The organism is Mucilaginibacter sp. A5337 (assembly GCF_059690695.1).
In genome coordinates this window covers 519,045-576,715 of the sequence record NZ_JCAWEC010000002.1, presented here as the reverse complement: position 1 = coordinate 576,715, position 57,671 = coordinate 519,045, and the positions used below count along the sequence as shown (strand labels likewise).

Here is a 57,671-nt window from a genome sequence, read left to right as displayed (position 1 = left end):
ATATCATAATAAAATGACTAATAGCGGTACAGGTTCAAATTTAACGGTTGATGTGGTTTTAATTGGCGCAGGTATTATGAGCGCCACCCTTGGTGTAATGCTTAAAGAGCTGCAGCCCGATTTGACGATTGAAATTTTTGAACGCCTGGACGTCATTGCAGCCGAAAGCTCGGCCCCAATGAACAACGCAGGTACCGGCCACTCGGCTTTTTGTGAGTTAAATTATACCCCGCAGCTTCCTGACGGCAGCATTGAAATAAAAAAAGCCATTAAAATTGCCGAACAATTTGAAATCAGCAAACAATTTTGGGCTTATCTTATTGATCAGGGCCTGATCAGTAACCCGCAAAGCTTTATCCGTAAAGTGCCGCATATGAGTTTTGTTTGGGGTGCCGAAAATGTTGACTACCTGAAAAAGCGCCAGCAAGCGCTTACCAAACATCACTTTTTTAAAGGGATGGAATATTCGGAGGATAAAGCTCAGATAAAACAATGGATCCCTTTGGTTATGGAAGGGCGTGATCCTAATGAAAAAGTATCCGCAACGTTTATGGATATTGGCACCGATGTGAATTTCGGCAGCCTCACCAGCGCGTTGATTGATGAGCTTAAACAAAAACAAAATGTAAATATTAGCCTTAACCATGATGTTAAGGACATTAAACGTAATGCCGACGGTACCTGGAAGGTTACGGTAAAAGATAAAACCACCGGAAATAAAAGGAAACTGAACGCCAAATTTATTTTTGTTGGCGCCGGCGGAGGTGCGTTGCCCTTGCTTCAAAAATCGGGCATCCCGGAAAGTAAAGGTTTTGGCGGCTTTCCGGTAAGCGGCCAGTGGCTGGTGTGTAACAACCCCGATGTGGTAAAACAACACGAAGCCAAGGTTTATGGAAAAGCATCGGTTGGTTCGCCGCCTATGTCGGTTCCTCACCTGGATACCCGTATGATTGATGGTAAGCGGGCTTTACTTTTTGGCCCCTATGCAGGTTTTTCAACCCGCTTCCTGAAAAGGGGTTCTCTGCTTGACCTTTTCGGCTCCATTAAACTAAACAATATACTTCCCCTCCTTGCTGTAGGGCGCGATAACTGGCCTTTAACCAAATATCTTATTTCGCAGGTATTGCAATCACCTGCCGACCGGCTTAACGCACTCAAGGACTATATGCCAACAGCCAAGGCCGAAGACTGGGATCTGGATATAGCTGGACAGCGCGTGCAGGTTATTAAAAAAGATCCGAAACACACTGGTGTGCTGGAGTTCGGAACCGAGGTAGTAACTTCTGCGGATGGCAGTATCTCGGCCTTGTTAGGTGCTTCACCAGGTGCGTCAACATCGGTACCTATCATGATCCAGCTTATTGAACGTTGCTTTAAAAACCAGGCTAAAACAGAAGCCTGGAAACAAAAATTTAAGCAAATGATCCCTTCGTATGGTGAGTCGCTGGCTAACAATGAGGCATTAAGCGATGAAATGAGGGCAAGGACGAGTAAAGCGCTGGGATTGGTGTAGTAGTTATTTGAATTAGGGAATATATTTCATTATTCCCTTGCTATTGAAAAACTAATTGGTACGGTGTGTATTACTTCAACGGTAATTCCGTAGCTTGTAGCAGGCTCCCAGGGCGGAGATAAACGGACTACACGCAGCGCTTCTTCAGCCAGCATCTCATTTCCTTGTACCGGGTGTATATCATTCAAAAAGCCTTTACGGTCAACCAAAAAAGTGATATACGCAATTCCCTGTATGTTTTTGTATAGTGCTTCACTTGGGTATCTTATGTTTTTTGCAAGATAGCTTCCCAATTTATTTAGCCCTCCTGCGAAGTCAGGGGCAGTATATTCTTTATTGAATAAGTATTTATTTCCACTTTTGGCATAACTTGTTCCCGCAATAACGCTCCCATTTTTATAAGTAGCATCATAGCTTAGAGTGTCATTTAAAGTTCCTTTCCATATACCGTCCTTCAGGCCTCCCTTTATTGGGCCGGAGCCAATCATATTTTTAAAGCCATCAGAATAAAGTACTAAGGTCCCGTTACCATCCTCTGCCAATACCCGCCCTGTTGAATCGCTACACTTATTTATTATTAAGGTGTCTTTTTTATAAACTCCAGACAAATAAAATTGGCCATTGGGGAAGTATTTGGTTATGTCACCTGAAAGGTGCCCCTTATCGTAATTGCTAATGCATTTTCTTTTGCCGTTAGGAAAGTATTCGATACAAGCGCCTTGTAACTGCGCTTCAACAAAACCATTATTTGAATAACCTTGAAGTTTTGGATTTCCATTTAAATAATAATCATTTACGGGAAAAGCAAGCTTATCAGTGCTGATGTCAGGGCTGCTTACCATCCGAATAAAGTCGGCACTATCTTTACTGTCGGTTATTCTTGCTGCCAAAGGCAGCCAGGGGGCGGCAACAAAATTCTTCATATAAGCTATCACTGTATCGCGCTGTGCACTTACATGTTCGGTACAAAAAACAAAAATTACTATGATTAATAAAGCAGTTACTTTACGCATGGTTCAGGTACAACTTGTATCAGCAAAACTGAGGGTAAGATAATAATGAAAATCTAATTTTCAGTGTGTTTTGATATAAAAACCAAGACAGTTATTTCTTTCGCGAATAGTTAAATACATCCTTTTTCAATTTGCCTTTTTTGTCTTTTTCGGCAAGAATCACATCCAGCTTATCGGGCGCAACCAATTGGTATGTGAGATGAACAGATTTATCTTTCAACTCAAAATCAGCTTTGTTCTTTTCGATGCCGACCAGGTAAAATAAAAGCGGTTTGTCTTTCTCTTCCCAGCCTATACTGCCGCGGTTGAAATGACGCATTTTAAAAACCGGCACCTGGTTTTGTTCTTCAATAACAACAAACTCATAAAATACCGCTCTACCATCTTTAACTACCCGAAAGCTGCTGATCATGCTATCGCCCATTGGCTCACTCCAGAATTCCTCCATATCGCCCCACTCCTGTTTTTGTGTCCAGGTGCCGGCCATAAAAGCCAGTTGGTTAACTTTTGCTTTGGTTACTTGCGCGAAACTATTGTGGCATAGTAATACGAAAACAGCAGTTGCAAGGAAAATGTATTTAAGGTTCATGATATGATTTAGTAATAATTCATCACCTAAAGAGCTACATCCCTTTCCACTCATAGCTCTCATTCTCCAACCCTATCAAATCAATCACGCGGTTTACTACTGTCATAGCCAGTTCTTCAATAGTTTGAGGCTTGCTGTAATAAGACGGTATTGCAGGGCAGATAATACCGCCGGCTTCGGTAACCGTAGACATGTTGCGGATATGGATCAGGTTGAGCGGGGTATCGCGGGCCACTAACACCAGCTTACGGCGTTCTTTAAGGACTACATCAGCGGCCCGGGTAATCAGATCATCTGAAATCCCTCCTGCTATCCTCCCAAGAGTCCCCATTGAGCATGGAACAATTACCATAGTATCAAATTTTGCCGAACCGGAGGCAAAAGGCGCCATGAAATCATTTTTAGCATAAAATTTAAAGGGAAACCGGGCGTAGTCCTCGTTATCGAGCTCAAATTTCCAAACGTCTTTGGCGTTGTCTGACATGACAACCCCTACTTCGGCAATCTGATCCTGTAACTGGTTTAGTTTTTTTAGCAGCAGACTGGCATATATAGAACCACTGGCACCCGTAATAGCAACAACTATCTTTTTCTTCATAATTACTCCTTCAACCACCCGAACACACAAAAAGTTAGGGGCACAAAAAAGGGTCGAATAACTTGTACCCGACCCTACATCTACCTATGAAAAACATGCCCTTGAGAGGGCACTACAAATGTAATAAGAGTTTTTAAATTATTAAACAATTTGTTAAAATAATTTTAACCTGTTTATTGCAAATTTTTCTCTATTAAAGTTTGAATAATACCATCAACCATACCTACCCTTGGCACATAGATATTTTTAATATTGGCGTTTTTCATTAAGGTAAGGTAAATTTCACATGCAGGGATAATAACATCGGCCCTGTCCTGATTAAGGCCAAGCACATTGATCCTGTCTTTTAATGAAAATGAGCTCAGGTAAGTATATAATGATCTCAACTTAGCAAAAGTTAGCGGCATATCTTCCTTTTCTTCGGACAGCCTAAAAAGCTTATTGATATTGCCTCCGGTGCCGATGCCTGATAATTGCTTAAAGTTACGCGTATTATCGCGCACAAAATCTTTCATTTCATTCCAGGTTTCTTCTGTATCCTGATTGTCCAGAATGCGGATGGTACCGATATTAAACGAGCGCGAAACAATCAGCTCTCCTGCAGAAAACAACGAAAGCTCTGTACTGCCGCCACCCACATCTATGTAAAGGTAGTTTTTGCTTCTATCAATATTTTGCTCGGCATGGCTGGCATAAATAATACTGGCTTCTTTCGATCCATGTACAATTTCAATATCAATATTCGCCTCTTCTTTAACCTGTTTAACAACATCTTCTCCGTTTTTGGCTTCGCGCATGGCCGATGTTGCACAGGCTAAATAATCGGTAACCTTGTATACGTCCATCAGGTTACGGAAAGCAACCATCGATTTAACCAGTTCCGTAGTTTTTTTCTCGGATATATGCTGCTGTATAAAAGCATCATCGCCCAAACGCAACGGAACACGGATCAGGGTATTTTTTTTAAATGACACCGATCCGGTGTTTTGAATTATGTCGGCAATTAAAAGCCTCACGGCGTTTGAACCTATATCAATAGCGGCGTATCTCAATGTTATTTTGTTTTACTTTTTAAATAATTATATATCTCTATCTGCGCACGGTGACTTTCGGGCGAGTTTGTTTTATGATATTTGTTAGTGTTTTGGCTGTTGATTTCGCGGGCTTTGGTATTATCCTCAAGCTGGATATCAATAATATCCCTTATCTCCTGCTGTAATTTTTCATCGTAAATCGGGAAGCCAACCTCAACTCGGTTATCAATATTACGGGTCATGAAATCGGCCGATGTAAGGTAGATGAGCTCCTTACCACCATTGCAATAAATATGTACGCGGGCATGTTCAAGGTACTTATCTACAATACTAATCACCTCAATATTTTCGCTGTAGCCCTTCACCCCTGCTATTAAACAGCACATCCCCCTGATGATCATCTTGATCTTTACCCCGGCATTGCTGGCCTGGTAAAGTTTATTGATCATCTCCTCATCAGCAAGACTGTTCATTTTCAGGATCATGTATGCCTGTTTACCAGCCTTTGCATTTTTGATCTCATTGTCAATCAACCTGTAAATTGCAGGCCTCGAATCAATTGGCGATACAATAAGGCTTTTTAGCCCCTTGGCCAGTTGCCCCCTGTTAATAGCTTTAAAAACATTCACTAGATCATCAGTGATCTTTTTGTTAGCTGTAAGCAAGGTATGATCTGCGTAGATTTGCGCGGTTTTTTCGTTGAAGTTTCCTGTCGAAAGACAGGCATAATAAGCCAGCTTCCCTTTTTCGGTACGGCTTACCAAGCAAATTTTTGAGTGTACTTTATAACCCGGAACACCATAAAGTACGGTTACCCCTTCCTCTTCAAGCCTGTTACTCCAGTGGATATTATTTTGCTCGTCAAAGCGGGCACGCAACTCCACCAAACAGTTTACTTTTTTGCCGTTTTTTGCAGCATTGATCAGCGCGTGAATAACCCTTGAATTTTCGGCTAAGCGATATACAGAAATACTGATCTCTTTTACTTTCGGGTCGATAGCAGCCTCACGTAAAAAGTGAATTACATAGTCATATGACTGATATGGTGTACTTACCAGGTAATCCTTTTTTGCAATCAGGTCGATCAGGCTTTTTCCAAACGAAAGGTCAGCTACCGGTAACGGCACATATTTGCTGTATTCTAACTCGGGACCGCCAACGTTAGGGAACGAGATAAAATTTTTAAAATTATGATACCTGTTACCCGGAATAAGGCTTTCACCATGAAGGCCCATTTTATTTACCAGATACTTCAGCATGTCCATAGGCATGTCCGAATCATACAGCAGGCGCATCGGTTTACCCTTTTTACGCTTTTGAAGGCTCTTAGCAAGCGAATCGACAAACTTTTCGCTCACTTCTTTGTCCAAATCAAGCTCCGCATCGCGGGTAAGCTGAATGGAATATGCCTCGATGCTGTCGTGTTCAAAAATGAAAAAGATATCCTCCAGGCTGTACCTGATAATATCATCAAGCAGGATAATAAACTTCAGGTTATTGGTATCGGGTAGCTTTACGAAACGCGAAAGATTATCCGGAAACTCGATAAGGGCAAACCTTGTTTTTTTATTGGTAGTAAGCTTTACAAAAAAGTAAACAGCCCTGTCCCTAAGCTCGGGCAGCGGTAAAGTATCATTGAGCATGATAGGCACCAATGTAGCAAGCAACTTCTCCCTGAAATAATTTTTAACGAAGGTACCGCGGGTTACGTTAAGCTGTTTATCATTCAGGATAAAGATCTTTTCTTCGGCAAGCTGCTTAACAATAATATTTTCGTAAAGGTTATTGAACTTACGTTCCTGCCTTACCACGATATTTTTGATCTGGTTAAGTACCTTTTTAGGGTTATAACCAAGTATTTCTTTCGATTTTTCGTTCAGGGCTGCCAAACGGCTCAGTGTGGCTACCCTTACCCTGTAAAATTCATCAAGATTAGACGAAAATATGGCTAAAAAACGGATCCTGTCAATCAGCGGGACTGTTGGGTCGGCTGCTTCCTGCAAAACCCGATCGTTAAAATATAACCAACTTATTTCTCTGTTAATTAAGGGAACCTGTTTATCCATAAGAATTTCTTGCTTTACAGCCAGATGTTACAAATCTGCTTATTTATTTGTTAACTTAATATTAACTCATGAGGAATTAACCTGTTTTCGTTCACCATTATTTATTGCAGAAGTTAAACAATTTGTTGCAATATTGCGCCGTATGTTAACAATACATTAGTTTTGCAAATCATTTATAACCAATACACTACTTATGCCAACATTTGATATAGTTAGTAAGATAGACGGGCAAACGCTTGATAACGCGATAAATACCGCCAAAAAAGAGATTCTGAACCGTTACGACTTTAACGATTCAAAAAGCACTATCGACCTGGATAAAAAAACAAACCAGGTTACCATAGTTACTGAAAACGATATGCGCCTTAAAGCCATACAGGACAGCATCATCAGCCGAATGGTGAAACAGCATCTTGACCCCAAAGCACTTGATTTTGGCAAGGAGCAATATGCTTCGGGCAACATGATCCGCAAGGAAATTAAGATCAGGGAAGGTATTGATAAGGAAGCCGCCAAAAAGATCGTAAAGAAAATTAAAGACAGTGGCCTTAAGGTACAGGCTTCAATTATGGATGACCAGGTACGTGTGCAAGGCAAAAAGATAGATGACCTGCAGGCAGTTATCAGCCTTTGCCGTGCCGAAGATTTTGGGCAACCGCTGCAATACATCAATATGAGAGATTAAAATATCCGAGGCTAATACCAACCCCGGGTATCGCTTAGGGAGGTATCTTAATAAAGATACCTCCTTTTTATAAACTCAATACTTAGCCTTTCCGGTTAAACCTGCCCCAATTTAGATACAAGCGCCTCTCCTTCAAACGCAATCCCAGCCCAGCCATGAGCCATAAACTGCCGGATATTTTGATGATCTGTACCAGCGGGCGTTGCCAAAACTGCCCTGTAGTGTTCAGCAAATAAATAAAGCGTATCCGCTGCAGTCAGGTTCTTGATTTTCGCAAACGCAAACACACGGGCGCTGCCCTGGTTCTGTGTGGCTTCGTTATAAAAATCGCCGTTTTTAAATGCCGTTGGCTGATGCAGATAATGATCTGCTATAAATTCAATTACTTCATTAAATGTTACGGCACCTTCTTTTAAGGCTATAAGTAATGCTGATAGTTGTTCTTTCATTAAGAGAATATTTTTTGCGAAAATAAATTTAAAAGCCGTTATCAGCACAGGAAACAACAACCTTTCTTTTTATGCATAAGGAATCGCAAAGTATTGTTCCGTGCAAGCAATTCATCGTGGAACAGGGAAAAAAGACGAGAATGAAAAAGGTTGTCCCAATCAAGAGATAGAATAGCGTACACCCCATTCTATTTCTTCTCAAACTTCCATGCATTCAAACCCAAAGTATACCCCCCTTTTTTACTGAGTGATGAGCATACCAGGCGCATAGATGAGGGACTTTTAATATCTGCCTGCTTATCAAAGATTTGGATTCCTATAAATTTATTATTGTTGAAAGCAGCAAGTAATTGGCCATTACTCATCTTAACAGTGATCGGCGGCCAGTAATCTTCCAGTTTTTTAACCTTGTCATATTTTAGCTTGTAAATAGCTGTCTCATTTATCAATAAGCTCACATCACCGCGATAATACGCGGAGTGTAAAAACACGCGTGTTATCACTCTTTGTGCTTTATCCAACACCTCCAGGTAAACCCCGTTGTTTTCATCAAAGCTATTGCCTGCGCCAACGTTAACACAATTTTGAGTAAAGTTAACAATGCCCGATAATGTCCATGATTCAAGATTCGGCTGATTACCAAGGTCCCGGCTTAAAACAGCCTGTTTGTTTTGCTGCCGAAAATCGATATAAATATCCGGGTTGGTTTTGCGATAGCTTTTGATATTGGTGTGCACATTCCACCATTGTGTGTATTTATTTGTGCTATCATCAAGAGCCGGTTGTCGCTTCCAGCCATAGCGGCCATTTTCGAGGGTGCTGTTATACGGGAGGTCGGCCATCAGTTGAATGGTAGATGAAGCGCCGGATGATTTTAAACTATAAAGCTGTGCGTCAGGAATTACCTGTTCGGGCTGACTTGTGCTTTTCCAATAAAGTTGTACTGAATTTTTGTTATCAACGCCGGCAGGGCATTCTAAACGTACTGGATATCGTATGCCTTTGTTCAATTCTATTGAAGTGCCTTTCTGGGGGATTATCAATTTCCCATCCACCCACAGCCTGCAACCGGCTATATTATCGCCTTTTAAAAAAAAATCATATCGCTCTGAATATGATGGTTCTGCAAAACCATTATAACTACGCGCCGAGCCCGAAGCCGTCAATATAATTTTAGTTGATAAACCATGCGTATTAATAGCTAAACTGATAGGGATAATCTGCTCTTTTATACTTGATAACCCGCTTATTTTCCACCGGTGCACGCCGCCATGCATGCTTTCATCATTATGATACAGATAAATATCGCCATTGGGCAATTTCACCAATGATGCGGCAAAGCAGTTGCCCGCCATTTCGGCGGCGGCTTCAACGCTCCCGGCTTCAGGACCGGCAACACCAAACTGGCCAATAAATAAACCGTCATCATAAACCTCTGTCCATTTGTTCACCTCGCTGTTTTTCCAAAACTCGCCATGATAGCCCCAAAAAATACTGCGTCCGCTTGCCATGGCAATGCAGCCCGGGTAATTGGTATGGTTACCAATATCAAAAGTCCCGTCCGAGGGAAACAGTCCCCAGTATTCTTTTGTAGTGCTCATTGCTGTGCGCCAAAGCCATTTGTCACCGCCAACTTTTATTCCTCCAAGGTGCCAGCAATTGGCAGTAGTACCATCAAATAATGCAATAACTCCTGAAGAAGTAATCTCACCTGATTTCAACAAGGTATTGTTGCCATGATAGCCCGGATCCGTCAATTCGGCGGGTTGGGTTTGGGCTATAGTGTTTTGCGGCCCCCATACAGGGTCGCCCTCCGGCGTAAATTTTAAAAGCTCTTTTTTGGTAAAAACGGTTGGCACTCCAGCCCTGAATGTTGAAACCTTATAAAGCGAGCCATCGGGATATAATTGTGTATTATCCATAGGGATATCAACCCCGGTTATTCGCAACGGTCCTGTTTTGGGTAATTCAACAAGTTTCCAGCTAAAAAATGACCTGATCCTGTGTGCCAATAAAGCATAGGTTTTACCATTACTCAAGGTAGCTACTCCCCGCAGTCTGTTATATTTATCATCATATTCGGCAGGTAGATTATAGCCCCAGTTACGTACCAGTTGCCACGAACCATTATTAGCGCCGAGCGGTTTACTATAATCTACCTTAAATTCAAGGTAATCAGAAAACACGCGCGACGGATCATTGGCATCAACAAACGAGCTGTATGATGTTTGAAGGTACATGATCCTGTTAATAAATTTTCTATCTCCGGTAAAATGCTGCGCCCTTGAGTTACCGGCATCTTCCACCCAAAAACTCCCATCGGGCTGAAAGGCAATAAAAGTACCGGGCCCTTTGGTTTCATAGAAATAGAACTTATCGTTACGCACATTAGGATCGGTTGCATAGCCACCGGCAGTGCCATACGTCCACAAAGGCGAACCTTTATCAACATCAAATGCTTTTAGCTGCTGACTGTCCCCACCATCAGCCACTATGAGTGTTTTACCGCTTGGACTTATAGCCAATGCCTGCGGCTCGGTTAGTCCCGCCGGTGTAACATTTGAGGGATTTAATTGTCCGTTGGCCTCAACGGTAAATTTTTCTGCAATGCGCTTACCATTTTTTGAATAGATAAGCCAAACATGGCCTTTATCATCGGCGGTTATATTTAATGGGGTATCAAACGATTGCTTTTGAACCAGTGCGCCAGTCGTTTTATCAAGTACATGTAACTCGTTTAAATTTTTATGCGACACAAACAAATACCTGCCATATTTTTGTACAGCAAGTCCCGAGATTTCTGATCTTTCATTATTTACAACATCGACCACGCTTTTATACTTGCGGCCATATTTTGTTATTGCAGGCTGGCCGTTGGGAAAACTACTTTCAAAATCATTGGCTACCTTAGTACCAAATACCATCCAGTTGTTAACAACACCTGCATCATTCCCTGCCCAGTAAACGTTTATGCCATCGGTAGCAACGTATTTAACCGACAACCCCTTGCCCAGTATTACCGTTTTCTTTTGAGGACTATGAATATTGAATTTAAAGGTGCTGCTGCTTTGCTCATTATACCCAACCGCAAAATATGCATTATTACCATTAATGGCCATCCCATACATCCGCTCAATAGCGTGATGAACTGATGGCCCGCTAAGAGAATCAGATGAATTACCGATCACGCCCTCCCATTTATATTTTACGTTGTTTGACAGTACTTTAACCACATAGCTTCCATTTGTAGCAAGGCGACCTTCATCATCAATGCCATCCCACGTAAACTGATGACTACCTGCGTTATAGATTACACCACTCCAAAGCGTGCGTATTAATGTTCCGTCTTTTGAGTATACTCCTGCACTGGTTTTAGCTCTGCTATCGAGTTTAAAAGTAAATCCCGTTCCATCCTGAGCCAATACGCACTGCATGGGCGCAAAATAGACCCCAATGAATAATACAATAGCTGTGACGCAGGTTCCGGCCCTTTTTATAAACTGATTGATTATTATCATTAAATGGCTCTGTTATAATACCATGTGTACTACAAAGCTATCTTAATATCGTTTGTGGAAATGTACTTTATTAGTGACAATACTATTTTATCCATCCCTGGCCTTTCAGATATGCAACAAATTGAGGGTTTTGAACAGAAAGTACCGGCAGCCATAGTCCTAATCTCTCCCGTTCCCAGTAAGGGCCTGCACCATGCCGGGGCCGGGCAAAACGGTAACGATAAATCACAGCACGAATATAACGGGGCGGTTCTCCGGGAAATGGATTGTTCGCAAATAAACCAACTACACCTGGATCATTATGCAGCAATTTCCAGGCGAGGTGATACGTCCATGGATACTGATCGGCGGTGGACATAGCGGCAAACCACATTTGCCAATCCAGTCGCAATTGATACGGCGCTACCTGGTGCGGTGCCTGATCAGGAGCTACAGGCAAACCTTTATAAGGATAGGTTTGCCAATTTGCACTATCGGGATTAAAATCCCGTGTACCTTCAAAAACCACGTTGTAACGCTCCTGCCCCACACTGCCAAATGCGCCGTAAGTATTTACGAGTTCTAAAGGATCAAATGAGGTATTCATAATTTGTTTGGGCGACAGGAGATTTAGCGCGGGCTGGAAGCTAAGCAAACCCACAATGCAGGTCACTACCAACGCTGTATACTGCATGGGCTGCGAAACTTCTGCCTCTTCCTCAGCTTTCATGGCTTTGCGCATAATAACTCTCGGCAAAAGCCTGGCCCAAAAACCATCATCCATGCAAGCCAGTGCAGGTACAATTGTCAGCCAGTTCAGGAAAGAGAGGTTACCGCTCAGAATGATTGCAAATTGAAGCAAAACAATAATGATACCGGCAACATGCCTGAATACCCGCGGACCGAAAACGAACCAGGGGGCCAACAGTTCGGCCAGCCAGTTGAACCAGACACCCAACCGTAAAAGCACACGCGGTAAAAAGTGGAACCAACGGCTAAACGGCCCTGGTATCGGCTGGGTTTCAAAATAATAATAAAGCGCAGTTCCTTTTCGCCACACCTCATCGCCTCTGTATTTGATCATCCCGGCACCAAACATGATCCGGAAGATGAGCCAGCGAAACAGGATAATGATGAGCAAAGGCGGCGGGCGTTTAGGAAAAGGCCGCATATCCAGCAAGGGGCACAAAAATATCGCAAGAAAACCGGTTTCTGTTAGTTGGATATCCCAGCCGTAGCCATACCAGTCCTGCCCAACATGTACAAGGGAAAGATATAATATCCATAGTATACCCATTGAAAGCGCATTTGCATAACCGGCCACCACAATTAACGATAAAATAAAACCCGTCCATGAAGCCAGCAGTAATGCCGTATCTGAATGCCAGAACCAAAACAGCGAAGGCAACCGAAAGAAAGCTGCGCTCTTTGAGCCCAATGCAATGCTAATCTGTTGCAGGTATTTATCTACCGGCAACAACCCATGCGAACCGACCAATGGCAACACCTGATTTATGGCTACCAGAAAAGCCACCGCATAAACCAAGCCGAGCAGACGCAGGATCACAAAACGTGTGAGCCAATACTGAGGTGTATGTTCTTGGCTATCTAACATAATGATATGTGTTTAAAGTTACAGAGATTTGAAGATTAAGGGGAGAAATATTTGATTACTAACAATAATGCCGATAAAAATGCAAGTCTATTCATTGCCGTTGACTTCAGTCAACGGCAATGAATAGACTTGCCGGGCTTTAGCCCAACCATTCATGCGGCATTTTTGGCTAAAGCCGTTTGCCGTCCATTCATTATTCCGTTGACTAAAGTCAACGGCAATGAAAATACTATTGACTCTCTAAATATTATGATTATTCTAAAATAGTGCCTTAACAGGCAGAAAGGTTAAAGCAAAATGAAAACGTATTACCCACAGTATGTACAGCCCAGCAAAATCGGTCATGACAATTAATTTTATATATTTATTATGTAAATCTTAATTATTAAAAAATGGCAAACAACAAAAAAAACTGGTATCAAAGACATATCGATTCCATGAACTTTGGTCAGCGATTGGCTGATTCGGTAGCAGCAGGCATGGGGTCCTGGAGGTTCATTATTATTCAAACCATAATCGTTGCATTATGGATGGCGCTAAACGTAGTAGCTTTTGTTGGCCACTGGGACCCCTACCCTTATATTTTATTAAACCTGTTGTTTTCGACCCAGGCCGCATATGCCGCCCCCATTATCATGATGGCCCAAAATCGCCAGAATGAACGCGATCGTGCCCAGGCAAACGAGGATTTCCGGACTAATGTGGAGGCAAAAAAAGAAATTGAAGAATTACAACTGCGCTTAAATGCTATTGAGGTAGATAAGCTCGACAAAATCTTAGCATTGCTCGAAAAAATAGATAAAAAATAATAGCAAAAGGGCACAACGCAACCACCGGTTGCACAGAAATCAAAAAATCACCCGTTTAATTAAATATTGAATGTTAGTTTGTAGATTTAAAAATTATGAGAAACCAAACTACCAATAAAAAGAACCTAATCCGCAGGTTTATCCGCGTACAACTCATTGCGGGATTACTGCTTTTAATAATTTCAGGAGTTAAAGCTCAACAAGTAAAAGACCCTGCGGTTATCGGGCGCTGGGATATTACAATTGATAAAGGCGGCAAAAGCCTGCCCTCATGGCTGGAAGTTCAAAAATCAGGTACACACACGCTGATCGGTCGTTTTACCTACGCTTTTGGTAGCGCGCGCCCTATATCAGAGGTTAAGCCACATGACGGTAAATACAGCTTTTCCATTCCGCCACAATGGGAAGAAGGAAATCGCAATATGGATTTTGAATTTGAGCTTAAAGGCGAAGAACTAACCGGGACTATGGTATATACAGATGGGGTTACCTACCATTTCACCGGAGTTAGAGCTCCGTTAATGACAAGGGCAAAGGCACCGGTTTGGGGCAAGCCTGTTAAACTGTTTAACGGTAAAGATACCAAAGGCTGGCATACCGACGGAAAAAACCAATGGGTAGTTGAATCGGGCATTTTGAGAAGCAAGCACTCGGGTGCAAACCTTATTACCGATCAAAAATTCAGCGACTTTAAATTACATATCGAATTTCGTTATCAAAAAGGCAGTAACAGTGGTGTTTACCTCAGAGGGCGCTATGAAGTACAGGTAATTGACACGAAAACCGGCGAACCAGAACCTATCAATAACCAGTTCAGTGCTATTTATGGTTTCCTGCCACCTAACAAAATGATGGCAAAAGACGCCGGAGAATGGCAGTCATACGATATTACCCTGGTAGGACGCTTAGTTACTATAGTAGCCAATGGCACTATGGTGATATGCCGGCAGGAGATCCCGGGTATTACCGGTGGGGCTATCGATAGCAAAGAAGGCGAACCTGGGCCTCTCTTGATTCAGGGGGATCATGGACCTATAGATTACAGGAACATTATCATTACTCCGGCAAAATAAATTAATAAAATCGTTATACGGAGATTTCAGGTAAAAAACCTCTCTAAGTCTCTCCTTTTGGAAGAGATTTAGAGAGGCTTTTTTTTCAGGCGATATCATAGATTTATCAGCCTCATTTTTGTTTTCAGATACCTAAGCGATATATAGTTTCCATTTAATTAACTTTATTAACAAAATGGGGGTTAACAGGGTTAACACAATTCAGGGTTAACATTTGCTTAAATTTCTTATAATCAAGTAATTAAGTGAATTTTATAGCGAAAATGTGTTAACCCCTCTTGATATAAATATTATCACTTAAATTCAAATTCATAGGTAACACAAGACCCAGGATGGTCAATTTAATTTATGATAAAGCCGCTTTGGACGAGGTTAATTAAGCAACCTGATATATCAGCTCTGCAAAGTTTTCTTTTCCGGCGCCACAGGTAGGGCATTCGTAATCGCCTAAGTTTTCAAAAGGCACCCCTGGCTCTATTTCATTAAATATATCCCCATACAACTCGTCATAAATGGTGAAGCAGCTTTTACATTGATGAACAGTTTTTTGAACAGACGATTTAATTTCATTGCTGGCTTTACTCACCTGTAATGGCGATTGATTATTGATTTGCTGTTCATAAAACAAATCGCAAAGTGCTATCAGGTGCCTGCTTAAATCTGCTTTTGTAACGCCCTGTTTATAGATCACAAACTCGCGGGTATTGTGGTTAAAGTCACGGGTATGCACAATTTCAAATTCATCAGGTATTCGCGCACGAATCATCACCGAACCATAAATACCTGATTTAGGAGATCGCTTAATAGCAAAGCTAAGGCCATAAGTCCGCAAATCTGCTTCCTCAAATTCACTAACCAATTGCTGCTTAAGCTCAAGGCAGGGGCTGCAAAGGTCTTCAACCTGCCAGTTGAGTTCGTTTGAAGCGTGCCTGATGTTTACCCGGTATTTATTAAGCAAATTACCCCATAATGGCCTGTGTTTCGCCTCAATGTTTTTGATGAGCAAAGATTTCCATGGGCTGATGTACAATTGCCCTACCCTGGTTTGCATACACAGGTTACAGATCTCCTTCAAAAACTCAATATCAAAAAGTTCATGACGCCTATAAATGCCCAACCAATATTTATTCCCTTGCTTGTTAAAACCTTCGTAATAAGGCAACTGAAACTCCGGGATAACCAAAGGCTGATCAATTTCCTGAATTACAAACTGGTAACCGGCAGCAACTAATTGATAAAGCTCATCCGGATTAATTTCAACCTGATCGTAAAACAGCTTTTTGTTGGCAAATATCACCTGCTGTATTGCTTTGCCCATAGCAGGAATATCATCCGAATAAACCAGCACAGGCCAGCAATACAGGATATTGGTTTTTGGAAACCTGATATACAGGTACCAGTAATTACTCACTGGCGAAGAGATAAAATTAAGGTTGCCCGTAAAAAATGGAGCAAAGGTCTGGCTACTGTCAACCAGGTTTATTTTTAGCTGGGGCTGATAATCAAACAAATCGAAGATATCTTTATAAACCCCTTCTTTGAGCCAGTTTTCCTGGTTAAATATACCATCGGCTATGTATGAGCTGGTAATGTTGGGATAAATGTCTTCATTAATTTCATGGTCGATACCGGCGCCTAACATATCAAACTCCAGATCCTCCAATTGAGCTTCTTCAACTTCAAAATAAAGCTGCTGCCGGTTTCCGAAGCGCACCTGTTTAGCACCTGCATTTTGCGCAATAATGAGCATCTCGTAAAAATCACCGGCAGATGCTACACCTCCCGGAAGATTAATCTTAATCAGTTGCTTATTCTCCATAAAATCAAGCTTTTAACAATTGTTGTTCAAGTACTTCTTCAAGCAGTCGCTTTACTTCGGGTCTGCATGAGCCACAGCCTGTTCCTGCTCCGGTCTGGCTGCAAACATCGGCCAGTTGCGTGCACCCGCTTTTTACCTTATTGCGAATATTATCGGCACCAACGTTGTTACAGCTACATACCAGTTTGCCTAAAACAGGCTCGGCCGTTTTGCCGCTGCGAAGTAGTTTGAGGCGCTTATCGCTTAGTTCTGTTTTGTTGGCTATCAACTCCCTAAACTCCTGGAACTCGCCTTTATCGCCAATTAAAATGGTACCCACCAGCCTGTCCTGGTGAATAATGCATTTTTTATAATAGCGTTTAGCCTTATCTATAAACACAATCTCCTCATAATCTTTATCATTGGGGCAATCAGATAAACCTATACTGCACAAATCAAAACCATGGATTTTGATGATATTCATAAACAGGCTACCCTTGTAGTAGCTGGCAATATCGCCATTCATATAACCCGCAACTACTGCTGCCTGCTGTTCTGCTGCGGCAGTTATACCGTATAAAGTACCGTTAAACTCCGCTATTTCGCCAATGGCATATATGTTCGGATCGCTGGTAATCAAGCGTTCATTTACAATTACACCGCGTTTAATTTCAAGGCCGCAATCCTTGGCTATTTCAAGGTTTGGCGTTGTACCAATAGCCAGGATCATGGCATCGCAATCAATCTTCCGTCCGCTTTTTAAACCTATACCGGTAAGCTTGTTGCGACCGTAAAATAACTGCACTTCATCATCATAAAAGATGTCGCAGCCCTGGTCAACCATTTCTTCGTGTAATAGTCGGCTCCCCAGTTCATCCAACTGACGATTCAAAAACCTTGATGTACGTTGAATAATAGTGATGGTAATTCCTATTTCGCGTAAAGACGCGGCCATCTCCAATCCTAACAAACCACCACCAACAATAACCACATGGCCACTTTTAGGTACGTGTTTTTTGAAATTGTCCGCATCATTACGGCTGCGCATGCTGAAGATACCCGGCAAGGACGGCACGTTTTTAGGAATTGCTGCCCGGCTACCGGTAGCCAGCAATAATACATCATAGTACGTTTTTACGCCACGGCTATCCAGCACATATTTATTGGCACGGTCTATTTTCTCAACGCTTACACCACGTAGCAGCCTTATTTTAAGTTCAGGTTCCTCTTCATCGGTCATTTTCACCAACTGCTCCCAGCGTTGTTCACCACTGATATAATCCGGAAGCATTACGCGGTTGTAAAAAGGATGATCCTCTTTACTGAAAATGATGATCTCATCATCTTTGTTCAACTCCCGGTATGACCGGACAAAACCATGCGCCCCTGCGCCTGCGCCCACAACTACAATTCTTTGAAAAGGCTTTTTATATTTCTCAACCTTTACCGCACAATACTTAAAATCCGGTTCCTTTGATATCGGGTCGAGCGCATCATTGGTAACGTTGTTAATGCGGTGCAGGTCATTATTCAGGATCTTGCCCCAATGCATCGGCACAAAAATAACGCCCTGTTTTATCTGTTCGGTAATGCGAGCTTTTATCCTTGCTTCTCCCCTCCGTGATGTAATAATGGTAACATCGCCTTCTTTGATTTCCAAAGCCGCAGCATCAATAGGGTTAATCTCCACAAACGACTCTTTAATATGCTGATTAAGCTTATTAACCTTACCTGTTTTGCTCATGGTATGCCATTGATCGCGAATACGGCCGGTGGTAAGGATAAAAGGGTAATCACCATCAGTACTTTCGCTGGTATGAGCGTCAGGTACAGCGCTGATCTGCGCATTGCCGGTTGCTGTATAAAACTGTTTGTCGGTAAACAAACGTGGCGTACCAAATGCTGCATTACGCTTTTTATAAGGCCATTGCATTGATCGTTGCTGTATGATAGTATCGTGGGTGAGCCCGCTGATATCAATATTGGTTTTACCCGTGAGTTTAGCGTGCTCAGCATAAATTTCAGCGGCATTTTTAAAATCAAAGCCTTTGTACCCCATTTTTTTTGCAAAGCGACAAATGATCTCGCTATCTGGCATAGCCTCTCCCGGAGGGTCTAGCACCTTACTCAGATAACTGATGCGCCTTTCAGAGTTGGTCATAGTCCCCTCTTTTTCGGCCCAGGCCGCTGCCGGGAGGATCACGTCGGCATAAGCTAAAGTCTCGGGCTTATTACTGATCTCCTGAACCACCACAAATTTTGCTTTTTTCAGCGCTTCTTCGGCCAGGCGCACATTCGGCAGGCTGGTGAGCGGATTGGTGCACATGATCCAGATAGCTTTAAGACGGCCATCATTTAGGGCCTCAAACATCTCCGTGGCTGTAAGGCCCGGTTTCGCCGCTATCTCGGTACCTCCCCAAAACTTTTGTACCTCTGCCCTGTCTGCCGGATTTGTCAGGACACGGTGGGCCGGTAAAAGATTGGCAAGCCCGCCTACTTCGCGCCCGCCCATGGCATTGGGTTGCCCGGTTAATGACAACGGGCCCGAACCCGGTTTACCAATATGACCGGTTATTAAATTGAGATTTAGCAGGCTTAAGTTTTTATTTACTCCGACTGAGCTTTGGTTTAAACCCATTGTCCACATCGAAATAAAGCCTTTTGCTTCACCGATATGAAGGGCGGCAAGGCGGATATCACTTTCGCTCACGCCACAAATGGCGGCTGATTCGGCAAGCGTACGTTCAAATACTAATTTACTGTACTGCTCAAAACCATCGGCATGTTTGGTTACAAAGTCAACGTCAATATCACCGTTTTCTATCAATACCCTCCCTATAGCATGATTTAAGGTAATATCAGTGCCCGGGTTTAACTGCAGATGCAAATCGGCATTGCTGCATGTATCTGTAACCCGGGGATCAACCACAATGATCTTTACATCGGGATTTGCGGCTTTATGCGCCTCAACCCTTCTCCATAAAATGGGATGACACCAGGCTGGGTTAGCCCCTGTAACGTAAAAGCAATCCGCCAACTCAATATCGTCGTAACAAACAGGTACTGTATCCTCGCCCAGCGCAATTTTATAGGCAGCAACGGCGCTGCTCATGCACAAACGCGAATTTGTATCGATATTATTACTACCGATAAACCCCTTAATCAACTTATTTACAACATAATACTCTTCAGTAAGACATTGACCGGAAGCGTAAAACGCAACCGAATCCGGGCCGTATTTATTGATGAAGGTTTTAAAAATGGCTGCTGTACGCTCCAGAGCATCATCCCAGTTTACCCTTTGCATGGGCATGCTTTTATTGTAGCGCATTTGAGGGTACAGCAGCCTGTCGGTTTTATCATTGGCTGTATAGTGCAGGTTAAGCCCCTTACTGCACAGCATCCCTTTATTTACGGGATAATCCTTGTCGCCCTCAAGTGTTATGCTGCCATTTTTCTCTTTGTTAATTACCACGCCACAGCCTACCCCGCAGTAGCAGCAAGTACTTTTAAATGTATTTTGAGGGCGTTTAGACATTCTTTTTAAGCTAAAAGCTTACGGCTGAAAGCCGAAAGCTCTTTATATATTATTATTTATTCTGTACTTAAGGCCGAAAGCTTTAATCAGCCTTACAGCTTTTCGCTTTCGGCCTTCTGCTTTAGGCTTATAAGGCTAAAGCAGGTTCCTCTACTGTTTGAGGTTCGGCTTGTTTTTGAAAACGGGTGATCAAAACAATTGCGGAAATCACCATAACAGTTATACCGATGTAGGTAAATGCTTGTATATAGGTAATATGCTCCGATTTGAAAAGAAACCCGAACAGCATTCCGCCAAGATTACCACCGGCGCCTACAATGCCGCTTACCATCCCCACATTTTTGCTGTTGATAAAAGGCACTATACCGTAAGTAGCACCGTTTGACATTTTGAGGAACAACGCGAATGAAAGCATAGAAATAATGGCCATTGTAAGGCTACCCGACTGAGCGAACAGGATAAGGCCGATACCTTCCAACAGTAACACCCCGGCCAAAAGCAGGCCCTTGCCCCGCATACCGAATTTGCCACCAACCTTATCAGACACAATACCGCCCAAGGCACGGGCAAAAATGTTCATGAAGCCGAATATACCTGCCCAGAAACCGGCAGAACTTTGCGACAAGTGGAAAGTATCTACAAAATGTAATGAAGCCACGTTATCAAAAGTGATTTCCATACCAAAGCACATAGCGTAGGCCATGGTCAATGCCCAAACGCGCCAGTCGGCTAATATTGACCAATCGGTTTTTGATGGATTGGTTTTGGCGTAGCCTACTTCGTCGTAGTTGCCGTTAGGGGTATCTTTGGTAAACTTCCAATATAAAAAGGCAATTATCAGCATCATTATACCCGGAACTATCATAGCATATCGCCAGGCTTCGGCTTTGGTAAAGCCTGCACCTACTATGGCAGCAAATATTAAAGGCATCACCATATTAGTTACACCGCCGCCAAGGTTACCCCAGCCGCCGGTTACTGCATTGGCAGTACCTTTTATATTAGGGGCAAACATCATGGAAGTATGAAACTGGGTAATTACAAACGATGAACCAATTACACCAATAGCCAGGCGAAACAATAAAAATGAAGTGTAATCATGAGCCAGGCCTACTAAAAACACAGGTAACGACCCAACAATCAATAACCTGACCGCTGTTTTACGCGGGCCCCAGGTATCACAAAGTTTACCTATAATAAGGCGGGCTATAATTGTTGCAGCCACCGATGCAATGATGGTGTTACCCACCTGTCCTTTACTCAGATGTAATTCGGCACGTATGGTTGGCATTAACGGCGCCAAACCGAACCATCCAAAAAAGCACACAAAAAACATGAGCCAGGTAATATGGAAGGTGCGCATTTGAACACCCTTAAATGAGAATATGTTGAGTTTGGTAAGTTGTTTTTCCATGATCGTTTTAAATTAAAAGCAGGTCATTAAATATTATCTTATGGATTATCGCCCATGTATTACTTGTTTAAAAACTCGGGTTTGATATTAAGCTGCAGGTATGCCCAAAAGGGGTGTAGCTTATTATTGTCAGGTGTTAAGCCTTTGGCATATTCCATACTGTGGGTTGCCGCCATGTAAGATAAACCCAGGTCAACAACAGTAAATTTGTTAAGCTTATAGCTGTTGGTCAGGTCAAATTCGGTACCCAGATATTTGTTAATCGGCTGCCCGTTTACCCCTTTCTGATCTTTAGCTAACAAGAAGTAATGATTGGCTAAATCAACACTAAAGCGCTTATTATCTGACAGATATTTAACTTTAACATAAGGATTGCTCAAGCCGCCTGTAGGAGATCCGCTGCCTGCATAGAAATAATCCATGTAGCCCCAAAACTTATGCGGCGTGCCATACAATGGATCAAACCGATGATTGGTTTTTGAGGTAGATAGCGCATCATTTCCTGACAGATAATCCCAGCCGGCTGTATAGGCCAGGTTACTGCTTTTGTATGATAAAGATGCGGTATAAGTATAGGCACTCAACTCAGCGCCGTCGCGATCATGACCTCCCTGGTAATAAAATCCAGCGGTGGCTGCCCATTCATCTTTATTGCCGAAAACGGGATTTACAAGCAGCCCGGTTGTATATCGTGTATTAACACCTGGCTGGTTAAACCGCCGGCCATAGATATAACCAACATCCTCGCCGGATACATTTTTTACCGAATCGAGTTTGTATTTGGCAAACTGATCGGCAAGGAAAAGGCCTGTTAGTTTAGTTTTATTAAATTTCTTTGCAAAGTAGAGATATTCAAGTGCTTTATAGTTTTGGTTTTGCCCATTAGTACCGGGCGGGTTTAAGAATGAAAGATTACCGGTTTTTGAACTAATACCCGAAGCATTCACCAACGGAATAAGTCCGGCTGGGGTATTGGCCAAATTACCTCTGCTATCCTTTACTGTAGCAGGCACATTGGCCGGGGTATAATAGGTGCCATTATAGTTAATAGCATCAGAACTTTGATTAAAGGCTGCACCGAGATCAACCTGCCAGCCCGATTGAAGGAGCTTTAACACGATGGCATCGTGCCTGCGGGCCTGCTGAATCCAGTCAGTAGCGCCAAGCAGGCGTTCATCGTCATAGCTAATTTCCTGGCGGCCAGCTTTTATAGCAAAATAATCGACAGGTGATTTTTTAAAGGAAGTATCTTTTTTGTTGGAGAGGATCAGTTCGGCCCAGGCTTCATGCAGGCTTAGCCGGCTGCCGTCATTAATAGTAATGGTTGAGGCATCCTGACCCCAAAGCCTAACATCCTGTACCGATGTTTGAAAAATAAGCTTGCTGCTTTTATAATTGAAGGTAAGCCGCGTTCGTTGTGACACAAAGGCCGCGTTTTTGTTACCTATCGGTTCTAAAGTTCCATAACCATCACGTAATTCGCCTCTTGTTTTAATTTGCCCGGTTAAAGACAGCTGCGCTGAAGCGCTGTAAGAAACGAAACATGATATAATTAATAGAATTTTCCCAATAGTGTATTGATTAGATACATTTTTGTACATTTGAATTGGTTTTTTATTTGTTAAAGCGATTAAAAACTATTTAACCCTGTCTGGGAATGCGACCTCCCGGCAGGGCTTTTTTATGCGTTTGGGGTTTTTACCATAGGCTCAATCTTTTTTTGATTTATTTATCCGTTTAATTATGATAAATATAACTTATTTAATGATTAAGTACAAGTAATTGAATTTTAAAATGAATTTTTATGATAAAAATCATTAAAAACACATTTTTTTAACAAAAATTCATTTCTTAAATAATCAAAAACAACTGAAATGTATTTTTAACAATTTTTTAATGAATAAAAAGCAGACAAATAACTACCAAACCCAAATTAAAATCCATAAAAACAATAAAAACCATCATTGAAAACCAAATAATACAATAAATAAGCGCTAAAATTTCATAGAAGCTTAAAAAATCAAAAGAATAACATTCAAAAAAGAAACAAAAATCCAAAACACTGCCAATAGTGTATCTAATACACATCAATCCCTGAAAAAAGTGCATAAAAAAGCGCCATTGCCCTATTTAACAACGACGCTTAATGTAAATTTTACTCGGCCTTTAGTCCGGAGATACCCTTTTTTAATCAATTCCTACAAAAACCTTCCCGTCGGCGATTTTTACGGGATAGGTTTTTATAACCAATTCCTCCTCACCCAAACATTCGCCAGTAAGGAGTGAGAATGTTTTTTTATGAAAAGGACAAGCCACTTTTGGCTCACAACTTTCACCTGCGCTACCTATCATCCCGCGCGATATAGCCATCTGTTGCTTATGCGGACAAAGATTTTGAGTAGCATACCACTCATTGCGGCGTGCAAAATTAAAAATTGCTATCTGCTCATCGCCATGCTTAATACATGAACCACCATTTTCGGGCACATCATCAACATAACAAGCCATTATCCATTGAGTTACTATTGTTGTTTCCATTGTGTTTTCTTTTAAATAATACCAATCTAACTTGAGATTAAAACCTACCATTCCTTAGCACGCACCTGCTCGCGCATTGGTTCAAATTGCGCATGAGGATCCTTTTCGTCGGGTGCATTTATAAAATGAGCAAAACGCTTGCGCATTGAAGGGTTATTAATAGCTTCTTTCCACTCGCAGTGATAGCTATTTACCAATGCCTGCATTTCCTCCTCTAACTGCTCGCCCAAACCAAGACTATCATTTACTATTACATTTTTAAGGTAACTCATGCCGCCATCCAGCTTATTGAGCCAGGTTGCAGTACGCGTTAATTGGTCTGCGGTTTTTATATAAAACATCAGGAACCTGTCGAGATATTTAACTACAGTTTCTTTATCAATATCGGTAGCCAATAACTGAGCATGTTGCGGCTTAGACCCACCATTACCGCATACATATAAATTCCAGCCTTTTTCGGTAGCGATAATTCCAAAATCCTTCGATTGCGCTTCGGCACACTCACGTACACAGCCGCTTACGCCACCCTTGATTTTATGCGGCGCACGGATACCTTTATATCTATCCTCTACCTCTATGGCAAAAGTCACACTATCATGCAGGCCAAACCTGCACCAGGTACTACCCACGCAACTTTTTACAGTACGAAGCGCCTTACCATAAGCATGACCACTTTCAAAGCCAGCATCAATAAGCTCCTCCCAGATCAAAGGCAGATCACTCAGGTGTGCGCCAAACATATCAATACGCTGTCCGCCCGTTATTTTGGTGTACAATCCGTATTTTTTGGCAACCTGGCCTATTACAATCAATTTATCAGGTGTAATTTCACCACCCGGAATGCGGGGCACAACAGAATAAGTACCACCCTTTTGAATATTAGCTAAAAAACGATCGTTGCTATCCTGTATAACTTCCTGCTTCACAATAACATCATTCCATAAACTGGATAGAATACTGGCTACAACCGGCTTGCAAACCTCACAGCCATCACCTTTGCCATAATGGTCTAATACGAGATCATAGTTTTTTAAGCCATTTATCTTAACAAGATCAAACAGCTCCTGGCGCGAGTAATCGAAATGCTCACAGATAACATTTTTAATATACTGACCATTCGCCTTCATGGTGCCGGCAATCAAATCTTTCACCAACGGCACGCAACCACCACAGCCAGTGCCAGCCTTGGTGCATTTTTTCATACCATCAATACCGGTTACACCGCTATCATTCACAGCCGAACAGATCGCCCCTTTAGTAAGCGCCTCGCATGAACAAATTAGCGCATCATCAGGCAAACTCATTACACCCGCCCCGGCATTAGATTCGCCTCCTCTTGACCCTAATATTAAATCTTCCGGATCGGGTGGCAATACTATTTTATTATTAACGGTTTGGAGCAGCATATTATAAGCATCCGCATCACCAATTAAGATGCCGCCCAAAAGATTCTTGCCATCGTTTGTAATATTAATGCGCTTGTAAATACCCTTATGCGTATCCTCAAACAAAATAGTGCGACAATCAGGCTCGGTAATAAAAGCATCACCAAAGCTGGCCACATCGACACCAATCAACTTTAACTTAGTGCTCATATCGTAGCCGTAAAAGCTTTTGTCGGCCTCGGTTAGATGAGCAGCTACAATATCGGCCATTTCATAACCTGGCGCAACCAGGCCATATATCATACCTTCATATAAAGCACACTCTCCGATAGCATAAATGCATTCATCGCTGGTTTGCATTTTCTCATTCACTACAATGCCGCCACGGGTACCCACATGCAGACCCGCAAGCTTAGCCAACTCGTCGCGTGGGCGAATACCTGCAGAAATCACCAGCATATCTACCGCAAGCTGACTATCATCATTAAATTTTAATGCATGAATTTTTTTATCGCCGGTAATAGCAGCCGTACTTTTATTGAGATGCACATGCAAGCCCAGCTGACTTAATTTCATCTGCAGCATATTGCTTCCTGCAGAGTCTATCTGGCGCGGCATCAAACGGGGCGCAAATTCAATAACATGAGTTTCAGCTATACCAAGATCTATTAAAGCCTTGGCAGCTTCCAGCCCCAGCAAACCACCACCCATTACGGCACCTGATTTTGCATTAGCAGCGCAAGCCCTAATCAGCTCCAGATCCTCAATGGTGCGATACACAAATACACCTTCCTTTTCAATGCCCGGAATATCGGGCACAAAGGCAGAGGAGCCGGTTGCCAAAACCAGGTAATCATATTTTAAAGTAACGCCTTTTAAAGAGTGAATTGTTTTTTCGGAGCGATTGATTTCCTGGATCGGGTCGTCCAAATGCAGCGCAATGCCATTATCTGAATACCATGATAAAGTAGAGAGCGACAGGTCATCAGCGGTTTTGCCGTTAAAATACTCGCTAAGATGCACCCTGTCGTAAGCATGACGCGGCTCTTCGCCAAAAACAATTATTTGGAACTGCGTTGATCTGGCTAAAAGTTTCTCACAAAACTTATAACCTACCATACCGTTGCCAACAACAATGATGGTTGGTTTTGACATATCGAAATTTTTTAAATGTTAAAGCAATTTTCAAACTAAAAATGAACCAACTGCGACCCTGATTTCATTTATATCACAATTATAACTCAAAAAAACATCAAATAAAAATTTAATTTCAATTTTTTATTAACTAAATCATGATTATTGGCATTTAATTTCATAAATTAGTGCTATTAATATAATTTACATCATTATTAAGAGACAATATTTTGATCTATTTTGAATTTTTAGCAAAATCAGCAAAATTAAAAGGCCAAAAAGTCTGTTTTTTTAATCACTAATTTAATAAAATGCAAAAAAATATACAAAAACCAGAGCTTTTTGTACTTGGAGCAGGTCCGGGAGACCCGGAATTGATGACAATCAAGGGATTTAAGGCATTACAACAAGCAAATGTTATATTATATGACAACCTGGCTAACAAAGAATTACTGGCCATAAGCCGGGACGACTGCGAGAAAGTATACGTTGGCAAGCAACCTTACGGCGATTATACTCCGCAGGAAACCATTCATGAAATGATAAGGCATTATGCATTTACCAAAGGCAATGTAGTAAGGTTAAAAGGTGGCGACCCGTTTATATTTGGCCGCGGGTTCGAAGAAATTATATATGCCCGTCAACACGGTATCACTACCCACTATATACCAGGTGTAACCAGCATGCAGGCATCCGGGCTGGAAGACATCCCCCTAACCCACAGGCAGGTAAGTGAAAGCGTTTGGATGGTTACCGGCACCAAAAAAGATGGCAGCCTATCCGCCGATTTAACCTGCGCTATGCATAGCAATGCAACAGTAGTTATATATATGGGAATGAAAAAGCTGGCAGAAATAGCTTCGGCCTATATAAAGGCTGGTAAAGGAGACACACCGGCAGCTATTATTCAGCACGCATCATTGCCGAATCAAAAATCGGCAAAGGGAAAAGTATGTGATCTGGAAGCAATCGCTACAGATCATCAGCTTACCTACCCCGCTATTATTATTATAGGTGACGTTGTTAACGTAAAAAATTAAAAAAATGAAGATCAGAATAAAAGGCAACTCGCTACGCTATCGCTTAACTAAAACAGATGTTGAAAACTTTGACAGGGACGGATATCTGGAAGAAAGCACTAATTTTGGTTCGCAAACATTTAAATATGCGCTGCAACGCTCTGCAACCGAATTTTTAACTGCAGATTTTGGCAACAATACGATAACTATGCACATGCCGGCTAACATGGCTATTGAATGGACAAGTACCGACCGGGTTGGTTACGAAAACAACAACAGCCAGATTTACCTGCTTGTTGAAAAAGATTTTAAATGTCTCGACAATGTGGCCGAAGATCAGAGCGATAATTATCCTAATCCCCTGGCTTTAAAACTTCAACATTCGAGCTGATACAACCGGCCGCTAATTTATTTTCCTTAATTTACTGTTCGGTCATGGCTTTGAAGGTCACTTTTCCGATATTATTGGGCTTACCTTTTATTGCAGATGTGATAGAACCCATTAATTTCCCATTCTTTTTAACTACAGTAATTTTACGAAACGTGTAATCGCCTTTTTCATAGTTGTATGTTTCACCGTCGTCATCATATAATGAATACACACCTGGTTTATTGCCATAATACCTGATCTCGAGGTCTACCTTCTGTCCTGCTTTTGGCGCGTGCAGCATTACAGGCATCATGGGTATAATTCCGCCATCCTTTACATATACAGGGATTTTATCCAGGCCCGGTGTAACACCGATCACTTCGCCATCACCGGCATACTTTCCGGTATAAAAGTCGTACCATTTACCTTTGGGTAATATCACCTTTCTGCCGGTTTCACCCGCAAATACCGGGGCTACCAGTAAATATTCGCCAGCCATATACTGGTCTTTAACTTCTTTGGTCGTAGCTTCTTCGTAGGGGTTTTCTTCCAGGTTGAGCTGTTTCTTTTCAGTTTTCGCTTCGTTGTTTCCAAAACCATCTTCCATGTACATGGCCCTGAAAGGCGGCGTGCCTTCAAAATGATATTTAGCAAATTCGCTGTACCAGTATGGCATCATTTGCATGCGCAGGTTAGCCATCGCTTTAACCTGTTCTGCAACTTCGGGAAACGACCATGGTTTGGTGCCGCTTGCCCAGGCATTAATCATGGCCATGGGCGAAAACACGTTAGATTGGAACCTGCGCAGCCACTCCTCGCCTGTTTTGGATGATCGTACTTCGGGCGTCCAAAGCACCCCGGCAAAACCACTGTTAACCAACGCGGTAATGAAGTCATGATGGTCATAGTAATCATTATAGATCACGTAAGGAAACGACGACCCGCCACCGTTTGACGCGCGTACCAGGCCGAATGTGCGTTGATTGCGCTGATGATAAATTTCACTGGTATAGCGCTGCATCATCAACCCGTAGGTTTGGCGCATTTGTTCGGCAGCATGCCCTGATGGGAAAACAGCAACATCGGGCCATAAATAATTGTCGCCACCGTCAACCTCATCCATTTTATAGCCGCTGATCCCGATATCTATCTTCCCCTTTTCCAACTCGCCGAAGAATACTTTCCGGGCTTCGGGCATACTGATATCCGGCACGATGCCGTTCCAAACCGTATGCGAGCCACTGTAAGGTAACATACTTTTATAAACCGGCGCTTGTGGCGATACATAAGGATTAGTCCATAAATTGAGCCTGATGTTCTTTTTCAGCATCTCCTGTACAAAAGTTTTGGGATCAGGAAAACGGCTTGCATCCCATTCAAAAGTGCAGGGATACGATTTACTTTGCCAGCCGGGTTCAAGACCAATAAAATCAAGCGGGTAACCTTTTTCTTCAAATGCCTCCGCTTCATCCTCAACACCCTGCGCATCGGTTAAACGCTGCATCCGTTGAGTAAAGCCCAAGCCCCAGCGTGGCGGCAAACAGCCACCGCCATTTAATAAATTATACCGCCTTACAGCATCCAGCATGGTTGGCCCTGCAAATACGTAGATCTCAGTACCTGCAGCCGGTACCAGCATTTCTACACCATCTGAATACGGGTGCGAGCTCCATGTTTTATCCAGGTTGCGGTCTTTCACATCAGGCGGGGTTTTGCTATCGCGATTCACCGCTGTACCGGCGTATACATTGATATACCTTGCCGAATTAATAAATACACCATAGCCCTTTGATGATACATAGAACGGCGTTGGTGCATGTGTACGGCCATTATCCTTACCGGCATAATTATCAACATGTAGGGTAAGCACCTTGCCCCGTTGAAATACAGTCTGAAAATTCAAACCAAACCCAAATAACTGTTCTTTTTTTTCGAGAGGGAACCTAAGGTAGGTTTTACCGTCCTGTACCCGAGCGGTAATTTCCTGCTGTTCCAGAGGGAAACCGGCTACAGGCATTTGTTGTAAACCGGCATGATAAGGTTGCGCACCTGAAGCTTTCAACAGGTCAAACTCTTCGGGCTTGCCGACTACACCTTTCCAGATTCCGGGTTCCACCTCCGTCCATGTGATGGATTGCGATTGTGCGTGGATTGTTGCAGCCAAACCTAAAAACAAACAAAACAGCAAATAGTATTTAAAATTCTTCATGGTATTACCTGGGGATAACAGTATAGGTTTTGCCTTTTTGGGTGGCAAAATCAATTAAATAACCTTTATTAAATGATACTTGCGGAAGCTTTGCATCATCCGCTTTTTGATAGACAGGTATCGGGGGTGCCACATTTAATACATTATCATTGGTACTGACAGCAGTTTTACTGCTTACTTCCACAACCTTTACAGGGATAGGCGTGCGCAGCCTGCAATTTCCTCCAATGTTTGATTTGATCAGCGCTTTACTCAACTTTCCTTTTTTCCAGTCGATGGCTATCTCAAAATTTCCGCGCGCCTTAATACCTTTGATACTACCATTGGGCCAGGCATCGGGCAGGGCCGGTAACAATTCAATTTCTCCGTTCTGGCTTTGCAACAGCATTTCGGTCATGCCCGCTGTTCCTCCAAAATTTCCATCAATCTGGAAAGGTGGGTGTGCGTCAAACAAGTTAGGATAAGTTCCACCTCCGCTCATCTGGCCTTTTATTTGTAAAGGATCCATATAATTAAATGCTGCGGCTAATATTTTATAAGCATGGTTACCATCATGCATGCGTGCCCACCAGTTCACTTTCCAGGCCATTGACCAGCCGGTGCTTACATCTCCCCGGTAGATCATGGATTGTTTAGCCGCCGCTGCTAACTCCGGCGTATTAAATACAGAGATCTGCTTTCCGGGAAACAGGCTGAACAGATGGGAAATATGCCTGTGTGTATCTGCCGGATCATCCCAGTCTTTAAACCACTCCTGTAACTGACTGTGCCTGCCGATGTGAAATGGATATAATTTGGAATATGCTTCTCTTACCTGGGCTGCAAAGGCTTTATCAGCATTGAGGGCCTGAGCGCTACTCAAACAGTCCTGAAACAATTCGCGAATAATTGACATATCCATGGTAGAAGCCATGCTTACCAGGTATTCTTTACCATTGATCTTTACCGTATTTTCGGGTGATGTTGAGGGATTTGTTACCAGGTAACCTGTATTGGGATCAGTAACCAGCCAATGCAGCATAAATTGCGCGGCGCCTTTCATAACCGGGTAAGCGGTTTTACTTAAAAAATCCTTATCGCCGGTAAAAAGATAATGATCATACAGATGAAGGCTCATCCAGGCCCCGCCCATTGGCCAGGCCGACCATCTTACCGAACTTTTAGGGTCCTGGTCAAAATTGCCGACTGTTGATGTTTTAGCCCAGATATCCGTGTTGTGATGCTCAACCCAGCCTTCATCAATATTATAATTCACTTTAGCTGTAACTTTACCATTTACCGCAAGCTCTTTCAGAAAATCAAACAAAGGCTGATGGCATTCTGAGAGATTGGTATTCTCGGCCAGCCAGTAATTCATTTCTGTATTGATATTGGTGGTATAATTGCTGCCCCAGGGTGGTATTACCTGGTCGTTCCAGATCCCCTGTAAATTGGCAGGAGCACTGCCCGGCCTTGAACTGGCAATGAGCAGATAACGCCCAAACTGATAATACAGCGTTTGGAGTTGCCTGTCAGGATTTGATATATTGAAGTTTTTTAGCCGCTCATCCGTAGGCAAATTTACCATGGCGTTATCTGTCCCCAGATTAAAACTCACACGTTTAAACAAATGCCGATAATCGGATACATGCCTTTGTTTAAGCTGTTCATATGTTTTTTGCTCCGCAGCCAACAGGTTTCCCTCAGCTTCGATAGCGGGTTTTTTCCCTTGTAATCCGGGCGATTTATCAAAGCCATTAAAACTGGTGGCCTCAGTTAGATATAGTATAACTTCGTTTGCCCCCCTTACCTCCAACGCATTACCAACAGCGATTACCTTACCGCCCTTGTTCTTTATTTTGAGGTTGATCCGAAAGTCCATACCCTCGCCTTTAGGCTCATCATAAATCACCTGCCGAGGTTCATAATCACGATTGGCTACATAAGTGGGCGCTTTTCCGGTCAAGACCAATTTGTTGCTGCCTTCAGCTGTAACAGTAAAGCGTAACCTGCTTTGCAGGTTAGCTGTAAAGTTTATTGCGCCCTTTTTATCGGCAGTAATGCGCACCATCATTACCTTATCGGGATAACTTATAAATGTTTCACGCGAAAAGTTAGCTCCATTAACCTTATATTTTACTGTAGATACTGCACTATTTAAATCCAAATCGCGATAATAATTACTGCAAGTGTTATCCGACAAGTTGAAATTGAGTAACAAATCACCTAAGGGAAGATACCGGGCGGTGTAAGGCCCCTGCAAATACTTTTTCCATATTGCTGCCGCCTGATCATAATCGCCCTCAAATACAGCTTTGCGTACTTCTGGCAAATGAGCAGGTCCCTGGGGATTGTTTCCAGGTTCGGGATAACCTGACCAAAGATTATGGTCATTCAGTTGAAAACGCTCTTGATTAACGCCGCCAAATACCATTGCCCCTGTAGTCGCGTTGCCTAAAGGCAGCGCTTCCTCCCAGGCGGCCGCTGGCCTGTTATACCAAAGCTTTAATGCAGTGCTGTTGCTTTGTGTTTGCGCAACAGCAAGTTTAGCACTTATCAATCCTGCAAAAACTAAATATCTTTTAAGCTGATGCATATTAAAGGTTTATAAATACGGTTTGTAATCCCGGCGATTGTACGCCGACGACACTTTTACCATTTTGGGTTTGCACTTTTATAGTAGCACGCCCGTTATAAGCCTGCACTTTTCTTGATCCGCCGGATGTGCCCAGATCATCTTGTAGGATGCCATCTCCGCTTAATGAAAAACTGATCCAGTTCACGGCATCAAGGCATTGGACACCATTTTTATCTAAAACCTTCACTTGCACTGTGGCAAAGCCATTTTCGTCGGCTATTTTCTCCAATATCAGCTTAGCAGGCTTGTCCCATTTCTCGGTTTGATACACCTGGTTGATCTCATCTGTTACTATGGTTTTTCCTTTTTTGGCTACTACGCGGATATTATTGGCTCCTTTTTTAAAGGTCACCACCCAACGCAAACCGGCGGCCGGAAAATCCTGGCTGTTACGTTTTTTTACACCGTAGCTTTTGCCGTTCAGAAACAGTTCGGCCGTTTCACAGTTAGAATAAACCTTAATCACTTTCTGCTCGCCATCGTTTCCCCACCGCACGGGCCAGGTATGGCCATAAATATGTGCCATAGGTTTGGTTGCCCAATACGATTGAAAAACGTAATACGATTCCTTTTTGGTCATGTCCCGTTCCAGAACGCCTTTTTGGTTCATATATGGTATCGGATTATCAGGCCGTAAGGGTGTAGCAAAATCTTTGAACACCCAAAAGGCAGAACCGGTGAGCCAGGGCATTGTTTCCTGCTCTTTCAGATGCCAGTCGAACAGATTACAGATATAGCTTTCGCTCCAGTCACCGTCTTTTGAAACCCGTGAGTCTCCGCCAGAAAGTGATGCGTCTCCTGCACGTTCATCGGCACCGCCGCCAGTTTTAATATTTACAAAAGCTTTATCGGGATCTTCCGAATGCCTCAATGCATGGCTATCCCCTCCCCACTCTGCATGAAAAAAGTGGTTCACTTTATTAAACTCATCAAGGGTAGTTTGCTTGTACTCGTTATAAATACCCCGGTACCAGCCTGCCCATATAGAAGGCGAATACACATCAACTATATCCTTACAAAAATCACAGCGGCGAATGGTGGTTTTGCGCGATGGATCAAGCTTATGGGCCCGATCATTTTGCTCGCTCATAAATGCCCTGATCTTTGCCTTGTCAAACTCCGGGAAATCCCCTTCCCAATCGTTCTCGTTCCCCAGTCCCCATAAAATTATGGCGGGATGATTATAATGCTGCTCAATCATATTGGTAAGCATTTGCCGGGCCTGGTTTTTATAAGCTTCTCCTCCTAAACCGCCACGGCACCAGGGTTCTTCCTCCCAGACTAAGATCCCCAGGCTATCGCACAGGTTAAGTACAATACGGGATTGCTGGTAATGCCCCAGGCGAATGAAGTTCACGCCCATATCCTTCATCAACTGCATTTCCCGCTTTATCATGTCCTCTGTCATGGCAGCGCCAACACCAGCCTGATCTTCATGCCGATGAGTACCTCTTAACAATAAACGTTTGCCGTTCAGCATAAAAGGGCCATGATCAACAAATTCAAAATTCCTGAACCCTATCTTTTCTTTTTGGGTATAGATGCTTCCGCTTGTACGGGCAGTAACTTCAACAGTGTACAATGCAGGATGATCCGGCGACCATAATTGCGGTTTTTTTACTATAAATGAACCAATTGGTAAATCCCCTTTGGTGGATGATAAATTATATTTTGATTGCTGAATAACTTTACCTTGCGGATCAATGATTTTGATGTCACCTCCGACTGCATTGATATTTTCAGGATCATAGATCCGGATACCTACATTTAAGCTACCTTGTTTACCATCCTTATCAACCGCTGCTTTGGCAAAAACCTTATCCAATGAAACAGCCTGTACGTATACCAAATTGAGATATCGATAAAGCCCTCCGTACACCGTAAAGTCCGACAAACGTGAAGGAATACTTTCCAAATCACGCGAGTTGTCGCATCTTATCTCGATAGGAACACTACCCTTAAATTGAGTTTGGCAAATCTCCGTTTTCTTAAAATCATCAACAGCCTCGGTTATATCCACTGTCCATTCATCATACCCGCCCAAATGCGAGCCTACCTTCGTATTATACACATAAACATCCGTTTTTTGCCCGGCACCTTCAAAATGCAACAGTGTACGCCCTCCCGTATACGGATTATTAATGCTTACCTGTGTACGGTACCATCCCGGCCCCTGGTAGTAGTTCACATCGGGATCAACCGCATCACGTGCGTTAAAACAATGTGGAAGCGTTACCTGCTGCCAATGCGGAACATCATGCGGAATGCCTTTATCTTCCGGGCGGATAGCCTCCCAGATTCCGCCTAAATCCCGTTGCAAAAATTCCCAGCCGTTATTTAAACGGGTACTTTGCTGCGCGAATAAAGTTTTAGTACTTAAAACACAGATCATTATTAAATACAGTTTCAGGTTTTTCAACTGCATATTAACGGGTGATTAGTTTATAAGCCACTACCTTTTTTCCGAAAAACGTGGGCACATACAAAATATGGTTAACGGTATCGTAACCCAAATCGGCAGTATTCATCTTTTGTGCCTCCGAATCAAGCAGGGTTTCTATTTTGCCATCAGCTGTTACATAAAATATATGGCCCGACCAGCAGGTGATCAAAAAATCGCCATTGCCAACAGGCTCAAGTCCATCACCTCCGCAGCTGAGCGTAGTAATTTGGGTTAAATTACCTTTGCTATCAGCTTTCATGAACTTTGGCCCGCCGAGGATATAAAGATCATTACCAATAGCTTTAAGACCGTTTACACCATTTACATTGGTTAAAAAAGTAGTTACCTTACCTTTTTCAATCCGGTGGATCTTTTTGGTTTTACTGTCGGATACGTAAACTATTCCTTTTTCATCCACAGTAATATCATTTAGCATTTTTGCGCTGTCAACCGGGATCTTATTGATCACTTTACCGGTTTTGATGTCAATAACCACCACTTCCGACAGGTCTGCCGCGTACAATTGATCACCAACCCGCCCGAGGCCTTTGGGGGAGTTTAAGCCGGTTGTAAAATCAAGGTTGATGATCTTTCCATCCAGCCCGATCTTTGCGACCCCGCCTTTACCATCAACAGCGCTGGGGTTTCCTTCAATTTCTGATACATATAAGATCTTCTTTTTAAAGTCAGGTAAAACCGATTCCGGGATCCGCACTACGGTATCCGTTTCCCAAAGTTTCTCCAATTGATGAGTTTGAGCAAAAGCGCCCTGTACCATAAATACAATTAAAGCAGGCAATGTGCATTTCAATATTTTTTTCATAGCTTGTGTTTTTATAAATCAAGATACAGTTTATAACACGACTGATTGCGTTGCTCCATCAGTTATCCTGTATTTAACCACTTTGTTACTTTCTATAATAGAGATAAGCAATTTCGCTTTATCTATCCGTGAAATTTGAAGATCAAAAACATGGCCGAATGCATGAATATTATTCAAAGCCATCTCGTTCCATCCCTTTGGTAAACGGGGGGTACAGTTAAAATTGCTGAAACCTGTCGGCCTGATACCAAATAAGCCTTCGGTAAAGATCCTGCAATAAAGCCCGCTCTCGGCCGATAAATGCCTTTGATTACCTTCGGGATAAGCTTCTACCGGGTAAGGGACATGTTCGCCTAACAAGCGTCTGCGTGAATAATATCGTAGATAATCCATTGCTTTTTCGGTTTTGCCTGCCTGCAATACACCTCGAAGCGCGTACAGCGTTGAACGGTCCCAAAAGGTTTCTTTACCCGCCTGTGTGGCTAAGCCGTCGGCTGTCCATAGGCGGGGTGAAAACAGGGCTTTGATAGTCCCCTCGCTCCGGTCTAAAATGCCCATAGTAAGCGGCAGGCAGATCCAGGCACGCAATACATCATTAGTTTCGTAGTATTTGTAAGTTTCAAAGCCTTCGATAGTTGCCCCGAAGTACTTCTCAATATTACCTTTAAGTGTAGCCGCCTGTTTTAAATACTCATCCGTTTGCGCTTTTGGCTGATGCAATTGTTTGCCAAGGTATGCCGCGGAGATCAACGCATCATAATAAAGACTGTTTGTTGACAGATTGGCTTTACCAGATGGGAAGCGCCCTTCCAGTTCATCATGATCAGATGTAACTACCCCCTGATCATTCAGTTTCCGGTGGCTGTATTCCAAACACCAGGTGATAAGCGGCCAGAGCTTTTTGGCAGAATCGGCTTTACCATAGGTTAATGCATATCTTGATGCTCCATAGGCAATCATGGCCTGGTCGCCCCGGTCGCCGGCACCTTTCCATACGGCGTCGCCCTCGGCTACTATTGAGCTGGGGATTGGTTTATACTCCGGGTTCATGTACTTTGCAAATAGCCGGTAACAGTTCATTGCCGAGAGGTTGCCTATACTATCTCCGGAAAAAGCGAAAAACGGACTGATATATTCTGCCTGATCGTTTGCCCAGATGGCGGCATAGTAAGCAAGCCCGCCGGGGCCGTGCAGGTAACCAGCTTTGGTTTTATAAATACTCTCCGTACCCCTGATTTTGGCAAAGGCGAACGCGGTGTTTAATAAAGTGTCCGGTGTTTTTAATTGCAGTGGCGATAAAATGGTATTTATACGGCTTTCACGGGCTATTTCTTCAGCATCGGCGTCAATTTTAACAGGTTGGGCAGGAAAATCCGTAGCCAGGTAATAAACTGAAAAGGCAGTATTTGCTCCGGGTTGTACTACCCTGCTGCCATGATCAACAGAACCCATAATTACCGAATGGGGCCTTACTTTGCTTTTAGCGCTATCCGTCCGTACCTCACGGCGCAGATATTCCATAGTAACGGTAACAGGTTTATCCGTTATGTTGGTAAACACAAACTTTTCAATTACCAGTGGTTTGTCTACAGATGGAAAAATACTCCGGTCTATTTTTACCAGAGCCGGATTACCTGCCGCGGCGGCTATCCTCATAATCCCCTTATGGCTGATACCGGTGACATTGTACGAAAGATCACCTGATTTTTTCCCGTTGGCCAGATCTGTCTTGAGCTTACGGTTATTAACAAAGAACCGTGGCAACTCATTATCCTGAAATGTATAATCAATGTGGGTGCGGGTGCCATCGGGCAGCATCCTGAAGGTTGGGAAAACAACGGTACGTGAAACCGAAGCACTGCCGGCGCTATCCAATCCATACTGCACCCATACAGATACCTTTTCGCCCGACATTTCAATATGATCGGTATGGGGCAAGCGGCCGTTGATGGCCCATTTGATACTTCCATCCGACTGGATAACCCAGCGATCTGTTTGCGCGGGCAAAGTAACCTGTTGGGCATAGACCATAAAAGGGAACAAAAATGTCAGGAGTGCTAAAAATATCTTATGTGTGTTTATCTCCATTTGCTGTATTCGATTGCTCATTAATATTAATTTGAAATGGCAGTGCCTGCTTGCAGACCGGCAGATAGGTCGACTTTTTTTTGTATGCCCGGTGTTTTATTTTTCAGGATCCTGATGTCACCGCTTGCATTGCCTTCAATACGCACAAATGCATCGGCAGAGCCGGCAACGTTGGTATTATTGATGTAAGCTCCGGCAACATTATCTAACCTGATCACAGCCTGGGCCCCTGTAGTTTCAGGAATTACACAGGATTTAAGTTCAATGTTTTTCCCGTCCTCACAAATGAAAGCCGGCCGGAGGTCATTATGACTTAATGTGAATTTTACATTATCAAGTTTTAATCCTTCTACATGACGTGCCCATACGCCATAGGCAGGTACCAAGGGGCCAAATGTTTTTACTTCGGGGTACTTATCAATAGCTTCCGGTACAACCTGCCGGGCATTTTCTTCAGTTCCGCCACCTGCAAGGTTTATCCCGATATTTTTTAAAGTAAGCCCTTTAATATTATGTCCGGGGATGCCGGTTATCAGTATCCCTGAAGGTGGCATCAGTTGCGCGTTATCCGCTGCTTTTGCCTTTACATTTTTTATGGTTACGTTTTCAAGCGTTCCTATTGGCTGCTGCGTATCCTGGTCTTTGCGAAACACACTTAACCTTGCCCCTAAACGGATCAGGATGGGCGTTTTTACTTCAACCATGGTAATATCATCAATTTCAACGTTCCTGATATTTGCACCATCAACAGAAAGCAGCTTGATCCCTCCATTGGCTGTATCATAGATATAACATTTTGAAATGCTGATATTTTCAAATGGTGCCATTGATTCGGTGCCGATCTTGATGGCCCCCTGGCCGCTTTTTAATCGCAAGCCCGAGATCACAATATTCCGGCAGGCCATTTTGCTTGATGTAGTTTTAAAACACAGGGCATCATCGCCGCTTACCACATCGCAATTTTTGATAGTTACATCCTGGCAGCCGTCTATATCCATGCCGTCATTATGGGCAACTCCCCTGCTTTCAATTTTTACATTTTGAATGTTTACCTGTTTGCATTGAAAGTAATGTGAGGTCCAGGCGGCTGAGTAATTTAAAGTGACTCCCTTTACCGAAACATTTTGACAGCGTACAACCCGTAATAGAAAAGGGCGCCTCCCCCAGCGCTGTGATTCGGCGCGGGTATCAGTTAGTATTTGCTGCGCTTTTAATTTTGATCCTTGCCCATCGATAATACCCTCGCCTTCAATACTGATATTCTTTTTATCAACAGCTACAACCAACGCCCAGCCCACGCTAATGCCAAGGCCCTCAACAAAAGGATCGAGGTTTTTATAGTCGTTAACATCGGTACTCCCTAATAAAATAGCGCCTTTATCCAGATGAAGGGTAATATTATCATTCAGTGCAATGGTACCTGTCAAAAACACCCCTGAAGGAACCACCACTTTGCCACCACCGCTCTTATAACAAGCGTCAATGGCTTTTTGAATAGCTTCGGTATTTAAGGTAGTACCGTTCCCGGTAGCTCCGTAAGCCGTAATATTCACATCGGCGGCAAACAAATTAAAATCAGATGCCAGCACTATTACGATAATACATAACAAAAACCTCGTTAGCCTCTGCATGGTTATTTCTTCTTTTCGGCTTTAAGCATTTCTGTTCCGGCTAATAACAAAGCGCCTAAGCCATGAGTATCGTTGAGTTCGGTTGGGCGGGTGTAATAAAATTTAATATCCGTATCCATATTGGTACCAATACAAACATCCTGCAATTGCCCCTCAGCAGTTACTTTTGAGGCCAGGCCTTTCCATCCTTCACGGGCAATGGCTATATATTTTTCATTTATCCAGCCCTGGTTTACAGCCCTGGCTACCGCGTAAGTGTACATAGCAGTGACTGATGTTTCAAGGTATGAATCGGGCTTGTCCAATAACTGGTGCCACAAACCGGTTTGATCCTGGTAGCGGGCGTATCCCACTATTTGTCTCAACAGCAATTTAATCAGCTCTGCACGTTTTGGGTGGTTTGCAGGTAAATTGTTTAATAGTTCAACCTGTGCCATGGCTATCCAGCCATTGCTGCGGCCCCAGTGGCCTACACCATTGGTTTGATCATCAGCATAATAATTATGGAAGAACAGGCCTGTTGCCGGGTCATAAAGGTATTTGTTAAAATTCTCAACCTGCTTAATGGCATCATCAAAATATTTACTATCGCCGGTAAGTTTGCCCATACGTGCCAAAAACGGAATACTCATAAACATATCATCGGCCCAAAGGGTACCAAAGCGGGGCTGCGGACGGGCAAGTGTACCATCAGGCAAGCGCATTTGTTTAGTTAAGATATAATTGGCAGATCTTTCTAAATAAGCCTTATAATCCTTTCTTTGTGCGAGGGCATCCACATCAAACAATCCGGCCGACATCGCGCCGCAGGCATCAAGGTTGGTGATATTAAATACAGAACCATATTCAACCTTACCTGCTTTTGCTTTATAAAGCGTTTCGAAATAATTAAGGTTGTCAAAAATGAATGCAAAATTGTGAAGAGAATAGTCTGAATATTTTTTGTCGCCAAGCACATCCGCGGTTTGCATCATGCCAATGGTTAAAACACCATTTACGTATGCCCACTTATTGTATTTACTGTCAACCTTAAGATCTGCCGATGAAGCCAAACCTTTTGTTGAATTATATTTTTCATTTGTTTTGCTATTCACAAACTGGAAAGAAGTTTCCTTAATAACATTATCGGCAACTCGACGCACAACATCGCCGGTATTTACGTCCTGCCCAAATGCTGCCGACGTGCAGGCAATTAGTAATAAGTATAAAAATGATTTCATTTTAGCTGTTTTTGGTGTTAGATATTTTTAATAGCCGTCTTCTTTTTGTTCTTCGCGCGAACCGCCTTTACCTGTGCTGCGGTAATCGCTCCACCCTTGTTACCGAAGCTTTTCCTTACATAAGTTAGTACATCAGCAATTTCACGATCTTTTAAAAAGTCATGCGCGGGCATCACATTTGAGTATGATTCGCCGTCAATATCAACGTTTTCTGAAAATCCGTTGAGCACCACTTTAATTAGCTGTGTATGATCGCCCGTTACATAAGAAGTTTTGATTAATGGCGGGTTCATATTTGGCACACCACCACCATCGGCCTGGTGACAGGTTAAACAATGATTTACATAGACAGCTTTGCCATTTGCTATTGACGCAGCCAGCCCTGTAGCCGGCTTCGCTTTTGTTTTTGTCCTGGTTTTAACCTGCGCCCTTAACTGGAAGCAGCTAAACGCAAAAAAGAGGATCAATAAGTATTTAGTCATTTGCTTATTACTTTTTAAGGTAGATAATACGGTAAATGGTACCTTTTGAATCGTCCGTTACATATAATGAACCATCGGCACCCTGGGCAAGACCGCAGGGACGATGATCGGCACGCCCGGCAGCCGTTTTCTCGGGCGAACCTGAAAATCCATCGGCAAATACTTCCCATGCGCCATCAGGTTTTCCATTTTTAAATGGCTGAAAAACCACAAAATATCCTGCCTGCGGTTCAGGCGCCCTGTTCCATGAGCCGTGAAATGCTATAAAGGCGCCGTTTTTATATTTCGCCGGGAATTGGTTTCCGGTATAAAATAGCAAACCATTAGGGGCCATGTGTCCTGGATAGGCGGCAGCCGGATCAAGAAACTTTGCATCAGCTTCTTTCTTGCCATCGCCGCCATATTCAGGGGCCTGGATCTTTTTATGCTGGATCTGGTCATAATACATATATGGCCAGCCTGCATTATCGCCTTTTTTAAGGGCATACAAACACTCGGCAGGTAGCTCGGCCGATTGTTTGGTGGTGTAGAGCTCGGGCCATGAACTGTTCAGGTTATCCCTGCCGTGCTGCATTACAAAAAGCTGGTTATCCTGCTGGTTCCAGTCCATACCAACCATATTCCTTAAGCCGGTTGCGAACCGTACACCATCGCCGTAGGTTTGATTTAATTTATCAGTTTTAAACTGCCATACCCCACCCATGGAGTCCAGTATCGGACATCCCGGTATGCCCGGCGAATGCAGGCCGCGGTCTTTTTCCTGGCAGGAGTTGAACCAGGCTCCTATGTTTACATAGATATTGCCATCGTTATCCAAAGCAAATGATTTGGTTTCATGCTGGCGGCCCGCCTTCAACCCGGTAATGATTTTTTCGGGCTGATCGGGGTTGATCACTTCATTTTTATCATTTACCTTATACCTGAAGACCTCGGTATTTGACGATGCGTACAGGTACCCGTTCTTTAAATAAACCTCAGTACCACCATAAGTACCAAAGCCCGATTTAAGTTCAGCCTTACCATTGGGCGCTTCATGAAATACTAAGATCCCCTTCCCTTCTTTATTGGGTTTGGCCAGCTTTACATAAATATCGCCCTGCGGCGTAACTACTAAATGCCGGGCCTTTGCACCGGTTTCGGCAACTTTAAGGGCGCCGAAACCTGCAGGTAATTTTAAGCCCGCGTTATCAGTATCGGGCACTACTTCCGGTCCTGGTTTCAGGGCATAAAGCATGATGCTTACAGGCAGTAGTGTAAGGATCATTGCCCATTTAAATAGTATACTTTTCATGCTAGTTATTTGATTATAATTCTTTTTTATTGGCATTCGCCAGTTTAGTATCTGCTATCGGGCGGCTGTTATAAATATTGAAATCCTTTACCTCATTTAACACAAAGGATGGCGAGCCAGCCGCTTTTTGCGCCTTGATATGTTGAAAATCGGCTCCGGTTACATGATCGAGTATAAATGGCGGACGAAAATCATCCGAGATATAGCTAACTTCCACATCACTCACTTTCAAATCTTTGACGTTGCGGATAAAGAAACCGTAGGAAGGCATCGTACCGAAACGATATGGTTCCGGGTATTCTTTTTCAAGCGAAGGAACTTCACGTGCAGATTGCTCTTTTGTTCCTCCGCCTTTATAATAGATCCGGATATTGCTTAACCGCAAATCTTCAATATCATGGCCGGGGATCCCGCTTATAATAGCCCCATGCTTGCTATCAGCATTATAACATACCACATTGCTGATAATCACACGCCTGAGCGCCCCCACAGGTGCACTTTCCGGCCCGCGCATGCGTGCACCAAGCCTTACAAAAATTGGCGCATTAACAATGTCCCTCATTGTGATATTGGTGATAGTGACATCCTCTAAAAGCGCGCCGTCAACAGTTTCAAGGGCCAGGCCCCGGCAGTAATCAAATACGCAGTTTGAAATGGTGACATTCTTAAAACCTCCGTTTGATTCGGTACCCATTTTTATGCGGCCCGTAGGGTTACCGTCCGAATATTTTTTTTCATTACGGGTAAAAGTACCGGCCAAAAATGAGCCCTCATCATAGCCGCTTACCTGGCAGTTGGTAATGGTAACATTTTCGGTAGCCCTGGCAAATCCAAGCCCGTAGGTGCTTTTCAAACAAATACCATCATCATAAGGCGAGTTTATACTGCAATTTGAGATCCGTACGTTACGGCAGCAATCAACATCCATACCGTCGCGGTTGGTATCCATTTTTACATTATCAATAGTAAAATTGTCTATCCCCGTCGCCAGGATCCCAAACCAGCCGCCATGCAATATGGAAATGTCCCTGATAATTACATTACGGCATAAATAAAGACTGATGGTTTTGTTAGGGCGTTTATCGTCTTCGCCTTTATTGCTCCGCACCAAATCCTTTCCCCAAAGGGTACCGGGACCCAATATGGAAATATCATGCAGGTTTTCGCCCCAGATCAGGCTGTTATGCCAGTGCCTGTGCCCAAAATCCTGGTAGTTATTATCGATTTTGGCTTCGGGCTCGTCATAACCAGAACTGGCTTCAATAGGCGCGGCTATTATGGTAGCTCCTTGATCGATATACAGGCTGATACCGCTTTTCAGATGAATGGAACCGCTTAAATAATTTCCGGCCGGAAAATAAACTGTTCCGCCACCAGCCGCTGCTGCAGCCTCAATTGCTTTATTGATATTTTGGGTATCAATGGCTTTTCCATCGCCCTTTGCCCCATATAACTTTACGTTATATGGGGATGTTTCGGGCGATGCATTACCATTTGCCTGCGCTTCAATAAAACAAAAAGGCAAAAGAAAAACTAAAAGAATACGAAGTATCGTGTTGTGTTTTTTCATGGTATTTTTATCGCTTGCGTTTATCTACACGTTTAATTTACCCCGGCCTACCAGCCCGGATTTTGCGGATATGGAGTACCTGTAATTGTTGCATCAATTTGGGTTTGTGGGATAGGGCGCAGTACGTGGAATGGCTTAATATTAGCTTTGCCGTCTGTATTATGCAGTTTTACCCTTTCCAGTAATTTACCTGTCCGAGCAAGGTCAAGCCAGCGCACAAGCTCACCGCACAGTTCTCTTGAGCGTTCGTCCAAAATGAAATCCAGTGAAAGCTTATCAACAGTGATATCCATTGCTGCGGCGTTGCCCGAAGGATAAGCAGCCCTTTCGCGGATGGCATTGATATAAGGCACCGCGTCTGCCGCACGACCATCCATAAATAATGCTTCGGCAGCAATTAAATAAGTCTCGGCTAAGCGGTAGATAATAATCGGCCTGCTTGAGGGTGAATTTTGATCGGGACGTTTAGTGTCAAAATACTTAATCATAGCGGGCGACAAAGCAATGCTGTATTTAGCAGGCGGAATAACCTGGTAACGATACTTTGCAATTTGAGCTGAGGTCATAGCATAACCGGGCATCCATATAGCAGTATCGCCCACTGTAAATTTAGGAGCACCAGGTTGCGCACCAGCTGGAGCCCCGGCCGGCAGTGGATTAGACCAGGTAGGTATTGAGGCAGCATTATTACATAACCAGGCTGTTTGAAACGTTTTATTATAACGCTGGTCATTAATCCTTTCGCTAAACACGGTATCAGTAAGCCAATGGGTAGGCACCACGCGGATGTAAGGACGCCCGTAAAGGGTACTGCGTTGCATGCCGGGTTGCACCTCATACTTCGGCACAAATAAATGGCATAGCAGGTTATCCGGGCCGCTGTTGTTTTGTGTAGCCGAACCATTGTAGGCCAGTGTAGTGGTATGCTGTACAGTCCAAAGTATTTCGCTGTTGGCCTCGTTACCTTCGGCAAAAACCTTTCCAAAATCCTGCTGCAGCTTTAAGCTACCTGCAGGCGCAACATTGGTGATAAGGTCAATTGCTGTATTGTAAGCATTTTTATAATCATCTGCCTGTTTGGCCGATGAGCCTGCCCTTGTTAAGTATACTTTTGCAAGCATATGCATTGCTGCGGCTTTTGTTGCCCTGCCCGGCTGCACGCCGTTGGTTAAAGGAGTTGCAGGAAGAGCCGCTATGGCATCCTTCAAGTCCTGAACGATAAAATTATAAACATCAGCCATAGGGGCCCTGGTGGCTGATGTTGTGGGTACCGACTGGAATGTTTTATTTAGAGTTACATCGCCCCAAAACTGAACTAATATAAAGTAATAATTTGCCCGCAAAAATTTGGCTTCACCAACCATGCTTGCTGCCGATGTGGCGTCAATACCGGCCGGAACGCTACCAATCAAACCGTTACAGGTGTTGATATAGGTGTAACAGTTTTTCCAGATCGTGGCAACAGTACCATCGGCAGTATTAAAGTTACTGTTGTATTTCACCATGCCGTTGTTACCATCGTTACCGGCAATAAATTCATCGGTGCCGGGAACGGTCATTTCAAAATAGGTATCCGGGCCCCAAATAGTTCTGAAACCTGCGTAGGCTGCAGTGAGGCCGGCTTGAAAACCCTGGCTTGTTGTAAAAAAAGTTGGGGTAAGTGTTGATTTTGGATCTTCTAACAGTGTTTTTTTACAAGCTGTAGTTGCAAGACCTAAAAACAAACAGGTGTATAAATATATAGATATCCTTTTCATCTTATTTAAATTTAAAGTGTCATGTTAATACCGAATGTAAATGACTTTGTAGGAGGCGTATCTACGTTTAAGGCCCCGGCTGTTTCAGGATCGAGGCCGTGATAAGTATTACGATACGGAGAAAAAAGAATAAATGGATTTTGCGCCGTAGCATATACCCTTAAAGACCGTGCACTGATACGCCTAGTTATTGACTCAGGCATATTATAGCCCAAAGTGAGGCTCCTGATTTTCAAAAATGTGCCGTCAAAATAACTTAGTGTTGATGAATAAGGCGTATTGGTTGAAGCGGAATTTGGCTTAGGATAATAATTTTGATGATTGGTTGGTGTCCAGTAATCCTCATTCAGGTTATTATAATTACCCTGGAAAGTATTAATAAAGCTCCCGCTCTGGAACATTTTAGAGGTGATTAATCCCCCCACCCTGTAGGCAGCCACTACCGTAAAATCAAACCCTTTATAACCTATGCGGTTGGTGAAACCTCCGGTATAAGTAGGCTGATCAGATCCAAGCACGATCCTGTCGGCAGCGCTGATCTTTCCATCTTTATTTACATCCTCTACCCTGATGGTACCAATTACAGAGCCTGTGCCGGTGGTTGTAAGTCCTAAACTTTTAGCCTGGGCTGTATCGGCTGCTGTGTTTTGCCAGATGCCAATTTTTTTATAATCAAATATGGCATTGATAGGTTGCCCTACAAACAAGCCGTTTGTTATATCCTGGGTAACCCCGCTTGCTAATTTGGTCACTTTTCCCCTGTTAAAGGCGATGTTGAAATTGGTTGTCCAGCTAACCGTGTTCCTGCCGTTGCCGGGTAAGTTGATAGTGCTTATGCTTACCTCGATACCTTTATTTTGCGTTTGCCCCACATTGGTTAAAATGCTGTTTGGAATACCGGATGTTGGCGGCAATGATAATGGCAATAGTAAAGACCTGGTATACTGATGATAAGCTTCAACTGTACCTGTAATCCGTCCCTGGAAAAGGCCGAAATCAACACCTGCATTTAATGTAGAAGTATACTCCCATGTTAGCTTTGGATTAGGAACGTTTGTTGGATAAGCTCCGGTTAGGTTTGTAGAACCAAAATTATAGTTAACCGATGATAAAGCACCCAAAGTTTGATAAGGGTTAATAGCTGTATTACCAACCGTACCATAACTTACCCTCAATTTAAGATTTGACAGTATGTTTGAGTTCATTAAAAAAGGCTCCTTGGTAACATTCCATGCAACTGCCGCCGAAGGGAACACATGATATTTATTTCCCGGCGCCAGGCGGGATGAGCCGTCTGAACGCATGGTTAAGGTAAGCAGGTATTTATTGGCGTAACCATAATTCACCCTGGCCATGTAAGAAATGATATCCCACTTAGAATATGATCCCGAGCCGCTTAAGTTTGCTCCGTACTGTGGGTTGAAATACTGGATCCCATCCGACAGGATATTATTATAACTAAATGAATTTGACTGCGACTGGCTTTCCTGCAGGCTGTAAAGGCCGGTAAAGTTTACATGGTGCTTTTGCGCAAACACTTTATCATAAGTCAATATGTTTTCAAGCGTATAGTTATAGCTGTAAGTACTTTGGTTATTTGCTGTTGATGCACCGCCAAGGTTATTGGTAGTGGCGCTGCCGTAGTAGTTACCGTAGATGTCGGGCCTTATTTCGGCACCGCCGTTAAACCTGTATTTTAATCCTGGTGCAAGCGTGGCTTCGAGGTAAGCTGTTGTAAAAGTTCCAAACCTTTTACGGGTTTCAACAGCAGCGCCCGGAACAAAATTTGCAAGCGGGTTCCATACCTGGTTGGCACTTCCGGCTGTAAAACCTACCAGGGTGCCGGTAGCATCATCATAAGGTGTTGAAAGCGGACTTGCCCTAAGCGCCTGCCCAAGCGGATTTGCATTTTCTCCATTGGTATAGCTCAAAGTATTTAAGCTACTTAAGCCAACCTTTACATATTTGCCCAATTGCTGGTCAACACTAAGTTTAACAGAATAACGTACAAATGACTGACCGAAATAAATACCAGTTTCGTTGTAGTATCCGCCGGATATGGCATACTGGGTAAGCTCATTGCCTCCCGCAACACCCAACTGATGATCGGTCACAAAGCCGTTTTTATAGATCAGTTTTTGCCAGTCGGTACTGCGTCCGCTTTTTATAGAAGCCACCTCCTGCGGCGCGAAAGAACCATCGGTTAAAAAGGCAGGATCATCAATCCCGGTATATTTACCGGGATTGCCGTTGATCAGGCCCCATTTTTTCAAATCTTCAAACTGAGGGCCGTTCATGATATTATATTGGCCCAGCGGTTTATTAAAACCTGCATAAGCACTGTAAGTTATTGCTGTACCGCCCTTTTTACCCCTTCGGGTAGAAACCAGCAAAACGCCGTTTGCACCTCTTGAACCATAAATAGCTGTAGATGAAGCATCTTTTAATACCTCTAATGAGGTTATATCATCAGGGTTGATATCATTCAAACTGCCATTAAACGGGATCCCGTCAACTACGATTAAGGGTGAGTTGGAGGCGTTTATAGACCTGTTGCCACGGATTAAGATAGATGGAGAAGCACCCGGATGACTGTTACCCGCGCTTTTCTGAATGTCCACACCCGCGGCTTGCCCCTGTAAGGCCTGGCCAAGGTTAGCGGCCGGAACATCACGCAGCGATTGCTCGCTAACAGAAACGATTGAACCCGTTACATCAGATTTTTTCTGAACACCGTAACCAACGACGATAACATCACTTAATGACTTCAGGTCGCCTGTCATGGTTACGTTGATGGTTGTTTGATTGTTTACAGCGATTTTTTGGGTTTTATAGCCCACTGAAGAAAATATCAGCGTGGCATTGGCAGGTACTTTAATAGTATACTCGCCTTTAGGGTCCGTGATCACCCCTCTTCCCCCGCCTTCTATACTTACAGAGACACCCGGCAGCGCGCCATTTGCGTCGGTCACCTTACCTGTAACTGTAATATCAGCAGCTTCAATATTTTGCTCATTGGTTTTGTTGGTTAGTACGGTGGGTTTAGCAGAAGCTGATTTATCATAAATTACAATTCCGGTATTGATCTCTTTAAATGACAAACGGGTTTTAGCAAATAAATAATTAAGGATTTTGCCCAGCGGCTCATCTTTGAATTTACGCTGGTTTACTTTATATCCGCTTAATTCAACCGGGTTATAAGAAAATTTGATGTTGGTTTGTTTTTCAAGCTTATCAATTGAACTTTGCAACGATTCGTTATCAAACGTAATCTTTACAGGGAAATCTGAAATCTGGCTCTCTGCATGTTTGGCAAGCAACACCTGGCAAAAAACCAGTGAACTAACCATAACAACCATCGATACCTTCATGAAAAAATTAAAAAATTTAGTCGATTTTTTTTTCATCTTTACAAGGTTTTTATCCTAAAAAACTATATGAATTATTGGATTAGCTTGGAACCTGCCAATAATTTATATCTGCACTCTCTGCCTATACCCCTGCAGCCCGGCTTCGGGGGTACTGGCTTTTTGGGTTTAACTGTTTTCGTTTTTTGCCAGGTAAACCTCCTTTCCTTTCAAAACATAATCTAAATGATGGATGGTTTTGATGATTTCAAGCACATAGGATAGCGTGTTATTATTTGAAAAATGAATAGTTGTTATTAAGTGATCATTCTTTTTATGGTTGTAGTTTACATGAACGCCATAGGTATTTTCCAGCCTCATCACTAATTCGCCAAATGAAACACTGTATAAATTAATTTCACTTGATTTCCAGGCCGCTACTTTCTCTGCGTCAATTGTCCTTATGTGATGGGTAGTCTTTTCCTGATCGTAAACCATTTCTTTATCAGCTGTAAGCAAACCGAAGGTTTCGCCCTTGTTACCAACGGCTACACAACCTCTGGTAACTGTTAACCTTACATCACTGATGTTTTTGTAAAACTTTACATTAAAAGCCGTCCCCAATACCTGCGCATGTAACCGGCCGTAGTTAACAATAAAAGGAGAAGAATTATCGTGTTTTACATCGAAGTAAGCTTCGCCATTAACCAGTTGTACCTCCCTGGTTTTGCCAAAGCGTTCGGGGAATTTTATTGTTGAACCTGAGTTTAACCATACAGTTGATCCGTCGGGAAGTGTTATTGTTTTGAGATTGCCTTTTTTTGCAGTTACGGCAATCATGGCGGCTTTATCTTTAACCGACAATTTGAAGTAAAAAAGCACCGCACTGCACATCAATACCAATGAAGCGGCGATGGCATATTTAGCTGCTGATGTTTTTATAAAATGCCATCTGCCATAAATTTCTTTATGGATGTTATGAAGCATTTCCTTCTCTATGGCCAGCATTGCTTTTTCATCCTGAAGATGGTCGTCTCCGGGATTATGGCCAGGCTTGCGCCTTTGTATCATTATGATTAGTATTTTAAGTTTATCTCAACCGCTTAAAGCAGTTTTTGGCTTTGATACTATATACAGGGCTAACCGGCATTGGTACCAGATCAATTTGCATTTTTTTATTAAATGTGATTTTTCTCCATTAATGAGATTGTCAGGTTCTTGATTACATTTGTAGCTCGAATTAAACAGATGAAATGGATCACCCGCGAACGCCCGAAGATTGACCGCATTGCTTGTCCCTGGCTCATCAAGCGATTTATTGATGCCGAAGCTGAGATCATCTTTGTCCCCTTTCACCAGGTACTGGCAAAAGCCGACGAGTTGAAAGCGATCCCATTTGACCTGCCCGATGTGGAGTACACCCATTATGAAGATCAATGCACTTTTGATTACTTTATCAAAAAACACCAGCTCAAAAATGAGGCGCTAAACAGGATTGCCGCAATTGTGCGTGGGGCAGATACCGACCGGCATGATTTTGCACCACAATCTGCAGGACTCGAAGCAATTTTTTCGGGATTGGCCTATAATATCAAAGACGACCAGAAACTGCTGGAATTGGGGATGACTATTTATGATGGATTATATAGTTGGGCAAAACACCTGCACCAGTTAAAACATTCCCAGGCAGGGCCGGTTGAACGGATACTGCTGGAAGTGTTTCATAAATACATCAAACAAAGTACCTCAAAGAAAGCACCTGATTGGACGAAAGATCTCAGGGAAATGATACAGGATCAACTTGACACCAACATGACCCTGAGTTTGCAGCAAGTATCAAATGAGTTGGAGATCAATCCGGCTTATCTGTCGCGTGAGTTCTCCAAGTATTTTGATAACCTTTCGTTTGGAGATTATATCCGTAAACTCAGGATAGAGAAAGCGATTGGTTTGATGACAAGTACCTCCTATTCATTAACTGAGATCGCTTACCTTACCGGCTTTTCTGATCAAAGCCATTTTAACAGGATCTTCAAAAAGCAAACCGGGCAAACCCCATCCATTTATAAAAAAAGTATCCTGAAAAGTAAAAAGGATACAAATAGTTAATTCCATACAAGTTTAAGGAGTTTCAAGTAGGTAGTATTGTATTATCAACACAATTTACCTCTCATGAAAACAAATATGTTTACGCGCAGGCAAGCCTTACAGGCCACTGCGTTTTTGGGTACCGCCTTATTTTTACCGATTGGTAAAACAGAAGCTGCTGTATTACCTCCAGCGGACAACACACCGCCCTTAACTCCTGATGAAATAGCTGCGATAGATGCTGCTTTGGGTAAAAAAGGCAGTTATAAGGAGGTTGAAGCTGTTTACACCATACCGTTGCCCCGTAATGACCTAAAGATGAAGATTAAGGGGGAGCCGGTGCCAATTCCTTTTGGTTTTGGTGGCTGGGTGTCGTTTAAGAAAACTGTTGACGGTAAATCAGCTATGGTTATGAGCGATACAGTATTGCAAATGGACGAAGTTAACCCGCTCATTTCGGCAGCTCATGCTAATGGTTTGGAAATCGCTGCCATTCATAACCACTTCTTTTACGAAGAACCACGCATCTTCTATATGCACATCCACGGAATGGGCACCGTTGCAGAAATAGCTAAAAAGTATGCCGATACGATCAGGGACAGTAAGCTGTTTCCAGCTAATCAACCAGCACCATCCGCACCTGCCACTATCACAGGTAAAGAGAACTTTGATCTGCCTGCTTTGGATGCTATTGTAAAATATACCGGAACTGTGAATGGCCCTACATATAAATACACCATTGGACGTGCTGATCTAAAGATCATAGCGATGGGTGTGGAAATGACGACCAATATTGGGTTGAACAGTTGGGCTTCTTTCGCTGGTAAACAGGAGGATGCGCATATCGCAGGTGATATCGCGATGCTGCAGAGTGAAGTGAATGGTGTGATCAAAATCCTCCGTGCGCATAACCTGGCAGTTGTGGCCGTGCATAATCATATGCTAGGCGATGAACCACATATGATCTTTCTGCATTATTATGGCCGTGGCAACGCCGCAACGCTGGCGCAGGGCTTTCGGGCAGCATTGGATGTATTAGGCAAGAAAAATGGCGGTATGGATAATATGAAGATGTAATGAAAGGACAATTCATTAAACCAGCCTACTCGCTATTGGATATCACCAGGTATTTCCTCAAGTTAGGTACATGGGGTTTTGGCGGCCCTGTTGCTTTAGTTGGCTATATGCAGCGCGACCTCGTAGAGAATAAAGGCTGGCTTACCGAAGAAGAATATAAAGAGGGCTTAGCCCTTGCCCAACTGGCTCCGGGGCCGTTGGCAGCACAGTTAGGTATTTATATCGGCTTTGTGCATTATGGCCTTATCGGCGCTACATTGACCGGGCTGGCTTTCGTGCTACCCTCCTTTGTAATGGTGGTATTGCTGGGTATGGCCTATCAGCTTTATGGAGGTTTGGCCTGGATGCAGGCGGTATTTTATGGCGTTGGCGCAGCTGTTATCGGAATTATAGCTATGAGCGCCTATAAATTGACCATTAAGTCGATCAGTAAGTTTGAATTACCTGTCATGAAAGCCAAATGGCTCTTGTGGCTTTTCTATATCGCAGGTATAGTAATTACCGTAATTACCGAGCGTGAAGAAATCCTTTTGTTCCTGGCTTGTGGTGTTTTATACATGTTGATTAAAGCACCGCCGCAATGGCTCAAAAAGCCGTCGGTATTGCCAACCGGAATTTTAGTAAGTACAAGCTTCTGGAAATATGATGGAAAAACCTTGCAGGAGATCGGTTGGTTTTTCGCTAAAGCAGGCGCATTTGTTTTTGGCAGCGGCCTCGCTATCGTACCATTTTTACATGGGGGTGTGGTGAAAGAATTTGGCTGGCTGAATGAACATCAATTTATTGACGCGGTTGCTGTAGCTATGATCACACCCGGCCCGGTGGTTATAACAGTAGGCTTTATCGGTTACCTGGTAGCCGGTTTTCCCGGGGCGTGTGTGGCCGCGTTGGCTACATTTTTACCGTGTTACGTATTTACAGTGGCCCTTGCGCCATCATTTAAAAAGATAGCCAAAAATACAAGTATCAAGGCATTTGTGGACGGTATAACTGCTGCTGTGATCGGCGCATTGGTAGGGTCCGTGATTGTCATTGGATTACGGTCTGTGATAGATATTCCTACCCTACTGATTGCCGCTGCTGCTGTACTAGCGTTGATTTATGTAAAAAAACTACAGGAACCTTATATCATTGGGATCGCAGCTATCATCGGCTTCCTGATCAAAACCCTTTAACATGTTTAAACACCTTACCACTATTGTTTTATTATTGTTCATTTTCAAGATTGGCTTCGCCCAGCAGCAGCCAGCCTATCCAAGGGTAACGGGGTATTTCAGTATCCTCAACCCAATCGGCACCTGGACGAAGGATGGCTTTAAGAGTAATTTTCGTGATGTCTACACGGTTGGCTTTCCCTTCGGGATGAATATTCTTAAAAGTGATCGGTTTGGTATAAGCTTTGAAGTTGCTCCTGCAATCCGCACAGAAAGAAATATTTCAAAGGTTAATACAGTTTTATTCCATCCCGGTGCTATGTTTCGTTTTAAGCATGGTTTTACTTTTATTGGGCGCATGGCATTTGAAACAAATGGCCGCTTCGGTGTAACACCGGTTTTTAACCAGGTTATTAAGAAAGGTAAGGATGCCAGTTTTTTTGTTTCGGTTCCTATTCCGGTAAGATTTGGCAATGACTTGCCTGCTTCCATCAGTACAGGGCTGCAGTTAGGCATTTCATTTTAAAGAACCCATTTAAATAAACAAATTATCTTCCTGGGTAAAAAAGCTATCAGGATTTTGAACATAATGGTACTCCTATATTTTCAACCCGCCTTCAAAACATCCCCAGCTTCGTCCGTAATATCTTCAGTGCGTTTGAGAGCTGGTTCTTAACTGTTCGGGGAGTGATATTCAGGGTTTCCGAAATTTCATTAACGGATAAGTTTTGCTGCCTTGATAAAATAAAAACCTCCTGCATTTTTTTTGGCAGCTCCCTAATCTCACCTTCAATTGTTACCGAAAGCTCTTTTGCTATTAAGCTATCTTCCTGTGTATACTGATCATCATCTTCCAGGTATAACAGGTTATCCATACCTCTTTTTCTTACTGAGTCCTTTTTGTGGAAATTGATGATACTATTTTTTAAACTTCTGAATAGATATGAGCCATTATATCTGTCCGGCTGTAAGCTGTACCGGCAATTCCATAAATTAATAAAAACAGTTTGCACAAGGTCCTTCGCATCATCAGATGAGCCTGTTGAACGATAAGCTGTGTGATATAAAGGCCGCCAATTCCGTTTGTAAAACTCATCAAAGGCGTTTATGTCCCCGGCTTTTATTAATGTGATTAATTCAACTTCTGAAAGCATTACTTTAAACTAATTGACTTAAATTATCATCGGTATATAAATAGCTTTTGCCTGAACAACAGGCATTAATTGCCGTATCTTATTATTTAATTTTTGCAGGAATTTTGGATAACAGCCATTTGGTTACGTCATCGGCGGCCTTATCATTATCAAAACCCATTGCTGCAGGCAGCCGCCCGTTGGTATACTCATTATACAACCAGGGGTCGCCAACAGCCATTACTGTACCTGTTCCGTATTTGGCTGTGCCGATAATTACCCGTGTACTATCGGTTAACAGCGGGGTTGCCGGAGATGATAATTTAAGCGTGGCGATATCCTTCAGATAGATCTTTTTTGCGGTTTTAAATACAGGATCATTTGCGGGAACATGTATAGCCCCCATTTCAAACTGGGTACCAATTACATGTTTGTATAAATCATCATTAAAATGAATCCCGAATTTTTCGGCCAGTTTATTAAGGTGAGGTAACTCAGCGTTCGCACTATCATTTGCCATCAATACCAGTACCCCTCCGCGCTTAACCCAATCGGTAATAGCTTTAATACGCCTGGTTTCAATATAGTTGGGGTTGGCTGTTTCTTTTTTAGTATCGGGATCGACTATAATGTAGATATCCGTCGCGCTTAAACTTTGAACAGTTGGCTCTGTTTCAAGGCTTTTAAGACTGGCGCCATTCTTTTTAAATACTTCTCCCCATATAGAATAACCACTGCTCCTTTGGTCTTCCCAGGTATAATGGTATCGTTCTAAAGCACCGGCTGAGTTTTTACGGTATTCGTTGTTAAAAAAATAGTCTAAAGTAACCGTCTTACTCTGCGCCATTATCGCAGGTGCTGCCAGTAAGTTAAATACCAGTAGTATGATGTAACTTTTAATCTTTCTCATATTAAATTGCATCGGCTTTGTATATCGTAATCATTAATATTATCCGTATTAAAATGGGCCGGGACACTAACCGGCAAGCATCGCCACCTACCCCCCGGGTTATCAGGTTTGTTTACTGCCACATTAGCGGCAGTAAACAAACCTGACGAACACCTCATCAAAGAGAGTGCTATGCGTGTAGCCACTCTCACGTTTAATAATTTTCATTGTCTCCGGTTTGATTAATAGCCCGGCGTTTGTGTAAATGCAGTGTTGCCAACTGCTTTGGCAATATCAATCTCTGTTTGCGGAACCGGCCAAATGGTATCCCGAAGCGGGAATGTTCGCTGCGCAGCATTTGGGTCTTTAATGGTTGGTATAATTACCCTGTCTAATGCCCATCTTTTTAAATCAAAATACCTTTGCCCTTCCAGCGCCAGCTCAATCCGCCGTTCGTGACGGATCCGTGTACGCATATCATTCTGTAAAAGTCCGGCGGGTATTGGCGGCATATTCACCCCGGGGCGGGTACGAACCGCATTAATTGCAGCATACACACTGGCATCGGGGCCTGCAACTTCATTTTGCGCCTCGGCATACATCAGTAAAACATCTGCGTAGCGTAAATAAACCCAGTCCTGGTCGCTTTGGGTACCGATAACTGTCGCCCGGGTGGAGTCAACTCCTTTCTTGTTCAGAAATCCGGCTGAAGCGCCAATAGCTGCAGGAACAAATGGGATTCCGCCCTTATATAAAACGCCTGGAGTTAATATGGTAGCTAATAACCTCGGGTCGCGGTTGGCGTATGGTGTTGCCGAATTATATAACGGCGATGTGCTGATAGGCTGCCCATCGGTACACTCATAATCATTAACCAGGTAACTTAAAGGCTGAAAGCTTGAGCTGTAGGTATATAAATAATCTGCCGGGCTAAAAGCTGTAGGCACCTGGTAACGCCCCGAGAACATGATCTCGGGGTTGCTGTTTTGTCCCGGCTTTAAAAATAAATTCCTGTATCCCCCTGTATAAATACGAAACTTACCATCTGTTATAATAGTATTGGCGGTAGTGGCTGCCAACTGATATTGATGCCTGGCCAAATACACTTTAACCATATAACCCATAGCAGTGCCTTTAACAGCGTGGCCGGTATAAGCGGTATTGGGCAGGTTATTGGCAGCAAAAGTGAGATCGTTTAAAATGGTGTCAATTACTACTGATTTTGGGGTTCTCCCCATTTGGGCATTTACCGGGTTAATGGTGATTTGGTGAAGTGATAATACAACATCCCCATATAATTGCGTAAGCATAAAATACCAATAAGCCCTTACAAACCTTACTTCAGCCAAATATTGGTTTAATGTAGCCGGTGGCAGGTTGATCTTACGTACGTTATCTAAAAAAGTATTACATGCCTGAATAGCCCTGTATGCAGTTGAATAGGCATCTGTTTGCAGACCGCCAACAGTTGGGGTTATTGCACCTTGCGCAATATTTGAGTATGCGCCGCTATACGCATTATCGCTAAGGCTATCCCAATAAGGTGTACCTGCCCCAAAGCCTTGCCCGGTATTACCTGATGCGGTATAATTAAAACCCTGGATAAAAAAGCTATAGATCCCGGCCAAAGCAAGATCAGCGTCGTTTTGTGTTTTCCAATATACTGAACTGGCTATATCCGCCGGTGGGTTTTGATCTAAAAGGTCCTTTTTACA

Annotated in this window: 40 protein-coding genes (1 of these 40 only partly in view); 10 read left to right on the top strand and 30 right to left on the bottom strand. The window is 43.0% G+C overall.

All coding sequences use genetic code 11. From position 1 onward, the window contains the following. The first annotated feature begins 13 nt into the window (after nucleotides 1-13). Nucleotides 14-1,513: a malate:quinone oxidoreductase gene (locus tag AC59JO_RS07220; RefSeq protein ID WP_413668032.1), complete on the top strand. Its 1,500-nt coding sequence runs from the start codon at nucleotides 14-16 to the stop codon at nucleotides 1,511-1,513. Nucleotides 1,514-1,542: 29 nt separating this feature from the next. Here AC59JO_RS07220 and AC59JO_RS07215 read toward each other — a convergent pair whose 3' ends face one another. The 5 genes from AC59JO_RS07215 to ppk1 all read right to left on the bottom strand — a co-directional run bounded on the left by AC59JO_RS07215 (nucleotide 1,543) and on the right by ppk1 (nucleotide 6,813). Next, a complete protein-coding gene (locus AC59JO_RS07215) occupies nucleotides 1,543-2,526 on the bottom strand; it encodes an energy transducer TonB (protein WP_497304404.1) in 984 nt (327 codons plus the stop codon). Nucleotides 2,527-2,617: 91 nt separating this feature from the next. Then, a complete protein-coding gene (locus AC59JO_RS07210) occupies nucleotides 2,618-3,115 on the bottom strand; it encodes a DUF6265 family protein (protein ID WP_497304402.1) in 498 nt (165 codons plus the stop codon). Nucleotides 3,116-3,149: 34 nt separating this feature from the next. Continuing rightward, nucleotides 3,150-3,713 (bottom strand): UbiX family flavin prenyltransferase, encoded by a 564-nt coding sequence (locus AC59JO_RS07205; RefSeq protein ID WP_413668029.1) that lies wholly within the window; start codon nucleotides 3,711-3,713, stop codon nucleotides 3,150-3,152. A gap of 173 nt (nucleotides 3,714-3,886) precedes the next feature. Further along, nucleotides 3,887-4,765, bottom strand: a complete 879-nt coding sequence (locus AC59JO_RS07200) for a Ppx/GppA phosphatase family protein (protein WP_413668028.1) — start codon at nucleotides 4,763-4,765, stop codon at nucleotides 3,887-3,889. A gap of 2 nt (nucleotides 4,766-4,767) precedes the next feature. Beyond that, nucleotides 4,768-6,813 (bottom strand): polyphosphate kinase 1, encoded by a 2,046-nt coding sequence (gene ppk1 / locus AC59JO_RS07195; RefSeq protein ID WP_413668027.1) that lies wholly within the window; start codon nucleotides 6,811-6,813, stop codon nucleotides 4,768-4,770. Nucleotides 6,814-7,006: 193 nt separating this feature from the next. On the opposite strand from ppk1, the gene AC59JO_RS07190 reads away from it, so the two are divergent. Beyond that, complete coding sequence (locus AC59JO_RS07190; protein WP_091206519.1) at nucleotides 7,007-7,498, top strand: YajQ family cyclic di-GMP-binding protein; 492 nt, start codon at nucleotides 7,007-7,009, stop codon at nucleotides 7,496-7,498. 95 nt (nucleotides 7,499-7,593) lie between these two features. On the opposite strand, the gene AC59JO_RS07185 is transcribed toward AC59JO_RS07190, so the two are convergent. The 3 genes from AC59JO_RS07185 to AC59JO_RS07175 form a co-directional block, all read right to left on the bottom strand. Continuing rightward, nucleotides 7,594-7,947: a HopJ type III effector protein gene (locus AC59JO_RS07185; RefSeq protein ID WP_413668026.1), complete on the bottom strand. Its 354-nt coding sequence runs from the start codon at nucleotides 7,945-7,947 to the stop codon at nucleotides 7,594-7,596. Nucleotides 7,948-8,135: 188 nt separating this feature from the next. Beyond that, nucleotides 8,136-11,465 (bottom strand): FlgD immunoglobulin-like domain containing protein, encoded by a 3,330-nt coding sequence (locus AC59JO_RS07180; protein ID WP_497304399.1) that lies wholly within the window; start codon nucleotides 11,463-11,465, stop codon nucleotides 8,136-8,138. Between the two features lie 82 nt (nucleotides 11,466-11,547). Next, nucleotides 11,548-13,059, bottom strand: coding sequence for a lipase maturation factor family protein (locus AC59JO_RS07175; RefSeq protein ID WP_497304397.1), 1,512 nt, complete (start codon nucleotides 13,057-13,059; stop codon nucleotides 11,548-11,550). Between the two features lie 392 nt (nucleotides 13,060-13,451). On the opposite strand from AC59JO_RS07175, the gene AC59JO_RS07170 reads away from it, so the two are divergent. Together AC59JO_RS07170 and AC59JO_RS07165 are read left to right on the top strand one after the other, a co-directional pair. Continuing rightward, entirely contained in the window at nucleotides 13,452-13,868 is a 417-nt protein-coding gene (locus AC59JO_RS07170; protein WP_413668023.1) for a DUF1003 domain-containing protein, read from the top strand. Nucleotides 13,869-13,963: 95 nt separating this feature from the next. Further along, on the top strand, nucleotides 13,964-14,941 hold the full coding sequence (locus AC59JO_RS07165) for a 3-keto-disaccharide hydrolase (protein WP_497304395.1): 978 nt from the start codon (nucleotides 13,964-13,966) through the stop codon (nucleotides 14,939-14,941). Nucleotides 14,942-15,317: 376 nt separating this feature from the next. Here the strand turns inward: AC59JO_RS07165 and AC59JO_RS07160 are convergent, their stop codons facing one another. The 6 genes from AC59JO_RS07160 to nirB all read right to left on the bottom strand — a co-directional run bounded on the left by AC59JO_RS07160 (nucleotide 15,318) and on the right by nirB (nucleotide 26,769). After that, complete coding sequence (locus tag AC59JO_RS07160; RefSeq protein ID WP_497304393.1) at nucleotides 15,318-16,760, bottom strand: rubredoxin; 1,443 nt, start codon at nucleotides 16,758-16,760, stop codon at nucleotides 15,318-15,320. Nucleotides 16,761-16,764: 4 nt separating this feature from the next. Further along, nucleotides 16,765-20,277 carry a molybdopterin-dependent oxidoreductase gene (locus AC59JO_RS07155; protein WP_497304391.1) on the bottom strand — a complete coding sequence of 1,171 codons (3,513 nt, stop codon included), beginning with the start codon at nucleotides 20,275-20,277 and terminating at the stop codon, nucleotides 16,765-16,767. Between the two features lie 127 nt (nucleotides 20,278-20,404). Beyond that, nucleotides 20,405-21,691, bottom strand: a complete 1,287-nt coding sequence (locus AC59JO_RS07150) for an MFS transporter (protein ID WP_413668019.1) — start codon at nucleotides 21,689-21,691, stop codon at nucleotides 20,405-20,407. 59 nt (nucleotides 21,692-21,750) lie between these two features. Then, entirely contained in the window at nucleotides 21,751-23,292 is a 1,542-nt protein-coding gene (locus AC59JO_RS07145; RefSeq protein WP_497304389.1) for an alginate export family protein, read from the bottom strand. A gap of 586 nt (nucleotides 23,293-23,878) precedes the next feature. Continuing rightward, nucleotides 23,879-24,229, bottom strand: coding sequence for a nitrite reductase small subunit NirD (gene nirD, locus AC59JO_RS07140; protein ID WP_413668017.1), 351 nt, complete (start codon nucleotides 24,227-24,229; stop codon nucleotides 23,879-23,881). A 44-nt stretch (nucleotides 24,230-24,273) separates the two neighbouring features. Further along, nucleotides 24,274-26,769 (bottom strand): nitrite reductase large subunit NirB, encoded by a 2,496-nt coding sequence (nirB, locus tag AC59JO_RS07135; protein ID WP_497304387.1) that lies wholly within the window; start codon nucleotides 26,767-26,769, stop codon nucleotides 24,274-24,276. Nucleotides 26,770-27,059: 290 nt separating this feature from the next. On the opposite strand from nirB, the gene cobA reads away from it, so the two are divergent. Both cobA and AC59JO_RS07125 read left to right on the top strand, forming a co-directional pair. Further along, on the top strand, nucleotides 27,060-27,788 hold the full coding sequence (gene cobA / locus AC59JO_RS07130) for a uroporphyrinogen-III C-methyltransferase (protein ID WP_497304385.1): 729 nt from the start codon (nucleotides 27,060-27,062) through the stop codon (nucleotides 27,786-27,788). Nucleotides 27,789-27,792: 4 nt separating this feature from the next. Continuing rightward, a complete protein-coding gene (locus AC59JO_RS07125; protein ID WP_497304383.1) occupies nucleotides 27,793-28,158 on the top strand; it encodes a DUF7009 family protein in 366 nt (121 codons plus the stop codon). 31 nt (nucleotides 28,159-28,189) lie between these two features. On the opposite strand, the gene AC59JO_RS07120 is transcribed toward AC59JO_RS07125, so the two are convergent. From AC59JO_RS07120 to AC59JO_RS07060, 13 genes are all read right to left on the bottom strand, one after another. Continuing rightward, nucleotides 28,190-30,346 (bottom strand): glycoside hydrolase family 31 protein, encoded by a 2,157-nt coding sequence (locus tag AC59JO_RS07120; protein WP_497304381.1) that lies wholly within the window; start codon nucleotides 30,344-30,346, stop codon nucleotides 28,190-28,192. A 4-nt stretch (nucleotides 30,347-30,350) separates the two neighbouring features. Further along, nucleotides 30,351-32,921: a glycoside hydrolase family 95 protein gene (locus tag AC59JO_RS07115; protein ID WP_497304379.1), complete on the bottom strand. Its 2,571-nt coding sequence runs from the start codon at nucleotides 32,919-32,921 to the stop codon at nucleotides 30,351-30,353. A 1-nt stretch (nucleotide 32,922) separates the two neighbouring features. Further along, nucleotides 32,923-35,388, bottom strand: a complete 2,466-nt coding sequence (locus AC59JO_RS07110) for a glycoside hydrolase family 2 protein (protein ID WP_497304378.1) — start codon at nucleotides 35,386-35,388, stop codon at nucleotides 32,923-32,925. A 1-nt stretch (nucleotide 35,389) separates the two neighbouring features. Next, on the bottom strand, nucleotides 35,390-36,229 hold the full coding sequence (locus AC59JO_RS07105; protein ID WP_497304376.1) for an SMP-30/gluconolactonase/LRE family protein: 840 nt from the start codon (nucleotides 36,227-36,229) through the stop codon (nucleotides 35,390-35,392). A 30-nt stretch (nucleotides 36,230-36,259) separates the two neighbouring features. Further along, the gene (locus AC59JO_RS07100; protein ID WP_497304374.1) at nucleotides 36,260-38,338 is read right to left on the bottom strand and encodes a glucosidase family protein; all 2,079 of its coding nucleotides are present in this window, start codon (nucleotides 38,336-38,338) and stop codon (nucleotides 36,260-36,262) included. A 5-nt stretch (nucleotides 38,339-38,343) separates the two neighbouring features. Then, entirely contained in the window at nucleotides 38,344-39,948 is a 1,605-nt protein-coding gene (locus AC59JO_RS07095; RefSeq protein ID WP_497304372.1) for a glycoside hydrolase family 28 protein, read from the bottom strand. Nucleotides 39,949-39,950: 2 nt separating this feature from the next. Then, complete coding sequence (locus tag AC59JO_RS07090) at nucleotides 39,951-41,168, bottom strand: glycoside hydrolase family 88/105 protein (protein ID WP_497304370.1); 1,218 nt, start codon at nucleotides 41,166-41,168, stop codon at nucleotides 39,951-39,953. A 17-nt stretch (nucleotides 41,169-41,185) separates the two neighbouring features. After that, nucleotides 41,186-41,650, bottom strand: coding sequence for a c-type cytochrome (locus AC59JO_RS07085; protein ID WP_413668006.1), 465 nt, complete (start codon nucleotides 41,648-41,650; stop codon nucleotides 41,186-41,188). 7 nt (nucleotides 41,651-41,657) lie between these two features. Further along, the gene (locus AC59JO_RS07080) at nucleotides 41,658-42,941 is read right to left on the bottom strand and encodes a PQQ-dependent sugar dehydrogenase (RefSeq protein ID WP_497304368.1); all 1,284 of its coding nucleotides are present in this window, start codon (nucleotides 42,939-42,941) and stop codon (nucleotides 41,658-41,660) included. A gap of 13 nt (nucleotides 42,942-42,954) precedes the next feature. Continuing rightward, nucleotides 42,955-44,511: a rhamnogalacturonidase gene (locus AC59JO_RS07075; RefSeq protein WP_497304366.1), complete on the bottom strand. Its 1,557-nt coding sequence runs from the start codon at nucleotides 44,509-44,511 to the stop codon at nucleotides 42,955-42,957. Between the two features lie 47 nt (nucleotides 44,512-44,558). After that, nucleotides 44,559-46,268, bottom strand: coding sequence for a RagB/SusD family nutrient uptake outer membrane protein (locus tag AC59JO_RS07070; protein WP_497304364.1), 1,710 nt, complete (start codon nucleotides 46,266-46,268; stop codon nucleotides 44,559-44,561). 11 nt (nucleotides 46,269-46,279) lie between these two features. Then, the gene (locus AC59JO_RS07065) at nucleotides 46,280-49,675 is read right to left on the bottom strand and encodes a SusC/RagA family TonB-linked outer membrane protein (protein WP_497304362.1); all 3,396 of its coding nucleotides are present in this window, start codon (nucleotides 49,673-49,675) and stop codon (nucleotides 46,280-46,282) included. Nucleotides 49,676-49,804: 129 nt separating this feature from the next. Further along, complete coding sequence (locus AC59JO_RS07060; protein ID WP_413668001.1) at nucleotides 49,805-50,686, bottom strand: FecR family protein; 882 nt, start codon at nucleotides 50,684-50,686, stop codon at nucleotides 49,805-49,807. Nucleotides 50,687-50,863: 177 nt separating this feature from the next. Between AC59JO_RS07060 and AC59JO_RS07055 the strand changes: the two genes are divergently transcribed. From AC59JO_RS07055 to AC59JO_RS07040, 4 genes are all read left to right on the top strand, one after another. Next, nucleotides 50,864-51,724 (top strand): chromate resistance protein ChrB domain-containing protein, encoded by an 861-nt coding sequence (locus tag AC59JO_RS07055; protein ID WP_413668000.1) that lies wholly within the window; start codon nucleotides 50,864-50,866, stop codon nucleotides 51,722-51,724. A 63-nt stretch (nucleotides 51,725-51,787) separates the two neighbouring features. Next, entirely contained in the window at nucleotides 51,788-52,780 is a 993-nt protein-coding gene (locus AC59JO_RS07050) for a DUF1259 domain-containing protein (RefSeq protein WP_497304360.1), read from the top strand. Next, nucleotides 52,780-53,955, top strand: coding sequence for a chromate transporter (locus tag AC59JO_RS07045; RefSeq protein ID WP_497304358.1), 1,176 nt, complete (start codon nucleotides 52,780-52,782; stop codon nucleotides 53,953-53,955). Before AC59JO_RS07050 ends, AC59JO_RS07045 begins: the two co-directional genes overlap by 1 nt. Nucleotide 53,956: 1 nt before the next feature. After that, the gene (locus AC59JO_RS07040; RefSeq protein ID WP_413667997.1) at nucleotides 53,957-54,460 is read left to right on the top strand and encodes a hypothetical protein; all 504 of its coding nucleotides are present in this window, start codon (nucleotides 53,957-53,959) and stop codon (nucleotides 54,458-54,460) included. 91 nt (nucleotides 54,461-54,551) lie between these two features. Here the strand turns inward: AC59JO_RS07040 and AC59JO_RS07035 are convergent, their stop codons facing one another. The 3 genes from AC59JO_RS07035 to AC59JO_RS07025 all read right to left on the bottom strand — a co-directional run. Further along, nucleotides 54,552-55,088 (bottom strand): RNA polymerase sigma factor, encoded by a 537-nt coding sequence (locus AC59JO_RS07035; protein WP_413667996.1) that lies wholly within the window; start codon nucleotides 55,086-55,088, stop codon nucleotides 54,552-54,554. 82 nt (nucleotides 55,089-55,170) lie between these two features. Continuing rightward, nucleotides 55,171-55,977, bottom strand: coding sequence for a DUF4350 domain-containing protein (locus AC59JO_RS07030; RefSeq protein ID WP_497304356.1), 807 nt, complete (start codon nucleotides 55,975-55,977; stop codon nucleotides 55,171-55,173). 221 nt (nucleotides 55,978-56,198) lie between these two features. Then, nucleotides 56,199-57,671, bottom strand: the 3' portion of a protein-coding gene (locus AC59JO_RS07025; protein WP_497304354.1) for a RagB/SusD family nutrient uptake outer membrane protein. Its footprint extends 60 nt past the window's final position; only the last 1,473 of its 1,533 coding nucleotides appear in the window; the start codon falls outside the window, past its right edge — the gene reads right to left on this strand; it ends in the stop codon at nucleotides 56,199-56,201.

Excerpts from the sequence above, each read along its gene's own strand:
- AC59JO_RS07220 (WP_413668032.1), top strand. The coding sequence starts at position 14 with ATGACTAATAGCGGTACAGGTTCAAATTTAACGGTTGATGTGGTTTTA.
- AC59JO_RS07215 (WP_497304404.1), bottom strand. The coding sequence starts at position 2,526 with ATGCGTAAAGTAACTGCTTTATTAATCATAGTAATTTTTGTTTTTTGT.
- AC59JO_RS07210 (WP_497304402.1), bottom strand. The coding sequence starts at position 3,115 with ATGAACCTTAAATACATTTTCCTTGCAACTGCTGTTTTCGTATTACTA.
- AC59JO_RS07205 (WP_413668029.1), bottom strand. The coding sequence starts at position 3,713 with ATGAAGAAAAAGATAGTTGTTGCTATTACGGGTGCCAGTGGTTCTATA.
- ppk1 (WP_413668027.1), bottom strand. The coding sequence starts at position 6,813 with ATGGATAAACAGGTTCCCTTAATTAACAGAGAAATAAGTTGGTTATAT.
- AC59JO_RS07190 (WP_091206519.1), top strand. The coding sequence starts at position 7,007 with ATGCCAACATTTGATATAGTTAGTAAGATAGACGGGCAAACGCTTGAT.
- AC59JO_RS07185 (WP_413668026.1), bottom strand. The coding sequence starts at position 7,947 with ATGAAAGAACAACTATCAGCATTACTTATAGCCTTAAAAGAAGGTGCC.
- AC59JO_RS07180 (WP_497304399.1), bottom strand. The coding sequence starts at position 11,465 with ATGATAATAATCAATCAGTTTATAAAAAGGGCCGGAACCTGCGTCACA.
- AC59JO_RS07175 (WP_497304397.1), bottom strand. The coding sequence starts at position 13,059 with ATGTTAGATAGCCAAGAACATACACCTCAGTATTGGCTCACACGTTTT.
- AC59JO_RS07170 (WP_413668023.1), top strand. The coding sequence starts at position 13,452 with ATGGCAAACAACAAAAAAAACTGGTATCAAAGACATATCGATTCCATG.
- AC59JO_RS07165 (WP_497304395.1), top strand. The coding sequence starts at position 13,964 with ATGAGAAACCAAACTACCAATAAAAAGAACCTAATCCGCAGGTTTATC.
- AC59JO_RS07160 (WP_497304393.1), bottom strand. The coding sequence starts at position 16,760 with ATGGAGAATAAGCAACTGATTAAGATTAATCTTCCGGGAGGTGTAGCA.
- AC59JO_RS07155 (WP_497304391.1), bottom strand. The coding sequence starts at position 20,277 with ATGTCTAAACGCCCTCAAAATACATTTAAAAGTACTTGCTGCTACTGC.
- AC59JO_RS07150 (WP_413668019.1), bottom strand. The coding sequence starts at position 21,691 with ATGGAAAAACAACTTACCAAACTCAACATATTCTCATTTAAGGGTGTT.
- AC59JO_RS07145 (WP_497304389.1), bottom strand. The coding sequence starts at position 23,292 with ATGTACAAAAATGTATCTAATCAATACACTATTGGGAAAATTCTATTA.
- nirD (WP_413668017.1), bottom strand. The coding sequence starts at position 24,229 with ATGGAAACAACAATAGTAACTCAATGGATAATGGCTTGTTATGTTGAT.
- nirB (WP_497304387.1), bottom strand. The coding sequence starts at position 26,769 with ATGTCAAAACCAACCATCATTGTTGTTGGCAACGGTATGGTAGGTTAT.
- cobA (WP_497304385.1), top strand. The coding sequence starts at position 27,060 with ATGCAAAAAAATATACAAAAACCAGAGCTTTTTGTACTTGGAGCAGGT.
- AC59JO_RS07125 (WP_497304383.1), top strand. The coding sequence starts at position 27,793 with ATGAAGATCAGAATAAAAGGCAACTCGCTACGCTATCGCTTAACTAAA.
- AC59JO_RS07120 (WP_497304381.1), bottom strand. The coding sequence starts at position 30,346 with ATGAAGAATTTTAAATACTATTTGCTGTTTTGTTTGTTTTTAGGTTTG.
- AC59JO_RS07115 (WP_497304379.1), bottom strand. The coding sequence starts at position 32,921 with ATGCATCAGCTTAAAAGATATTTAGTTTTTGCAGGATTGATAAGTGCT.
- AC59JO_RS07110 (WP_497304378.1), bottom strand. The coding sequence starts at position 35,388 with ATGCAGTTGAAAAACCTGAAACTGTATTTAATAATGATCTGTGTTTTA.
- AC59JO_RS07105 (WP_497304376.1), bottom strand. The coding sequence starts at position 36,229 with ATGAAAAAAATATTGAAATGCACATTGCCTGCTTTAATTGTATTTATG.
- AC59JO_RS07100 (WP_497304374.1), bottom strand. The coding sequence starts at position 38,338 with ATGAGCAATCGAATACAGCAAATGGAGATAAACACACATAAGATATTT.
- AC59JO_RS07095 (WP_497304372.1), bottom strand. The coding sequence starts at position 39,948 with ATGCAGAGGCTAACGAGGTTTTTGTTATGTATTATCGTAATAGTGCTG.
- AC59JO_RS07090 (WP_497304370.1), bottom strand. The coding sequence starts at position 41,168 with ATGAAATCATTTTTATACTTATTACTAATTGCCTGCACGTCGGCAGCA.
- AC59JO_RS07085 (WP_413668006.1), bottom strand. The coding sequence starts at position 41,650 with ATGACTAAATACTTATTGATCCTCTTTTTTGCGTTTAGCTGCTTCCAG.
- AC59JO_RS07080 (WP_497304368.1), bottom strand. The coding sequence starts at position 42,941 with ATGAAAAGTATACTATTTAAATGGGCAATGATCCTTACACTACTGCCT.
- AC59JO_RS07075 (WP_497304366.1), bottom strand. The coding sequence starts at position 44,511 with ATGAAAAAACACAACACGATACTTCGTATTCTTTTAGTTTTTCTTTTG.
- AC59JO_RS07070 (WP_497304364.1), bottom strand. The coding sequence starts at position 46,268 with ATGAAAAGGATATCTATATATTTATACACCTGTTTGTTTTTAGGTCTT.
- AC59JO_RS07065 (WP_497304362.1), bottom strand. The coding sequence starts at position 49,675 with ATGAAAAAAAAATCGACTAAATTTTTTAATTTTTTCATGAAGGTATCG.
- AC59JO_RS07060 (WP_413668001.1), bottom strand. The coding sequence starts at position 50,686 with ATGATACAAAGGCGCAAGCCTGGCCATAATCCCGGAGACGACCATCTT.
- AC59JO_RS07055 (WP_413668000.1), top strand. The coding sequence starts at position 50,864 with ATGAAATGGATCACCCGCGAACGCCCGAAGATTGACCGCATTGCTTGT.
- AC59JO_RS07050 (WP_497304360.1), top strand. The coding sequence starts at position 51,788 with ATGAAAACAAATATGTTTACGCGCAGGCAAGCCTTACAGGCCACTGCG.
- AC59JO_RS07045 (WP_497304358.1), top strand. The coding sequence starts at position 52,780 with ATGAAAGGACAATTCATTAAACCAGCCTACTCGCTATTGGATATCACC.
- AC59JO_RS07040 (WP_413667997.1), top strand. The coding sequence starts at position 53,957 with ATGTTTAAACACCTTACCACTATTGTTTTATTATTGTTCATTTTCAAG.
- AC59JO_RS07035 (WP_413667996.1), bottom strand. The coding sequence starts at position 55,088 with ATGCTTTCAGAAGTTGAATTAATCACATTAATAAAAGCCGGGGACATA.
- AC59JO_RS07030 (WP_497304356.1), bottom strand. The coding sequence starts at position 55,977 with ATGAGAAAGATTAAAAGTTACATCATACTACTGGTATTTAACTTACTG.